We start from the raw sequence: 57079 nt of genomic DNA on the forward strand, positions 1-57079 counted from the left end.
ACATTTGCAGGCACTGGCACGCAAGGGCGCGATCGAAATTTCGCCCGGCACCTCGCGCGGCATCCGCCTGCGTGACATGGGCAATGGCGATGAACGCTTCCCGGGCCGCCAGATGGCATTGCCACACCCGGCACTGATGCAACTCAGCCTGCCGCTGGTCGGTCGCGTGGCCGCCGGCTCGCCTATCCTGGCGCAGGAACATATAGAAGCGACCTACGATGTGGATCGTTCGCTGTTCTCGGCCAAACCCGATTTCCTGCTGAAAGTGCGCGGCATGTCGATGCGCGACGCCGGCATCCTCGACGGTGACCTGCTGGCAGTCAAGAAAATCGATACCGCGAAAAACGGCCAGATCGTAGTCGCCCGCCTGGGTGAAGAAGTCACGGTCAAGCGCTACAAGAAATCCGGCTCATTGATTGAATTGCTGCCGGAGAACCCGGACTTCGAACCGATACGGGTCGACCTCGCACACGATGAGTTTGCGCTGGAAGGCCTGGCGGTCGGCCTGATGCGTACCTGGAACTGAGGCTAGCGCCTTAGTCCTTGTTCTTCTGCTCCAGTATCTGCTTGGCGATGCCACGCAGGATATTGACCTCTTCCGTTTCCAGCTGGGTACGGGAAAACAGGCGCTTCAAACGTGGCATCAGCTTCTTCGGATTATTCGCATCGAGGAAGTCGATTGCCACCAGCGCCTGCTCCAGATGCGCATACATGCCATCGATCTGCGCCATGCTCGCCGCCTCCCCCTGGAAGCCAATATCGGTGACGGCACGCGTTTCCCCTACCGCCGCCATGCGCGCTTCATAAGCCAATACCTGTACCGCTTGCGCCAGGTTCAGCGATGAATAGTCCGGATTCGCCGGGATATTGATCAGCACATTGCACTTTTCGACGATTTCATTCGGCAAGCCGAAACGTTCGTTGCCAAACACCACTGCTGCGCGCAAACCGCTCTCCTCCACCAGACGCGTCGCCAATGCACGTGGCGAAATCACCGGTGGGGAGAATTCGCGCAGGCGGGCCGTCACTGCTGCTGCGAAGTTGCAATCGAGCAGTGCCTCCTCTATCGAACTGACGATGCGGGCCGACTGCAGGATATCCTGCGCGCCACTGGCAAAGGCCACCGCTTCCTCTTGCAGCGCCGCATCCGGGAAGCGCGGATTCACCAGTACCAGTTCGGTAAAACCCATGTTTTTGATGGCGCGCGCCGTCGCCCCGATATTGCCGGGACGGCTGGTTTCCACCAGGACAAAACGAAGTCGATTGAAAAGAGGCGTGTCGGTTTGTGGCTGCATCATTTAAAATAGCGGCATTGCGCGGTAGGATTCATGTCAGAAATGGCAACTCTATACCGCATCGCTCATTAATTTCAATTTAGGTGGTTCTGCTCGCCCTGCGGCGTGAGGACCGCCATTTTAACGGAAACTCTATGCATCCCATGCTTAATACGGCGGTCAAAGCTGCTCGCCGCGGCGCTGCCATTATCAATCGCGCGTCCTTCGATCTGGACCGTATCAAGGTCACCGAAAAAAAGCCTAACGACTTTGTCACCGAAGTCGACCAGGCCGCCGAGCAGGCGATCATAGATGTTTTGAAATCCGCCTACCCCGACCACGCCATCCTCGCCGAAGAATCCGGCGCTTCGGCCAACCTGCACGACGAAAACGACAACGTCTGGATCATCGATCCACTCGACGGCACCACCAACTTCATCCATGGCTTCCCGCAATATTGCGTATCGATCGCGCTGCAACAACGTGGCCAGATCACGCAAGCGGTAGTCTACGATCCGACCCGCAATGACTTGTTCACCGCGACCAAAGGCGCAGGCGCTTACCTGAATGAAAAGCGTATCCGCGTCACCAAGCGCGACAAGATTTCCGACGCGCTGATCGGCACCGGCTTCCCGTTCCGCGCCGGCGACGACATCGATGAATACATGAAGATGTTCAAGATCATGACGCAAAGCTGCGCCGGCCTGCGTCGCCCTGGTTCCGCTGCACTGGACCTGGCTTATGTCGCTTGTGGTCGTCTGGATGGCTTCTTTGAAAAAGGTTTGCAGCCTTGGGATATGGCCGCCGGCTCCTTGCTGATCACTGAATCCGGCGGCATCATGGGTACCTTCGCCGGTGAATCCGATTACCTGTACAAGGGTGATGTACTGGCCGGCACACCAAAAGTATTCGCACAAATGGTTTCGCTGCTGAGCCCGTTCGCCAAGTAATTCCAGTCACACCACAAAGGGAAATATCCGCCTGCTGCATTGCAGGCAGATATTTCCCTTTTGTTTTTCAGCCTGGTCTCGCCAAGTAATCCCCGGCGCAAGAGCCACTGCTGTTATACTCGCTGCACACGGCATACCTCCAGTCACCTTGCCGCTGTCTCGCGACTTCCGCACCCCAATCCCCGTTTGCCTGCGACTGGCGCCCATTGCGGCGACAGGCCGATAATTTTCTATTGAGTATCCATGTCTTTTACTGACCTCGGCCTGGCCGAAGGAATTGTTCGCGCCGTTACCGAAAGCGGTTATACCAACCCTACCCCGATTCAGGCGCAAGCCATCCCTGCCGTATTGGCAGGCGGCGATCTGCTGGCCGGCGCACAAACCGGCACCGGCAAAACCGCCGGCTTCACGCTGCCGATTTTGCATCGCCTCGCAACCAGCGGCACGCCGCACGCGTCCGCTTCCGCGCAACGTCCTATCCGTGCACTGGTGTTGACACCGACCCGTGAACTGGCAGCGCAAGTCGAAGAAAGCGTACGCACTTACGGCAAATACCTGAACCTGAACTCGGCCGTGATCTTCGGCGGCGTCGGCATCAACCCGCAAATCAAAATGCTCAAGCATGGCGTGGATATCCTGGTCGCAACACCAGGCCGCCTGCTCGATCACATGCAACAAGGCACGGTCAACCTGAACCACATCCAGATCCTGGTATTGGATGAAGCTGATCGCATGCTGGATATGGGCTTCATCAAGGACATCCGCCGCGTGCTCGCAGCCTTGCCGAAGAATCGCCAAAACCTGCTGTTCTCCGCCACCTTCTCGAATGAAATCAAGGCGCTGGCAGATGGCTTGCTGAACTCGCCTGCGACCATAGAAGTCGCACGTCGCAATTCGACGGTGGAAATCATTGAACAAAAAATCCATCCGGTCGATCGCGACAAGAAACACCCGATGCTGGCGCACCTGATCAAGAGCAATAACTGGTCGCAAGTACTGGTCTTTACGCGCACCAAGCACGGCGCGAATAAACTGGTTGAGCAACTGGAAAAAGACGGCATCAGCGGCATGGCGATCCACGGCAACAAGAGCCAGTCGGCCCGTACCCGTGCCTTGAGCGAATTCAAGGATGGCAGCCTGCAGGTCCTGGTCGCCACCGATATCGCCGCACGTGGTATCGATATCGATCAATTGCCGCACGTCGTCAACTATGACTTGCCGAATGTGCCGGAAGATTATGTACACCGTATCGGCCGTACCGGTCGTGCCGGTGCTACCGGTGAAGCGGTGTCGCTGGTATGCGTCGATGAACTGGAAATGTTGAAGGACATTGAAAAGCTGATCAAGCGCAAATTGCCGTCGGAAGTGATTCCCGGCTTTGAGCCTGACCTGAATGCAAAGCCACAGCCTATCCAGCGCCGCAGCAACGATGCGCCAGGTCGTCGCCCGCAAGGCCAGGGCCGCAACGCCCCAGCTAAATCAGGCAAGGCACCGGCACCGAAACCGAACGGCCCGTCACGCGGCGGCTTCGGTGGCAACTCGAATGCACGTCCGGCTGCACCACACCGCTCGGGCGGGCGCGGACGTTAATCCGCCGTACTTCAGCCGGGATCCATCTTCTGCATGGGTTCCGGCAGTTTCTTCCTGCAGCATCCTGAACCACGCCCTTCCCTAAGCAGGCATGTCCCGCTTGCCGCCTGCGGCAATTTGCAGGATATCCAGCGTTTCCCTGAACACCTGATCAAGTAACTGCCCTTCGGCAATATCCGGCGCGAGCGCGGCCCAATCGGCCTGCACACCGGCCATCAAATCCGCAGTCTTCACTTGCTGGTCCGCGTCCAGTCGCTGGATCAGCAGGATGAGCAAATAGCGCATTGCCCCCAGTCGCGCTGCAAGGTCTGGTTCACTACGGCTTGTTGCATCCATTGCATACATCCTGCGGGAAAGTAAAACCCCATCATACCGAAAGCGGAAACACGCTTGTACGGCGCGGCTTTGCGTCCATCCAGTTGATTTTGACGCATTTAAAATTTATCATGTTTGCTCTTGCTCACGCCCTCCCGGGTTAATGCCACGCTGCTTCAGCGGATGCCCTGCAAGCAATCCCCAATTATCATCAGGAACAAATACGATGGATTACGCAATTGATTTCCCGCCAGTCACGACTTTACCCGTGAACGGGAGTGACAAGCCGTTCCCGGTCGGACGCATCTACTGCGTCGGTCGCAATTACGCCGAACACGCGCGTGAAATGGGCCATGACCCGGACCGTGAACCGCCGTTTTTCTTCATGAAGCCGGCCGATGCAATCGCCGCCAATCACGCCACCATTCCCTATCCGCAACTGACCCAGGACTTGCACCACGAGATCGAAATGATCGTCGCAATCGGTCGCGGCGGTGCCGACATCCCGGTCGAGCAAGCGCTCGATCACGTATTCGGCTATGGCGTAGGCCTCGACATGACACGCCGCGACATCCAGGGTGTAGCGAAAAAAATGGGCCGTCCATGGGAAATGGGCAAAGCCTTTGATAACTCCGCACCCTGCACCGGCATTACTCCGGTAACGCAAATTGGTCATCCGGACAAAGGCGCAGTCTGGCTCAAGATCAACGGCGAACTGAAACAAAAGGGCGACCTGGCCGACTTGATCTGGAATGTGCCGGAAACCATTTCCTACCTGTCGAACATGATCACACTGCGTGCCGGCGACCTGATCATGTCAGGTACGCCGGCCGGCGTCGGCCCGGTACAGCGCGGCGATAAACTGGTGGGCCATGTGGACGGACTGGAAGAACTTGTCATTACATACGTCTGAGCGAAACGATAAAACGGCTGGTCATTAACGACCGGCCGTTTTCCCTCGTGCGAAATCTCTCGATATCCCGGCGCAAACGCCGATATTCCCGATGTGCGCTGCCGCATTCTCGTACAATGATCAACCTGCGGAATTCAGGAAGTCTTGGCGCTACAGCTAGCCCGATACGCTCTTCAAAAGTTCCGGTGTTTGCATCACCAGCATCGGATCGCATTTACATGACAGCCAGCATATGAAAACCATCAAGCCTCAAACACCTGAGGGCAACGAAAAACATACTCCGATGATGCAGCAATACCTGCGCATCAAAGCCGAGTACCCGACCACCCTGGTGTTTTATCGGATGGGCGATTTTTACGAATTGTTTTTCGACGATGCGGAAAAAGCTTCGCGCCTGCTCGGCATCACGCTGACCCAGCGCGGTGCATCCAATGGCAACCCGATCAAAATGGCCGGCGTACCCTTCCATGCGGTAGATCAGTATTTAGCCAAACTGGTGAAGCTCGGTGAATCGATTGCCATCTGTGAACAGATAGGCGACCCGGCCACCAGCAAAGGCCCGGTTGAGCGCAAGGTGTTGCGCGTGATCACCCCCGGCACCCTGACCGATTCCGACCTGTTGCCGGAGAAATCCGAGCAGCCTTTGCTCGCACTCTACAGCACCACGCAACGCAAAACCGCCACCATCGGGCTGGCATGGCTATCGATGGCCAGCGGTGCCTTGAAGCTGATGGAATTTGCGACGGATGCGGAAAATACCGATGTACGCCTGAAACATGAACTGGAACGCATTGCGCCGGCCGAAATTTTATTGCCTGGCAGCGTCAACGATTTGTTCAGCGAATTTGCGCTGGCCAAAAACACGACCGTCCCCGACTGGCATTTCGATATCGCACACGGCACCAAGGCTTTGTACGAACAATTGAATGTCGGCACGCTGACCGGCTTTGGCGCAGAGAACCTTAGCGCAGCGATAGGTGCTGCCGGTGCCTTGTTGCGCTATGCACAGTCCACACAAGGCAAGGGCTTGCAACATGTGCGCACGCTGACCGTAGAAACCGAAAATGAATTCATCGGCCTCGATGCCGCCACCCGCCGCAACCTCGAACTGACCGAAACCATACGTGGGCAGGATGCGAATGCCGCGACCTTATTCTCGCTGCTCGATCACTGCCGCACCGCGATGGGCTCACGCCTGTTGCGTCACTGGCTGCACCATGCGCGACGCGATCAAAGCGTGGCGATGGCGCGTCATACCGCCATCAATGCCTTGATGCATGCCGATGCCTGCAGCGGGCTGGCGTCGACACTGGCATCGGTACCCGATGTCGAACGCATCACCACGCGCATCGCGCTGATGTCGGCGCGTCCACGCGACCTGGCCGGCATGCGCGGCGGCTTGCAACAACTGCCTTCGCTGCGCGCCTATGTATCGATGTGCAACGCCGATGCACCATTGCTGAAGACCATACACGAGGCGCTCGCAACACCCGGCGATTGCCTGGACCTGGTGGAACGCGCAATTGCGATGGAACCCGCTGCGATGGTGCGCGATGGCGGCGTGATTGCACGCGGCTTCGATGCCGAGCTGGATGAGCTGCGTGGCCTGTCGGAAAACGCCGGGCAATTCCTGATCGATCTGGAAACACGCGAGCGCGCGCGTACCGGCATCAACAACCTGCGCGTTGAATACAACAAGGTGCATGGCTTCTACATCGAAGTCACGCACGGCCAGACCGACAAGGTACCGGACGACTATCGTCGGCGCCAGACGCTGAAGAATGCCGAACGCTACATCACGCCGGAACTGAAAGCGTTTGAAGACAAGGCACTGTCAGCGCAAGAGCGCGCACTGACGCGGGAAAAATATTTGTATGAGCAGGTGCTGCAGCAAATGACGCAGCATATCCCTACACTGCAAAACATCGCCCATGCGCTGGCACAGCTGGATACCCTGGTTGCACTGACCGAACATGCATTGCGCCACAACTGGTGTGCTCCGCAATTGGTCAGCGAGCCGACGATCACGATAGAGCAAGGACGCCACCCGGTCGTCGAAAATCATATCGAACGCTTTATCGCCAACGATTGTCTGCTTTCCAGCGAATGCAAGCTCTTGCTGATCACCGGCCCGAACATGGGTGGTAAATCGACGTATATGCGTCAGGTGGCCCTGATCACCCTGCTTGCTTATGTCGGCAGCTTCGTGCCGGCCAGCAGCGCTGTAATTGGCCCTATTGATCGTATCTTCACGCGTATCGGCGCGGCCGATGACCTGGCCGGTGGCCGTTCGACCTTCATGGTCGAAATGACCGAGTCGGCCGCCATCCTGAATGGTGCGACCGAGAACTCTTTGGTACTGATGGATGAAGTCGGGCGCGGCACGTCCACCTTTGACGGCCTGGCGCTGGCGTGGGCGATCGCCAAGCACCTGATAGACAACACCAGGAGCTTTACGCTATTCGCCACCCACTATTTCGAACTGACACAGTTGCCGGAAATCCACCCTACTGCCGCCAACGTTCATTTGTCGGCAGTGGAACATAAAGACAGTATTGTGTTCTTACATGCAGTACAGGCCGGCCCGGCTTCGCAAAGCTACGGTTTGCAGGTGGCACAACTGGCAGGCGTACCACAACCGGTGATACGCGCAGCACGCAAACACCTGGCATTGCTGGAAGCCAATTCGATGCAGGCAACGCCACAGTTCGATTTGTTCGCCGGCGGCGGTAGCGCTACTACAGTTGAAAGCGCAGCTGAACCACAGCAGGCATCTGCAGTCGATGAAGCGATCGCCGCCATCAATCCGGACGCCTTGTCACCACGTGAAGCACTGGATGCACTGTATCGCCTGAAGGAACTGAGCAATCAGTAAATGAACGCATGAAAATCGTCGCATCAACTTTGCTGCTCGGCCTCGCGCTCATCCATAGCGGATGGGTGCAGGCAAATGACGCGACGCCGTTCAGCTTCGGTGTGATTGCAAAACCGGTCAAGGCCAATGACAGCGAAGCGGCATTACGCGAAGCCATTACGGAAAGCGATGCGGACAACCTCGCCTTCGTCGTCGCCAGCGGCCTCAAGGCTGCCGAAGAACCCTGCAGCGATGCGCTCTACCGCAACCGGAAAACCATACTTGATAGCGCGAAGAATGGCGTCGTGCTGGCAGTCAGTGGCGATGACTGGACGCGCTGCGTGAATACCAAGAATCGCCTGATCGCAAATGATCGGATGAACCGCCTGCGCGAGCTCTTGTTCACCGATGAGTTTTCCTTCGGTGACAGCAAGATCCCGGTGGTACGCCAGTCGATGATGTCGCAATTCCGCAGCTATGCCGAGAATATGCGCTGGCGTATCGGCGACGTGATGTTCGCGACTATCAATGTCCCGTCCAACAATAATAACTATCTGAACGCGGCCGGCCACAATACCGAATTTGAAGACCGCCAGACCGCCAACAGCGACTGGCTGAAACGGCTTTTCATTACGGCAAAAATCAGCAAGGTAGATGGGATCGTGATTTTTTGTGATGGCAATCCGCTGCTGCAGGCAGAACATTCATCGATGTTTTCTTCCGGCAAGCGTGAAGGTTACGCCGACCTCCGGCGCCAGATTCTGGCCTTCGCTGAAAAGTATCGCGGCAAGATCCTGATCGTACACAGCGACTACAATACGCGCCCGACCGCCTCGCCGAAAGGCATCAGCTGGCGCGGCAATATAGGTGCATTGCGGGTAGAACCGCCATGGCGCAAGATCCATGTCAATCCGACCGCCGGTGACTTGTTCACGCTGGTCAATCCGATTACGGTACAGGCTGCGCATCACTAAGCAGCAGGTCTGTGCACGTGCCGCGACAATAAAAAAAACGGATGCCCGCGAGCATCCGTTTTTATGTCTGACGTCCTTTTGACAGCGACGTCTATGCAGCTATCAGTGGATAGGATGGCTACGGAAGTGATCGCCTTCTTCGCCTTCATCATCGTCAGCACCGTGGTGATGGCCATGCGCACCATGGACATGCTCATGTGCAATTTCTTCTTCAGTCGCAGCGCGCACTTCGGTTACTTTCAGGTTGAAGCGCAATGCCATGCCGGCCAAAGGATGGTTGCCGTCCAGCACAACTTTGTCATCAGCGATATCGGTCACGGTGAAGATCAGTGGTTGCTCATCTTCATCTTCGGTTTCCGGCGAACCTTCGAACTGCATGCCTACTTCCAGTGGTTCCGGCAGGCGTGCGCGTGGCTCGATTTTGACCAGGTTAGGATCGTATTCACCGAAAGCATCTTCAGGCTCGACCTGGATCGTGTCTTCAAAGCCGGCTTCCTTGCCTTCCAGCGCTTCTTCGATCTTCGGCAGGGTATTTTCATAGCCGCCGTGCAGGTACACCATAGGCTCACGGCCTTCTTCAATCAAATCGCCTTGCGCGTCTGACAATTTGTATTCCACGGTCACGACCGTATTTTTGGCAATCTTCATGATGATCCTTTCATTTAAATATGGCCGCAATTATACCCGTGCACTTATCCCGTGACACGGCAAGTCTGCGCGCCGGGCAAATACGGCAAGCGATATAATGGCGCCATGAAAAAATTGACTCTTTTAGGCGGGCTCACCGCCGCAGAATTCCTGCGCGATTACTGGCACAAGAAACCCTTGTTGATCCGCCAGGCCATCCCCGACTTCAAGCCCCTGCTGTCACGCGATGAACTATTCAATATGGTCAAGAGCGAAGATGTGGAATCGCGCCTGATTACACATGTAAAGCGTGAGTGGAATATGGACAGCGGTCCCTTCGAGCAGTTGCCGCCCTTAAAGCAAAAAGACTGGACTTTGCTGGTACAAGGCGTCAATTTGCACGACGAAGCGGTCGATGCATTGATGCGCGAATTCAGCTTTATCCCTGACGCACGACTGGATGACCTGATGATCAGCTACGCCACCGAAACCGGCGGCGTAGGCGCACATTTCGACTCCTATGACGTCTTCCTGCTGCAGGCACACGGGCACCGCCGCTGGCGCATAGGCGCGCAAACCGACCTGACACTGGTCGACGGTATGCCATTGAAAATCCTGAAGAATTTCAAACCGGAAGAAGAATTCATCCTCGCCCCCGGAGATATGCTTTACCTGCCACCACAGTACGCCCATGAAGGGGTGGCGATGGATGAATGCATGACTTACTCGATCGGCTTCCGCGCACCGTCCTACCAGGAGCTGGGCGAAGCCTTCCTGGAATCGATGATCGATTCCATCGACTTGCCGGGCCGCTATGCCGACCCTGACTTGAAACCGGCCAAACACAGCGCAGAAATCAGCACGACGATGTTGTCGCGTATCACCGCCGAATTGAACAAGGTACGCTTCACGCAGGAAGACATTGCATTGTTTGTTGGCGAATATCTATCGGAACCGAAGGCACAAATCTATTTCGATGCGCCGGAAGAAAACCTGACGCGTGCCAAGTTCCTGCAAAACGCAAAGAAAAACGGTATCAAGCTTTCTCTCAAAAGCCAGATGCTGCATCGCAGCAATTACATCTTTATTAATGGCACTTCGTTTGAAGTCGGGGATGAAGATTTGTCAATTTTGACGGAGTTGGCGAACGCCCGGCAGCTCAGTGGAACGATTATCGCTTCTGCATCAGCCGATGTAATCGATGCTTTCCATACATGGCACAAAGATGGCTGGCTGCGACTGGGATAAAGCAAAATAAACGAAATTGCCCGGAGTAATGTGCATAAAGAATGAGGCGCAGGAAAAATTCGGGCAGTTCTCTTACATATTTTGTTACAAAGTCGCACTTACCAAAATGTAAAAGTGTTGTGTCACGGACAAAAAGAAGCGCTATAATTACCGGTTAGGAAGGTTTCGTTTCATCGCACCGCAGCATTATGGTTCGAAATACTACGAAGCACCCTATAGAGCGATAATTACCGGTAATTATTCATCGCAAATTAATATCAACCTAGTTATTGAAAGATAATCATGACAAAATCCTTGCTGATCGCATCCCTGTTGGCTATCGCTTTGACCGCTTGCAGCAAAAAAGAAGAAGCTCCTGCAACTCCAGCAGCAGTTGAAGCACCTGCAGCAGCACCAGCAGCAGAAGCTCCAGCAGCACCAGCAGCTGCTCCAGCAGCAGAAGCTCCAGCTGCTCCAGCAACTGAAGCTCCAGCAGCTCCTGCAGCAGCTCCAGCTGAAGCACCAGCAGCTAAGTAATTAATCCAGTTTCTGGATGAAAAAGCCGACCCTCGGGTCGGCTTTTTTACGTCTATACGTTTTAACTACATGATCGATTCAGGACGCCGCCACCGCGACCCAGTCGAAGCCTTCTTCCTGGCAGGCAATCAAGACTTCAGCACGATCTGCCACCACTTCCGTTAAAGCCGCTCGCGCCAGCTCCGGCGTATTGTTCTTCAGGCTCAGATGCGCACCGACTATCCGTTGCAAACGTGATTTATCAAGCGCCGCCAATATCTCCCCCGCCGCATGATTCGACAGGTGCCCGTACTCGCCGCCTATGCGCTGCTTGAGCGAAGGCGGATAAGTGGAATTGACCAGCATTTGCCGGTCGTGGTTACACTCCAGCATCAAGGCATCACAGCCGCCCAGGGCAGCGATCATATGCGCGGTGCCATGTCCTGCATCGGTCAGCACCCCAAGCCTGCGTGCGCCATCGCTGGCGACGTATTGCACCGGCTCGCGGGCGTCATGCGGCACCGTATATGGCAACAGCTCCAGGTCGCCGATTGCGAAGCGTTCGTTATCGCGGCAGAAATTCAGCTGTACGCCATCACACTTGTCGTGCACCGCCTGGTAAGTGCCGTAGCTAAGCCAGACCGGCAGCTTGTGTCGACGGGCGAACTTGAATACGCCGCCTACATGGTCCTGGTGTTCGTGGGTAACGATGATGCCGGAAAGATCCGTCGGGAGCATCTGCAATCTGGCCAGACGTCTTTCGGTTTCCTTGATGCCGAAGCCGCAATCCAGCATCAGCGTAGTACGCGTGCTGCCGGATTGGGTGGAAATGAGTAAGGCGTTTCCTTCACTGCCACTGCCGAGGCTGGCAAATTTCATGCGCAGGCCCCGTCAGCAGGCATTACAACAATTACTTCAGTTGCTCGTTCAACAGGCTCAGGATGCGTTCGCCTGTTTTCGACGATTCGAGCTTGCCGTCGCTGTTCAGGACAGTGATCTGGCTGGTGTCACCGGAGCTCTTGATGGCGACACGGTAGCGCGCTGCAGCTTTATCCTTATCAGCCTTGGAAGAACCGAAGGTGAACAGATTCGCGAAGAAACCTTTTTTCTCGGTATTTTTCGCATCGTCGCCCTGGTCTACATAGCGCACGAAGTACAGGCCCTGGCTGCGGTCACGATCTTCAACGGTGAAGCCGACGCGATCCAGCGCCAGGCCGACACGACGCCATGCACGTTCAAAGCTTTCGTCTACTTGTACGTAGCTGCCGCTAGGCGCCTTGACCAGCTTGGCGCGGGACGATTGTGCAACGACGTTGGCCACTGCTGCCTTGGCGCGCGTATCTTCAGCACCCAGCGAAACCATCAGGCGCGACAGGAATTCGGCTTCCAGATCCGGATCGGAGGCACGTGCGGTCCAGACCGTGGTTTCCTTGTCGGTACCGGTCAGGACTTCTTCGGCGCCGCGATGGCTGATATATACCTCGGTGGTACCGTTGGCACCGCGTTCGAGGCGGGTACGGAATTTGTCACGCTCACCGGTCGAGTACAGCGAGTCGAATACTTTGCCCAGTGTCGAGCGGATAAAGTCTTGCGGGATCTTGGCGCGGTTTTCTGCCCAGTCGGTTTCCATCACGCCGGATTGCGGTGCTTCCAGGTTGATCAGGAAGCCATTGTCTTGCCAGAAATCCTTGATCTTCGGCCACAACACTTCAGGCGTCTGGTTGATCACCAGCCAGCGCTGCGAGCCGTCACGTTCGACGCGGATATCGTTGAATGCCTTCGGTGCCACGGTGGCAGCCTGTTCGGTCGGACGCGCCACTTGCTGCGCATTGTACGAAGAAGCGGTAGCGGTGCCACGATTCGAGTCCGGCAAGGCGTAGCGATTTTCACGCTGCAACTGGGTCAGGTCGGGCGGGATTTCCAGCGTAGGTGTCTTTTTCACCTCGCTTTTGTAGTCGATGCGTCCCGGCTCGAGGATCGAATTGATGGAGCTGCATCCAGCCAGTCCACCAGTCAGCGCGAGCAGGTAAATCATTCCACGTTTTGCGAAGCTACTTTGAGCCATGTAAGAAATCTTCCGAGTAATAATGTTGAATACTTAAAAAGCTGGTTCAGCTGGCAACTTCGGCTGCGAACGCCACATCAGGGCTTGTTGAGCGGGCTTATTGTAATACACCCGATTCACGCAGCGCCGCGCGCAAGGTATCGTGGTATTCCGCAGCCAGCGGCACGATAGGCAAACGCATGCCGGATGCAATCAAACCCATCTCAACCATTGCCCATTTCACAGGCACCGGATTTGGTTCGATGAACAGCTTGGTGTGCAATGGGATCATTTTGTTGTTGATTTCGACCGCTTCCGCTACGCGCTGGTTCACCGCGGCATCACATAATTGATGCATGGCGCGTGGGGCAACGTTGGCAGTAACCGAAATATTGCCTTTGGCACCGCAGAACATCAGGGCCATTGCAGTTGCATCGTCACCCGAATATACGGCGAAATCTTTGCGGACCAGGCGCAGCAATTCAGTGCCGCGACCGATGTTACCGGTCGCATCCTTGACGCCGATAATGCCCGGCACTTTCGACAGGCGCACGATGGTGTCATTCGACATGTCGGCTACGGTACGGCCAGGGACGTTGTACAGGATCACAGGCAAATCAACCGCTTCGGCGATTTTCTTGAAGTGCTGGTACATGCCTTCCTGCGTCGGACGGTTGTAGTAAGGCACAACCTGCAAGGAAGCATCGGCACCCACGTCTTTGGCAAACTGGGTCAGTTCGATCGCTTCGGAAGTCGAGTTGCCGCCGGTACCGGCAATGACAGGGACGCGCTTGGCAGTGTGTTCTACCGCGACGCGGATCAGCTCGCAATGTTCATCAACAGAGACGGTTGGCGATTCGCCGGTGGTACCGACGATCACGATGCCGTCTGTACCTTCCGCGATATGCCAATCAATCAGTTTACGCAAACCCGGTAAATCGAGTGAACCGTCGGCGTGCATGGGAGTAACGATTGCGACTAAGCTGCCCTGAATCATAATAGTGTGTGAGCGAAAAAATTGGATAATATTAGATTGTAGCGGATCGCCCGCTTATGTGGTGTGCTCTTGCAAAGAATAGAAGCTCAATTTAAGCGCAGATTTGTGACAGGAATACCCTTACCAGGCTGATTATCGGCCTTAATCATGCAAATCCTTTGCACCATCGCCGGCTTCGGTTCGGCGATATACCCATCTTCATAGGCGATAACCTGCAAACCGTACTGACGGGCGACATCCAGCAATTCACCGTGCGCCAACAGGAAAGCGGGATTCGACGGCTTGCCAAATTGCTCATTTCCCAGTGCAAAGGTTTCATAGATCAGCACCCCATCGTTCGCCAGGCTGGCAACCATGCTGCCCCATAAAGGGCGATGCAGGTAATTGGTGACGACAATGCCGGCAAAGCGGGTTGCGGCAAACGGCCACGTTGCGACCGGATCTTCGGTTTCCAGATCGACTTGCAGGGTCTGGATGCCGGGACCGGCAGCCAAAGCCAGTGCTTCGGCATTCCGGTCAACTGCCAGAACCGCATGGTCCAGTTGCGCCAGCAAACGGCTATGGCGCCCTGCTCCGCAAGCCAGATCCATTACTTCCCCTGCGGGAATCAATGGCGCAAAGCGCGTGACCCAGGGTGAAGCCCGGTCCATAGCGTTGTGTGCGTTTGTGCCTGGAATCTGCATCATCTGTTGGCGCGACACGAAAACTCAGTTCAGTAAAAAAGTAAGGGGAGAAATCAATAACAGCAAACCGGTTTCGGCAATCGCCATCACCGGCATCATCCAGAAATGCAGCACCTTCAGGAAGACCAGCGCCAGCACGATAAAGAAACCATACGGCTCCAGTTGCGCAAATTTATACGCGTATTTATTCGGCAAGAGGCTGGTCATGATGCGGCCGCCATCCAGCGGCGGAATCGGGAACAGGTTAAACGCAAAAATCACCAGGTTGGTCAGGATGCCGGCCTGCGCCATGCGCATCAGGAATTCTTCAGTAGAACCGAAGGCATGCAGGAAGACCGCCAGCAACATCCACATCAATGCCATCACCAGGTTGGCCGCAGGACCGGCCAGCGCGACAAATGCCATCTGTTTCTTCGGATTGCGCAAATTGGCGAAATTGACCGGTACCGGTTTGGCGTAACCGAACAGGAAGGGGCTGCCGGCGAAATACAGCACGATAGGAATCAGCAAGGTACCGATAGGATCAATGTGCTTGAGCGGATTCAGGCTCATGCGCCCTTGCGCATAAGCAGTCGTATCGCCAAAGTACTTGGCGGCATAGGCATGCGCCGCTTCATGCAGCGTAATCGCGAAAACGATAGGCAATGCATAAACGGAAAAAGTTTGGATAAGATCGTTCATCGGCAGAATTTTATCAGAGGGGCTGCTGTCGTTCGCGATAACAGCCAAAGCAATCGGATATATACCCGCTCACAAGCACGGTGGCGGCATACAAGACACGCTTGCCGGCAACTGCCGACAAGCGCGATGGGAAAGGTTAGAACTCATTTCACCAATATTCGTGAGATGCGTTCTTACCAAAAGCGGTGCTGGCAAGACGTGCGACGCGTCGCATAGTGGCCTATGCGCAAGGAGCACAACGCGGCCAGCGCCGCTTTTGGTAAGAACCCGAAGGGAACGGGCTATTTGGGCGTACTGCTGCGTTGCGCCGCTTGCCAAGGGGACCACCCTTGGCGGCGCGACACGCCTTGCACTACCTCCCAAATAGCCGCGTTCGCACTCGCGGATATTGGTGAAATGAGTTCTCATTACAGGCCAAATAGCGAGGCATCGCCGCGCCCCTGGCGCTGCAGTACGGGCTCGCCGCTGGTCAGGTCAATCACGGTGGTCGGCTCAAAACTGCAGGCACCACCATCAATCACCAGGTCCACCACCTTGTTCAGGCGGTCGCGTACATCTTCCGGATCGGTCAGCGGCTCATCTTCACCCGGCAGGATCAGCGTGGTACCGAGCAAAGGCTGCGCCAATTCTTCCAGCAAGGCATGCACGATGCGATTTTCCGGGACGCGCAAACCGATGGTCTTGCGTGAAGGATGGCTCAGGCGGCGCGGCACTTCCTTGGTCGCTTCGAGGATGAAGGTATACGCGCCCGGCGTCGCCGCCTTCAGCATGCGGTATTGCTGGTTATCGACCTTGGCATACAAGGCGATTTCACTCAGGTCGCGGCATAGCAGCGTCAGGTGATGCTTGTCGTCGACATTACGGATACGGCGCAAACGTGCCACCGCATCCTTGTCATCGAGATGACATACCAGTGCATAACAGGAGTCGGTCGGCAAGGCGACGATGCCGCCGTCCCTGACAATTTGTACTGCCTGGCTGATCAAGCGCGCTTGCGGATTGTCAGGATGGATTTGAAAAAATTGACTCATAAAATAAGAGCGGCGGCAGCTATCAAGCCACCGCCGCCATGCGTTCCTTTTTTAAAGATTAGCGCAGGTTACGCAACGCAGCAATACGATCTTCGATAGGCGGATGGCTGGAGAACAAAGCAGCAAATCCAGGCTTATCGTTGATACCCAGCGAAGCCAGACCTTCCGGCAGGCTGGTCGGTTCAATACCGCCCAGTCGTGCCAATGCTTTCATCATCGGTTGCGGGCTGCCCAGCAATTTTGCAGCACCTGCATCCGCACGGAATTCGCGATGACGCGAGAACCATGCAACGATCACCGAAGCCGCAATACCGAATACGATTTGCGACACGATCACGGTAATCGTGTAACCGATACCCTGGCTGTTATTGTTGTCACGCGAAATCGCCCGATCAACAAAGTAACCAACTACACGCGACAGGAACACCACAAAGGTATTCACCACGCCTTGTACCAGCGTCATGGTGACCATATCGCCATTGGCAACGTGGGCCACTTCATGTGCGAGTACGGCTTCGACTTCATCTTTCGTCATGCTTTGCAGCAGGCCGGTCGACACCGCCACCAAAGCCGAGTCGCGGAAAGCACCGGTCGCGAATGCATTCGGTTCACCGTCGTAAACAGCAACTTCCGGCATCTTGATACCGGCGCGTTGTGCCAGCTTGCTGACGGTATCGATCAGCCACAGTTCGGTACTCGACGACGGCGCATCGATCACGCGCGCACCAGTCGACCACTTGGCCATCGGCTTGCTGATCAGCAGCGAGATGATGGAGCCGGTGAAACCAACCACCAGCGAGAACACCAGCAGCATAGGCAGGTTCAGGCCTGCCTGCGAGATGAAGCGGTCGACGCCCAATAGCGACAGGACCACGGACATCACCGCAATGACTGCAATATTCGTCGCGATGAACAGGAAAATACGTTTCATTCAATAGCCTCCAGAGGGGGGTTAAGAGCGATTCCTAAATAAGACCGCAATCGAAAATTTCAATAGTGTAACTCACTGTTTTTAACGAAATCTTCACAATAATTACCACCCCCAGTTATGCCACACCGGCTTTACACCCGGTGGTAATGGTGGCAAGCCTCCAAGGTCGACCCGCGACTCACCCGGGCCGTGGAAATCGGAACCGCGCGATGCAAGGAAATCATAATCCTTTGCGACCTTCGCATAAAAATCATATTGGTCGACCGTATGGCTACCTGTCGTCACTTCGATTCCGACACCGCCGAAGGATTTAAATTCATTAAACAAGGCATCAAATGCGAGATCGGTGAACTTATAACGGCCCGGATGCGCAATCACTGCAATTCCGCCCGCGGCACGTATCCACTCGACCGAGTTTTGCAAACTGGCCCAGCGATGCGGCACAAAGCCCGGCTTGCCCTCACCCAGGTAGTTGGCAAACACATCATGCAGGTTATCGCACAAGCCCAATTCAATGATGTAACGCGCAAAGTGGGTACGTGAAATCAGGTCAGGATTATCAACGAATTTGAGTGCGCCTTCATACGCACCTTTTACGCCTATTTTTTCCAGTTGTGCAGCTATTTCGCGCGCACGCGGTTCGCGTCCGCCGCGGGTGGTAGCCAAACCATTGACCAGGGTTTCATTCGTTTCGTCAATTTGCAAACCAACGATATGGACGGTCTGCCCGGACCAGGTAATCGAAATTTCGACGCCTGCCACAAACGGCAAATCCAGTGCGGCAGCAGCGGCACGTGCCTCGGCCAGCCCGCCAACCTCATCGTGGTCGGTCATTGCCCATACATCAACGCCATTCGCCTTGGCACGTGCAGCCAGGGTCGTCGGTGTCAGCGTACCGTCGGAAAAGTTGGAGTGGCAATGTAGGTCAGCGTTTAACATGCAAATTCTATAGTGATGCACCAGTAGTGGCGCATGTGGGGATTGTACGCGGGATAACCGTCATTTGCTGTACGGCAAAAACGATTAACCGCCTCAGGCCAGGAATTCCTCCATCGCCGCCGCAATCATTTCCGGCTGGTCATGCTGCAACATGTGCCCGGCGTCATCCACCAACAATATGGTGGCGTCGGCGATACATGCAATACGCGTATCAATCTCCGCCCGCGGATCAGCACCGAAACGTACCAGCAATTCACTCTGCCTGCCCTCTACCCATAATACCGGGGCCGAGATGGCACGCCAGCAAGCCAGCACCTCTTCGATCCGGTACAGATAGGGAGTCGACAAGCGATGCGCAGGATCGGCCTGGAGCTCCCAGCGCCCATCCTTATCGGGCGCTGCCCAATGGACAGATAAAAAGGCGGCGCGTTCATTACGCAGGCGTGGATTATTCTTTTGCAGCCTTCGTGCAACTTCTGCCGCGCTGCCATAGCTGCGTAGTACCGGCGGCTCACGCAACTCATCCAGCCAATTACCAAAGCGCGCCGGCGCATCCTGCGCTTGCGTGGCCGGCATACCGAAACCTTCCAGCATGATCAAACGCGCAATCCGCCCGGGCCGCACACCGGCATAGATCCCGGCGACATTCGCGCCGAGGCTGTGACCCAGCAGATGGACCGGCCGCGTCGGAGAATAATGCAGCAGGATCGCATCCAGGTCCGCCAGGTAATCCGGGAACCAGTAATTGCCGGCGGCATGGTCCGTCAGGCCAAAGCCGCGCCAATCCGGTGCAATCACATGCCAGCCATCTTTCAATGCGTCGACCAGGAACTGGAAGGAAGCCGAGACATCCATCCAGCCATGCAGCATGAACAGGACAGGCGCATCCGGCTCACCCCAATGCCGTATGTGGTATTGCAAACCGCGGATAGTGATCCATTCCGAACGTGAAGGCTTCATGCTGAATAAAGTAAAAACGTGAGTAAAAATTTCGCTGTAAAAATGCTGCAGCATCAGCCAAGCATTTTACATTCCAGCCCGTCCGGCGCTTCCCCCTGAGTTGCAAGCAAGTGCAAACACAGGCTGTAAACAACAAAGCGCGCCGCCAGTCAGGAACCGGCGGCGCGCTTCGCTGGGACAGCTTATTTGCTGGTACTGTCTTTCGCGGAGTCCTGCATTTTCACGCCGACTTCTTCCACTTTTTTGCCGGCTGCATCGGTCATATTGGCAGCGCCCTGACTGATGTCAGTCTTTGCCTTTTCAGCTTCGGCACTTACCTTGGCAGCGGCTTCATCGATTTTTTGTCCTGCAGCGGCAGCAGCCTGGTCTATCTTCTGACCGGTGGTTTCCGCCGGACCGCCGACTTCTTCTTTTTTCTGGCAGGCGGCCAGCCCCGCGATCAACACACTTGCTGCAAGGATCGAGAGTAGAGTTTTGCTTGAATTCATGATTTTCCCTTTTATGAAGTGATACGAAAAAGATGCATCAAACCAAAATACACTGGCGGAGAAACATCCCTACGCATTGCGATTATCTATACGACAATCTTTCCATCAGACTAAGAACGTCGAATCAAGTTTCCATTCATGCAGTAACAGGGTGTAACAAATGCAAACAACGGGTGCGGCAAAAACTTATTGCGCTTCACCTTGCAGTGCCTCCAGCTCCGGTTCACTGAAACCGGCTGCCCTACGAGCATCCAAATTAAATGGCCCGCGCAATACAGGTGCCTTGTAGTGTAAGGCCAAATCGGCGTAAGTTGTCAAGGGATCAAGCCCGCGCTCATCACACAGTACTTTGTACCAATGGTTGCCTATCGCGACGTGGCCTATCTCATCACGCAGGATGATATCGAGGATTTCGGCCGCTGCCTGGTCGCCCGCCTGTGCCAGTTTGGCCCGTGTCAATGGCGTGGCATCCAGCCCGCGCGCTTCCAGCGTGCGCGGCACCAGGGCCATGCGCGCCAAGATATCGCCGCTGGTCTTGTCCGCCATCTCCCACATGCTGTTATGCGCGGCAAAGTCACCATAGCGATGGCCAAGTACCTGTAAATGCCCGGCCAGCAATGAGTAATGCAAAGCCTCCTCGCCTGCGACCTGCAACCAGTCCGCATAGTAGGCCTGCGGCATGCCGGCATAACGCCAGATCGCATCCAGCGCCAAGTTGATCGCATTGAATTCGATATGGGTCAGAGCATGGATCAGCGCCGCCCGCCCCTCGTCGGTCCGCATCGAACGATGCTTGACGAACTTGGGCGAGATCAGCTCGGGCAAGGCGGGACGCCCGGGAATTGCCGTTTGCGCCTGCAAACCGGCAGCGGTATCCAGGCTGAGTTGTCCGGCATGCCAGGATTTTGCCAATTCGATCACGCCGGCCGCCTTGGCCGCTGCATCGGTCTGGCCGGCCCAGTACAGCGCCAGTGCGCGCAATTCATGCTGTGCGCCGGGCGCAGATTCGGGGATATTCATGTGAGTAACGTAAAATAGCGCTTTTATACCTGATTGCGCAGCCTGGACTGCCAATTCATGCGCTTTTCGGCCTTCCAATTCAGGAATGTGGCCCCATTTGTGGGGATTGATCCGGCTGCAGGCATGCAGCCCTGTCATCAAAGACGATTAAAGCCGTACCCGGGTACAGCCAACAAGCATCCATTTTACTGACAACATGGCCATCTACCAATTAGGCGAACACGCCCCGAACATTGCCGCTTCTGCTTACGTGACGGATAGCGCCACCGTCGTCGGCCGCGTCACCATCATGGATAATTCCAGTGTCTGGTTCCAGGTGGCGATACGCGGTGACAATGAAGACATCACCATCGGTCGCAACTGCAATTTGCAGGAAGGTGCCGTGCTGCATGCCGATCCCGGCTTCCCGCTGACACTGGCGGACAATGTCAGCGTCGGCCATCAGGCGATGATACACGGCTGCAGCATAGGCGAAGGCTCATTGGTCGGGATCCAGGCCATTATCCTGAATGGCGCAAAAATCGGTAAGAACTGCCTGGTCGGCGCGGGTGCGCTGGTCACCGAGGGCAAGGAATTCCCGGACAACTCACTGATCCTGGGCGCACCTGCCCGGGCCATACGGACATTGAACGAGGCGGATGTCGCCAATTTGCAGCGCATTGCAAACAGCTATGTAGAACGTGCGCGCGACTTTAAAAATACATTGAAACGGATAGGATAAGCATGACCGATACACTACAAAAATTCATGTTCGAAAACACTGCGGTACGCGGTGAACTGGTGGACGTCTCCGAAACATGGAAGCATGTGCAGGCACGACGCGACTATCCGGCTGCGGTGAAAACCATACTCGGCGAAATGCTGTCGGCTGCCGCCCTGCTATCGGCCAACCTGAAGTTCAATGGCGCCATCGTGATGCAAATCCATGGCGACGGTCCGCTGCGCCTGCTGGTAGTCGAATGCGACTCCGACCTGAATATGCGCGCTACCGCCAAGCTGGCGGAAACCGCAGTCATCGCCGATGACGCAACCCTGCCGCAACTGGTCAACCTGAATGGCGGCGGCCGCTTTGTCATCACGCTGGATCCGAAGGACAAGCTGCCGGGCCAGCAAGCCTACCAGGGCATCGTGCCGCTGGATGGCGAATCGGTGGCGACCGTGATCGAAAATTACATGATGCGCTCGGAGCAACTGGATACCCGCCTGTGGCTGGCAGCGGACGCGAATGTGTCGCGTGGCTTGCTGCTGCAAAAGCTGCCGCACGAAGGTGGTATCAAGGCGGTCAGCGGTGATGAGATGGAACCATGGGATCGTTCGGTGATGCTGGCTTCCACGCTGCGTACCGAAGAGCTGCTTTCAACCGATATCGAAACCGTGATGCGTCGCCTGTTCTGGGAAGAGGACATCCGCATTTTTGATCCGAAGCACCCGAACTTCCTGTGCAGCTGCACGCGCGAAAAAGTTGGCTCCATGCTGAAAATGCTGGGCCAGGCGGAAGTGGATTCTGCTTTGGAAGAAATGGGGAAACTGGCAATAGACTGCGACTTCTGTGGCCAGCATTACGAGTTTGACCCGGTCGATTGCGCCCAATTGTTCGTGACTGAAGCACCGGTGGAAACCCTGATCCCGGCCAGCCCGATCAAGCATTAAGCAAGATCAACGACGCGTGCCTGCATATGCAGCACGTGCATCGTTCAACGTTTTTCTTTGGGTTCTATGACAGGCGGGGGAATCGAAACGAAGGTGGACTTCTTGTTAGGATCAAGGATCTGCACGAAGACTTCGTTTTCCTTGACCATACCCAACTCGTAACGGGCACGTTCTTCAACGGCGCCGGTACCTTCCTTCAAATCCTGCACTTCCGAATTCAGCTTGGCGTTACGCGCCTTGAGTTCGTCATTCTTTTTCTGTGCTGCCACTACCTGGTGATCCAGGTCCCACACGCGCAGCCAGCCGCCCTTCCCCAGCCATAGCGGGAATTGGATCAGCACCACCAGCGCTGCAAGACAAAGAATAATGAGGCGCATCGGACATGTACAAGAAAAAACCGGTCATGCAGCATGGCTGTATGACCGGCGATCGATTACTTCAAATTGTAGAATGCGCCGCGGCCCGGGTAGCTCGCGATATCGCCCAAATCTTCTTCAATACGCAGCAACTGGTTGTACTTCGCCATACGATCCGAACGCGACATCGAGCCGGTTTTGATCTGCAGGGAATTGGTACCAACAGCGATATCGGCAATTGTCGAGTCTTCGGTTTCACCCGAACGATGCGAGATCACAGCGGTATAGCCGGCACGTTTCGCCATTTCAATCGCAGCGAAAGTTTCGGTCAGGGTACCGATCTGGTTGATCTTGATCAGGATCGAGTTGGCGATGTTCTTCTGGATGCCTTCGCGCAGGATCTTGGTGTTGGTAACAAACAGATCGTCGCCAACCAATTGCACTTTCTTGCCCAGTGCATTGGTCAGGGTCGCCCAGCCGTCCCAATCGTTTTCAGCCATACCGTCTTCGATCGAGATGATTGGATATTTGTCGCACCAGGTGCCCAGCAGGTTGGTGAAGTCAGCGCTCGACAAGGTCATGCCTTCGCCCGACAACTGATATTTACCATCCTTGTAGAATTCGCTGGCTGCGCAATCCAGGCCCAACGCGATTTGCGTACCCGGCTCGTAGCCGGCTTGTTCGATTGCTTGCAAGATCAGTTTGATTGCTGCTTCGTGGTTTTCCACCGAAGGAGCGAAACCGCCTTCATCGCCTACCGATGTCGGCAAGCCTTTGTCATTGATGATTTTTTTCAGGGTGTGGAATACTTCCGCACCGTAGCGGATTGCTTCGCGGAAGCTAGGCGCACCGACCGGGATAATCATGAATTCCTGCAAATCCAGATTGTTGTTCGCGTGAGCACCGCCGTTGATGACGTTCATCATCGGCACTGGCATTTGCATCGCGCCCGAACCGCCGAAATAGCGATACAGTGGCAAGCCGGACTCTTCAGCCGCAGCCTTCGCTACTGCCATCGACACTGCCAGCGTGGCGTTGGCGCCCAGGCGAGCCTTGTTTTCAGTACCGTCGAGGTCGATCAGGGTACGGTCGAGGAAAGCTTGTTCGTTCGCGTCCAGGCCCATGATCGCTTCGGAAATTTCAGTATTGATGTGTTCACATGCCTTCAACACACCTTTGCCGAAATAACGGCTCTTGTCGCCATCGCGCAATTCGATTGCTTCACGCGAACCGGTCGACGCGCCGGACGGCACGGCCGCACGGCCCATGACACCGGATTCCAGCAAGACATCGCATTCGACGGTCGGATTGCCGCGTGAATCAATTACTTCGCGGCCAATGATGTCAACAATTGCACTCATCTAATTCTCCTAAATTACAAATTCTTTTAACGTTTGTATGAATATGGAAGCTGCTTCGATACTCTTTGCTGCATTTAGCTTTGCTGCGTTTACTTCTTGGCCTGCCCTGCGTGTTTGTGAGCCAGCGCCGCCTTGATGAACGAGATGAACAACGGATGTCCGTCACGCGGGGTTGACTTGAACTCAGGGTGGTACTGCACGCCGACATACCAAGGGTGCACGGTACGCGGCAATTCCATGATTTCGCACAGGGATTCGGTCGGTGTGCGGGCCGAAACAATCAGGCCGGCATCTTCAACACGGCCAAGATAATGGTTATTTGCTTCGTAACGATGACGATGACGTTCGGTCACTTCGCTACCGTAGATTTCCGCTGCCAGCGTACCCGGCTTGACCGCGCAGGTTTGCGCACCCAGACGCATGGTGCCGCCCAGATCGGAATTGGCATCACGACGCTCAACCTTGCCGTCATGGTTTTGCCATTCATTGATCAGCGCCACTACCGGTTGTTCGGTATCGGCATCAAACTCGGTCGAATTGGCCTTGGTCAGGCCGGCCACATCACGCGCATATTCAATCAGCGCAACTTGCATGCCGAGGCAAATGCCGAGGTAAGGAATCTTGCTTTCACGAGCGAAACGGGCCGAAGCAATCTTGCCTTCGACGCCACGTTTGCCGAAACCACCAGGCACCAGGATCGCATCGTACTTGGCCAGGCATTGCGGCCCGGTGTTTTCGATTTCTTCCGAATCGAGGTATTCGATATTGACGCGGCTTTCGGTATGGATACCGGCGTGACGCAATGCTTCTGTCAGCGATTTGTACGACTCGGTCAGGTCGACGTATTTGCCGACCATACCGATGGTGACGCTGTCCTTTGGATTTTCCAGTGCATGCACCAGCTTGGTCCACATCGACAGGTCAGCCGGTTTCGGCGACAAGGCGAGTTTTTCGCAAACGATGCGATCCAGGCCCTGGTCGTGCAGCATTTGTGGAATCTTGTAAATCGTGTCAGCGTCCCAGACCGAGATCACCGCGTCTTCCTGCACGTTCGAGAACAGCGAAATCTTCGCGCGTTCATCATCAGGGATCTGGCGGTCGGCACGGCACAACAGCGCATCCGGTGAAATACCGATTTCACGCAGTTTTTGCACGCTATGCTGGGTCGGTTTGGTTTTCAACTCACCGGCGGACGCCAGGTAAGGAACCAATGTCAGGTGCACGAATGCGGCCGCATTACGGCCGGCACGCAGGCTCAACTGACGGGCAGCTTCGAGGAAAGGCAGCGATTCGATATCGCCGACGGTGCCGCCGATTTCCACCAGGGCAACATCAAAACCTTCGGCGCCACGATGGATGTAATCCTGGATCTCGTTGGTGATGTGCGGAATAACCTGCACCGTCTTGCCCAGATATTCACCGCGACGTTCCTTGCGGATCACGGATTCATAAATCTGGCCGGTCGTGAAGTTATTCACCTTGCGCATCTTCGCAGTGATGAAACGTTCGTAGTGACCAAGATCGAGATCGGTCTCGGCGCCGTCTTCAGTAACGAAGACTTCACCGTGCTGGAACGGACTCATCGTGCCGGGATCAACGTTGATATACGGATCGAGCTTGAGAAGAGTGACTTTGAGGCCGCGCGATTCGAGGATCGCAGCGAGAGAGGCGGCGGCTATCCCTTTACCCAGGGAAGACACAACGCCGCCAGTGACGAATACAAACTTGGTCATTACAGAAGGTGCCGAATGGCACGTGCGGGAAATTCAAATTATACCGCAAACCCGCCCGGTTCTTCGAGGTTTTCAGATGAATTTAACGCGAGCGAAACAAATTCCCGGGTTTCAATCCTGCCGCACGCCGGGCCAAATCGGCAAAGCCTTGCCGGACAAGGCTTTGCCGATTTGGTCGATCCGACCACGGACAATACAAAAATCGCAACGCCGTCGGCTAACGCCCATACCAGTAGCGTGCATGCTCGCTCCGATAATCACTTACCTGCATCTGCGCACCAAAGCGCAGGCTGACGGCACCGGTATCGTCGCTACGCAAACGTGAAATCCCCAGCGCCCCGTAACGGTCATAGACTTCCTGTTTCGGGTGACGGTAGCGATTGCGATAGCCGACCTGGAATATCGCGAACTGCGGATTAACCGCGCGCAGGAATGGCTCGGTCGATGAGGTACCACTACCGTGATGTGGCGCCAGCAATACATTCGCGCGCAAAATTTCCGGCTGGCTGGCGACCAGCGCGGCTTCCTGCCTTGCCTCTATATCACCCGGCAGCAGGATCGCGTACTCGCCCAATGTTATCTTCAACGTGCAGCTGCGCGCATTCGGTTTCCACTTGGCGCTTTCATACAGGTCCGACGGCGGATGCAGTACTTCAAAGCGCGCACCATCCCATTCCCATGCCTGCCCCGCCACGCAACGCTGGTGCGACGACCCGCTACCCACAATCGGATGATCGAGCGACAAGGAAGTCGACAGTTGTGCAACGTCGACTTCCTTGAGGATGGATAAAGCACCGCCGGAATGATCGTTATCGCTATGCGAGATCATCATGCCATCCAGCTTATTGATACCGCGTGCATGCAGGTAAGGCAGGATGACGCGATTGCCGCCGTCCGATTCAGGCGAATACACCGGGCCGGTATCGTAAAGGAGGCGATGTTTTTCCGTTTCAATCAGCAAGGCCATGCCCTGCCCGACATCGAATGCGGTCACCCACATTTCACCGGCACGCGGATGCGTCGCCGTATTCAGCAGCAAAGGCAGCCAGGCAAACAAACCAAGGTAACGCGCCGGCCAGCCACGTGGCGCCAGCATCCATACCGTGCCGAACAGAGCCAGCGCAAACATCCACCAGCTTGGAATCGGCACGGTCCAGACCGCCAGTTGCCAACTGCTCATCCAGGTCAACAGTTGCGCCAGCTCCTGCACCAGCCAGTGCGCAAATTGCAGGCACCAGCCGGACAAGGGTGCCGGCAAGACGCTACCGACCAATGCCAGTGGCGTCACGAAGAAACTGACCAGCGGGATCGCTATGGCATTGGCAAGCGGACTGACCAGTGAAGCCTGGCCAAACATGAGTACGGTCAGCGGCACCAGGCCGATGGTTACCGCATACTGCGTCATTCCTGCATTCCGCAAGGCAACACGCCAGCGTGACTGCCCAGCCTTCAGCGGAGCCCGTGCACGTCCGACGCTCACGTACAGGATCACCGCTACCGCACCGAAGGATAACCAGAAGCCCGGCCCCAGCACCGACCATGGATCCAGCAAGACCACGACACCCAAGGCCAGGCACAAGACATGGGAAACACTGGTAAGCCGCCCGTACCACAAGGCCAGTGCCACGACCGTCAACATATACAGCGTGCGTTGCGCCGGCACGCCGGAACCGGCCAGCAAGACATACACCAATGCCGCCAGGCCACCCGCCAGTGCCGCGGCCTTTTGTGCCGGCAAGCGCAAAGGCAGGCTGGCCGAAGTAAAGAAGGAGCGTCGCCACAATGCAAACACGAGGCCGGCGAACATGGCCGCAATCATCGTGATATGCAAACCCGAAATCGAAATCAGGTGCGAGACACCGGTCCGGTTGAATACCGCCCAATCCGGCTGGCTGATCGCACGCTGGTCACCCACCACCAGAGCCACGATCACACCGGCATAAGGCTGCCCCTCCAGCGTTTGCTCGATGCGGGTACGCAGCCAGCCGCGACTGCGTTCGACGACATTATTGAAACTGAATACAAACGGTGCCAGCCGTTCATTCTTGAATTCCGCCTTCTGGTCGGGACGCACATAGCCGGTCGCCCGTATATTCTGCTCCAGCAACCAGCGCTCATAATCGAAGCCATAGGGATTGGCATTGCCATGCGGACGACGCAGGCGCAAGGTCAGTTGCCAGCGCTCCCCTGCATGCATCTCGCCTATGCCCTGCGTGTCTTGCGGATTGAATGACGAATACCAGGACAAGGCCAGCTTGCGCGGAATACTCGGGGCGACGCCATCCAGCGGCAATACTTCTTCCACCGCAAAATTGAAACGTACGCCGCGCTCGAAATAATTGGGCAGGCTGGCAACGGTACCGATGACGGTGATGTCCTTGCCTTCCAGTTCTTTCGGTAATTCATGCGACAAATAATATTGTGCAAACAAAGCCGCCCACACGAAACCCAGCACTGCACCGAATAGTGCGAGCAAGGGCGTCTTGAATTTATGCAGGTTGGAATGACGGGCCAGCGCCACCAGTACACAGGCGGCAATCAGCAATAACAGGATGGAAAAATACTGCGGCAGCGTGGCCCGCGTTTGTAGCCACGCAGCACCGATAACAAAACCGATGATGGTGCTACGCATGCCGCTACCTAAATAAAGCTACCCAGCCGCGGCATCACGGCAAGGGCATTGGCAGTCGTCTGCCGGGCGACGGCATCCGGTGGCAATCCACGCAGTTCGGCCAGGACCTGGCCTATATTGGGTAATTCTTCCGGGCTGTTACGCTGCGGGTGCAACCAGGCCGGCGAAATATCCGGTGCGTCGGTTTCCAGCACGATGGCTTCCAGCGGTAAGGTGCTCGCCATGCGGCGGATCTGCAGCGCGCGGGTAAACGTCATCGCGCCGCCAAACCCCAATTTGAAGCCGAGTGAGATAAAGGTTTCCGCTTGCTGGAAGCTGCCGTTGAAAGCGTGGGCGATACCGCCGACCACCTTGATACGACGCAGGTACTTGAGGATGCTGTCTTGCGAACGCCGCACATGCAGCAAGACCGGCAACTCAAAATCACGCGCAATCTTGAGTTGTTCGGCGTAGAAGAACTCCTGCTTCTCACGCATCTCCGGCGTCGTCAACATAGGCACAAAGAAATCGAGGCCGATTTCACCCAGGGCGACGAAGCGCGTATCGTTCATGGCCGCAGTGACAGTCTCGCGTAGCAAGGCGAGATCGCTTTCCTGCGCCTGCGGTACATAGATAGGATGGATGCCCAGCGCATAACTGCAATTGCCATGCTTGCGCGCCAGCTCGGCCACCGTCACGAAGTTATCGCGCGCAACCGCCGGGATCACGATCATGCTGACCTGTTTCTGCGCAGCGCCCTCTGCGACGGCATCTTCGACGCCGGCAAACTCTGCTGCATCCAGATGACAGTGCGTATCGACCCACATGTCAGCAATGCGCAATCAGATGATGGAAGTACAAATCATCCATGACTATCCAGGAAAGAAACGTTAATCCGTATACGGGTGCAAACCATCATCCGACAAGCGCAGGATCCGGTCGCAGTGCGTGGCCAGCTCGACATCATGTGTGACGATAATAAATGCAGTCCCCAGCGTACGCGACAACTCCAGCATCAGGTCGAAGGTCTTTTGTGCAGTGGCCCGATCCAGGTTGCCGGTAGGCTCATCCGCCAGTACGCAAGCCGGCTGTGTCACCAGCGCCCGCGCTAATGCCACGCGTTGCCGCTCACCACCGGACAGCTCACCCGGCACGTGCGTGACGCGATGTTCAAGCCCGACCCGTGCCAGGATGGCACGCGCCTTTTCATGTGCTTCGGAACGCGGTACGCGCCGTATCATCAGCGGCATTGCCACATTATCCAGCGCCGAAAATTCCGGCAACAAATGATGGAACTGATAAACGAAGCCCAATGATTTATTACGCAAGTCGCCACGCTTCTTTTCATCCAGCGTTGCGAAGTCCTGTCCCAGCAAAGTAACCGAACCCGCGCTAGGCGTATCCAAACCGCCGAGCAAATGCAGCAATGTCGATTTGCCGGAACCGGAAGCGCCGACAATCGCGACGCGCTCGCCCTTGACGATATCCAGGCTGACATCCTTCAATACACTGACTGAGTACTTCCCTTGCGTGAAAGTCTTTGCCAGATTGCGGCACGCCAATACATGTTCACTCATAACGCAATGCCTCCGCAGGTTTTACGCGGGCAGCCCACCAGCTTGGGTACAGCGTCGCAACAAAAGAAAGTACTACCGCCACACTGCCTATGGTCCAGACATCGTTCCAGCGCAGATCGGATGGCAGCTCACTAATCAGGTAAATATCTTTAGGCAGGAATTGCACGTGCAACAGGCGTTCGATGAAAGGCACGATGACATCGATATTCGATGCAATCAATACCCCGCCACCGACGCCCAGCGCGGTTCCTATCAAACCCACCAAAGCGCCCTGGATCATGAAAATCTTCATGATGGAACGCGGCGAGGCACCGAGCGTACGCAGGATCGCGATATCAGCCTGCTTGTCAGTCACCGTCATCACCAGCGTCGATACCAGGTTGAATGCGGCCACTGCGATGATCAGGGTCAGGATGATGAACATCATGCGTTTTTCCGTCTGCACCGCGGCAAACCAGTTGCGGTTTTGCCGCGACCAGTCGCGTATCAACACATTGCCACTAATGACCTGCGTCAAATCCATCGCCACTTGCGGCGCGCGCTGCATATCGGCGATCTTCAGGCGCAAACCCGACGGCGCCGGCAACTTGAACATGGTCATCGCATCATTGATATGGATGAAGGCCAGCGTCGAATCGTATTCAAAATGACCGGAGTCGAAAATACCAACCACGGTGAATTGCTTGAGGCGCGGGATCACACCGGCCGGCGTCACCTGCCCTTGCGGCGCGATCATCGTGATCTTGTCGCCGAGTTGTGCACCCATGCCGCGCGCCAGCTCATTCCCGAGCACGATATTGAATTCACCGGGACGCAGATTATCGAGACTGCCCTGGCGTACCTGCGATGCCACATCCGACACCTTCGGCTCTTCCGCCGGCAACACGCCGCGGACTGCGACACCACGCAAAGTGTCATCACGCGTCATCATGGCCTGTGCATCGACGTACGGTGCTGCACCGCGCACTTCCTTGTTGGTGAATGCTTCGCGTGCGGTTTCCTGCCAGTTCGGCAGCGCACCTTGCGGTTCAAAGATTTCGATATGCGACAACACCGACAGCATGCGGTCACGCACCTCCTTCTGGAAGCCGTTCATGACCGACAGCACGATAATCAGTGCCGCCACGCCAAGTGCAATGCCCGCCATCGAAATCAGCGAGATAAATGAGATAAAGCTGTTACGACCACTACGTCGTCCGGCGCGCGTATAGCGTATGCCGACCAGCCATTCGAAAGATAGATTTTTTATGATGCTCAATGAAGGCTCCTGAATGCAGCACGCAGTTTGCCATACATTCTCCCGCACCAGCAAAGCAAGAGGATGAAAAGGCAAGCGTACCAGCCATTGACCCGGCCGCAGCCAATTCCGTTCCCCATGGCATCAAAGACAAGATAAGTATCAGATCGCGATCTTGATGGCGGCAAGGCGCGCAATTGCCCTACAATCGCGGCATGACTCAACTTGCACTCCTTTTACCGTTCGCGCTGCCGCAGAAAGAAATGGCACGCGACCTGCTGCGCGAGCTGAAAACGCCCGCACTCGCCACCCTGCTCGGACGCGGCGACCTGACAGAACACCAGGCATACGATGGCTTTGCCCGTGCACTACCGCATGAAACATGGCTGGCCCGCCAATCCGGCCTCGCCGTCAACGGCGACTCCAGCCCGGCTGCCGCCCGCAATGCGATGTCCGCTTTTGACCTGCCCGCTGATGATGGCGGCTGGTTTATCCTGCAGCCGGTGCATTTGCATATCGCGCGCGATCACCTGGTATTGACCGATACGCAGCAATTACAGTTATCCGAAGAAGATGCGCGCAGCCTGTTCGACATCGTACAGCCGCTGTTTGCCGAAACCGGGCAGACGCTGCTATATGGCGATGCCCATACCTGGTTCTTGCGCGCCGACGAATTACAAGCCTTGCAGACTTCAACGCCGAGCGCCGCCTGCGGCCACAACATCGATATCTGGATGCCGAAAGGCGAAAAAGCGCGCGACTGGCGCAGATTGCAAAACGAAGTACAAATGCACTGGCACGACCACCCGACCAACGAAGCCCGCGAAATGCGCGGCCTGAAACCTGTCAACTCGGTCTGGCTATGGGGCGGCACAAGCAATAACAATGCGGCTCCCGCGAATAAATTTGAAGAAACATTCAGTTTATCTTCCGGGCGCAATCCGCTTATGCTTGCGGGCCTCAGGCATCGCGCGGTCAGCTCGGCCGCCGAATTACTGGCGACCCACCCGCAACACGGCTTGCTCACGCTGGACAGCCTGATTGCACCATCCATGGCCGGCGACTGGTCGGAATGGTTGATGCGCCTGCAGGCTATGGAAGAAATCTGGTTCGCCCCCTTACTGGAAGCGATCAGGAATAATCAGCTCGATCAATTCAGCATCACCCTCAGCAATAACATCGCCTTGTCGACCATCACCAGCAGCAAATCATCGCTGCGCAAATTCTGGCGCAAAGCTTCACTCTCCCGTCTGGCACCATGACCCGCATCACGACCCGCCCCTACCCGTTCCGCGATGCCGAACGCATGCTGCAAAGCGGCGTGCATCCGGTCATGGCGCGCCTGTATGCAGCACGCGGCCTGCTCGACCTGAAAGAATTGAATAGCGAGCTGACGGCGTTGATCCCGCCACCCGGCCTGCTGAAGATAGATATTGCCGCCACCTTCCTGGCCGATGCGATTGCAGCCAAAAAGAAACTGGTTATCGTCGCCGACTATGACTGCGACGGTGCCACCGCCTGTGCGGTTGCGCTGCGCGGCTTGCGCGCCATGGGTGCGATCGTCGACTTCATCGTGCCGAACCGCTTTGAATATGGTTATGGACTGACACCGGAAATCGTCGAACTGGCCGTGCGTGAAAAATCGCCCGACATCATCGTCACCGTCGACAATGGCATCGCCAGCATAGACGGCGTCGCCGAAGCCAATCGGCGCGGCATAGACGTGGTCGTCACCGATCATCACTTGCCGGCCGATACCTTGCCGGCGGCGCGCGTGATCGTGAATCCAAACCAGCCTGATTGCGGCTTCCCGAGTAAAAACCTGGCCGGCGTCGGCGTCATGTTTTATGTATTGCTGGCACTGCGGGCCGAAATGCGCAAACGAGGCATCTTCGACGCACAGACACAACCCAAGCTGGATGCACTACTCGACCTGGTCGCACTCGGCACCGTGGCCGACGTCGTCAAACTCGACGCCAATAACCGCATCCTGGTCGCCCAAGGCTTGAAACGCATGCGCGCCGGTCGCATGCATGCCGGCGTCGCCGCCCTGTTCCGCGCCGCCGGACGCGAAGCACGCCGCGCCTCGCCGTTCGACCTCGGCTTTGCACTAGGGCCGCGCCTGAATGCTGCCGGCCGCCTGTCCGATATGTCGCTGGGCATAGAATGCCTGACCACCGACGACGAAGGTCGCGCCTGGGCCATCGCGCAGCAGCTGGATGAAATCAATCGCGAACGCCGCACCATCGAAGCGGATATGCAGGACACCGCCTTGCTCTTGCTGGAAAATTTCAACCCGCAAGACAAGACCACCATCAGCGTGTTCGACCCGAGCTGGCACCAGGGTGTGATCGGTATCGTCGCCTCACGCCTGAAAGACAAGTTTTACCGTCCGACGATTACCTTCGCCGATGCCGGAGACGGCTGGATCAAGGGGTCGGGGCGCTCCATCGCCGGCTTCCATCTGCGCGATGCACTGGACCTGGTATCCAAGCATGCGCCCAAGCTGATCGATAAATTCGGTGGCCATGCAATGGCGGCCGGTTTGACGATACGGGCAGATGCACTGGACGCATTCACCGAGGCATTTGAAGCGGTCGGCAAGGACTGGCTGGACCAGAACCAGCTGGAACGTGTGGTGGAAACCGACGGTCCGCTCGAATCGGCTTACTTCACGACGCAATTCATTGAATTAATGGAAGCCCAGGTCTGGGGCCAGGGCTTTGCGCCACCGCTGTTTTGCGATGAGTTCCGCGTCGTCAATCAACGCATCCTGAAAGAACGCCACCTCAAACTGACGCTGGAGAAAGACGGTGCCAGCTATGACGCCATCTGGTTCGGCCATATAGACTCACTGCCGAACCGCGCACGTGTGGCTTACCGCCTCGATGCAAATGAATTCAATGGCAGGACCCGTGTCCAGTTGCTGGTCGAGCATGCGGAAGCGGCTGACTAGATCGACACGCGTTAACGCACCGGCAGGAATTGCAGGAAAGAACCACCGATCAGGTTTTGCATATAGGTGATACCGGCGCGACGGTACTTTTCAGTGAGGAACTCGGCCATCAGGTCGAGCCGCCCGACCACCTTGCCGAATTCGCGTTCAAAGCTCAGGTTGCGCCCGTTCTCGCTAATATCGTCGGCCAATAACAAAACCTTGCCGCTACTATTGCGCCTGCTACCCAACAGCCACACTGCAATCTCGATATTGCGCGCCGCATTGTAGATATGCTGTGCATCCAGGCCATCGATCAGGAAGAATTCGGTTTTGCCATCATGCGCGGCAATGATCATATCCGCACTGCTGTAGATCAGCGCCGCCACCCGGTCACCGCCGAAGTCCGGCGTCAAGGCCAGCGACAACGCCTTGATATCGCGCTGCCCCTGCAAGCCGGGCCACGGCTGGCGCTGCTCGACCGCTTCGCGCACCCTTTTGATGCTTTCTTCGCGGCTGATGCCGGTTTTTTTCCACTCGGCCGGATTGCGCCGGTACAGCTTGTCCATCAGCAGGAACAAACTCTCCAGGTTGTCGCGCATGGCGATAGTTGCAATCCGGTTGGTATCCGATTGCGCCATTTCCTTGCCGCTGACTGACATCCCCTTGACTTCCCCACGTGGCGCCGGGGTCGTGGAACAGCCTGTCAGTACAGCACATGCGCAAAAAAATGCGCAAATGTGTCGCGACCGCTCCATATTTGTTACTCCCTTAATAATATTTATTAGAGATTAAAATATTGAAAAAACGATATGCCAAGCCAGTTTGCCCTAGAAACTGGCTTAAAAGCAAACACTAGCTCAGGTATAATTCACGGTTTGATTGCTGAAGAAATATCATGGAAGCTGAACGCTTAAATTCCCTCGAATCCCTGCTCGCCGATCTCACGACTCGCGCGGCCGAACTCCGGAGGTATCTTTGACTTCGATGTGAAGTCAGAGAAACTCGACCAGGTCAACGGTGAACTCGAAGACCCGGATGTCTGGAACGACCAGAAACGCGCCCAGGACCTGGGCAAAGAAAAGAAATCGCTGGAAGCGATCGTCCACACGCTGATCAAGATCGACTCCGAGCTCAACGACGCCCGCGATCTGTTTGAAATGGCACGTGAAGAAAAAGACGAAGACACCATCGTCGCCATCGAAAACGATGCACAGGAATTGCTGAAGCTGGTCGAAGGCATGGAATTCCGCCGCATGTTCAGCAATCCGATGGATGCCAACAACTGCTTTATCGATATCCAGGCCGGTGCCGGCGGTACCGAGGCCCAAGACTGGGCGTCGATGTTGCTGCGCCAGTACCTGCGCTATTGCGAACGCAAAGGCTTCAAGGTCGAAATCCTCGAGCAATCCGATGGCGAGGTTGCCGGTATCAAAACCGCGACCCTCAAAGTCGAAGGCGATTACGCTTATGGCTTCCTGCGCACCGAAACCGGCGTGCATCGCCTGGTGCGCAAATCGCCGTTCGATTCTGCCAACGGTCGTCACACGTCCTTCTCCAGCCTGTTCGTCTATCCTGAAGTCGACGATTCGATCGAGATTGACATCAATCCGGCCGATGTCCGCATCGATACCTATCGTGCGTCCGGTGCCGGTGGTCAGCACATCAATAAAACCGACTCTGCCGTGCGCCTGACACACGGTCCGTCCGGTATCGTCGTGCAATGCCAGAACGACCGTTCGCAGCATCGCAACAAAGCCGAGGCATGGGACATGCTGAAAGCCAAGCTGTATGAGCTGGAATTGCGCAATCGCATGAGCGAACAGCAAAAGCTGGAAGACTCCAAAACCGACGTCGGCTGGGGCCACCAGATTCGCTCCTACGTGCTGGATCAGTCCCGCATCAAGGATTTGCGCACCAACTTCGAAACCGGCAATACCAAAGCAGTACTCGACGGCGACCTGGATGAGTTCATCGCCGCATCGCTGAAGCAAGGCGTATAAAAATACTCCGTCCGTAATACACATTCATCGCCATTTACATACAGATTGTTGCCACCCATGACTACGCACAACGACGACGCTGCAGCAGCGCTACCGCAAGACGAAAACAAAATCATCGCTGAGCGTCGCGCCAAGCTGAGCGCCTTGCGTGAACAAGGCGTCGCTTTCCCGAACGACTTCCGTCCACAGCACAAGGCAGCCGACCTGCATGCGCAGTACGATGGCAAGACCCGTGAAGAACTGGAAGCGGAGCCGGTCACCGTGACGCTGGCAGGCCGCATGATGTTGAAACGCGAAGCCGGCAAAAAGGCTGCATTCGCGACCTTGCAGGATGCCTCCGGCCCGAAAGCGGATGGCCGTATCCAGATTTACGCCACACTGGACCTGACCGGTGAAGCGGCGATGGCTGCATTGCATCACTACGATCTGGGCGACATCCTGGGCGTGGCCGGTACCCTGTTCAAAACCAAGACCGATGAATTGACCATCAAGGTCACGGAACTGCGCCTGCTGACCAAGTCGCTGCGTCCATTGCCGGACAAATTCCACGGCCTGGCCGATCAGGAAACCAAGTATCGCCAGCGTTACGTCGACCTGATCATGAATGAAGAGACGCGCCGCACCTTCAAGGCACGTACCGCTGCCATTGCTTCAATCCGCCGCTTCATGGCCGAGCATGAGTTCATGGAAGTCGAAACGCCGATGTTGCACACAATCCCGGGCGGCGCTGCGGCCAAGCCTTTCGTGACGCATCACAATGCGCTCGACATGGAGATGTTCCTGCGTATCGCACCTGAGCTGTACCTCAAGCGCCTGGTGGTCGGTGGCTTTGATCGTGTATTCGAAATCAACCGCAACTTCCGGAATGAAGGCGTATCGATACGCCACAATCCGGAGTTTACGATGATGGAATTCTATGCGGCCTATACCGATTACAAATGGCTGATGGACTTCACCGAAGCCGTGATCCGCCAGGCTGCTATCGACGCACACGGTACTGCGACGCTGACCTACGGTGGTCGCGAGCTGGACCTGGCCAAGCCTTTCCATCGCCTGACCATCGTCGGTGCCATCAATAAATACGCACCGCAATACACGAACGAACAATTGCACGATGCCGAGTTCATCAAGGCCGAATTGAAAAAATTCGGTGTCAAGCCACATGCCCACTCCGGCCTCGGTGCCCTGCAACTAGCGCTGTTTGAAGAAACCGCAGAAGCGCAATTGTGGGAACCGACCTATATCATCGACTACCCGGTTGAAGTATCGCCATTGGCGCGCGCTTCGGACACGGTTGCCGGTATTACAGAACGTTTCGAGTTGTTCATGGTTGGCCGTGAAATCGCCAACGGCTTCTCCGAGCTGAACGATGCGGAAGACCAGGCCGCACGCTTCCAGGCACAGGTTGCCGCAAAAGACGCCGGTGACGAAGAAGCGATGTACTACGACGCCGATTACATCCGTGCACTGGAATACGGCATGCCTCCGACCGGTGGCTGCGGCATCGGCATTGATCGCCTGATGATGATCATCACCGACTCGCCAAACATCCGTGACGTGCTGCTGTTTCCGCACTTGCGTCGCGAAGATTAAGTTTCCATGCGAAAACAAAAAAGGACTGCCCCGGCAGTCCTTTTTTTATTGTGAGAAACTAAATGTTGTTTTCAGGTGCTTATCGTTACATAGGCTTACATTTGACACAGGTTTCGGCTTTTTATTTAACAGCTAGCGCGCAATACTGATGCTACTCGAACAATAACCACTAGCCTGAGGGAATCATGGAAACCAACAATAATTCAACAAGTCGCATACATCCGCTCATCGCTGCAGCTGCCGTCGCAGTATTGCTAGTCTGTCTGGTTGGTGTCGCCGCCATGACCGGCCTGTTGCCAAACTCAAATAGCTCCGGCTCACAAAAAGAAGCGATTGCAGCGCTGGAAAAAGAAGCTGCCGATAAAGCAGCGGAAGCCCAGGCCGCACAAGACCGCGCCGACCAGGCTCGTCTTGAAGCAGATGAACGCCAGGCCGCAGCCGCCAAGGCAGCAAAGCAGGCGCAAGCACGCGAAAATGCAAACAACAAAGTGGCACAAGCTGCTCCGGTCGCCCAGGTATGCAGCAACTGCGGTCGCATCGAATCGATACGCAGTGTGCAAACCGCAGCCAAGCCTAGCGGCGTCGGTATCGTAGGTGGTGCCGTAGTCGGCGGTTTGCTCGGCAACCAGATCGGTAACGGCAGCGGCCGTAGCCTGGCTACTGTGGCCGGTGCAGTCGGTGGCGGCTATGCCGGTAATGAAATCGAAAAACATACCCGCACCGCGACTACCTATGAAGTTCGCGTACGCATGGAAGACGGCCGCATCCGCACCTTCCCGTACAACAACCCGCCTAACTGGAATACCGGCGACCAGGTGCGTGTGGTAGACGGTTATCTGCGCGCACGTTAATCCTGCGCTGCAATAAAAAAGAGCGACCCGCGGGTCGCTCTTTTTTTGCCTGATTCAACAAGGCTGATTATTGTGCTTCTTCTATCCACGCCATCTGGATTGCTTCAAGGATCTTTTCACCGGAATGATCAGGTGCATCGTCAAAGCCATCGAGTTCACAGACCCAGCGATGCAGGTCGGTAAAACGTATCGTCAACGGATCGATATCAGGAAATTTGTCGTTCAGCTCTTCCGCGATGCGGATGGTATCAGTCCATTTCATCTCAGCTCTCCTCAGTGATTTTCGCTGGCATGATTAATTGTATAGCGTGGAATCTCAACCACCAGGTCCTCTTCCGCCACGATGGCCTGGCATGACAGGCGTGATGCAGCCTCGAGGCCCCATGCCTTGTCCAGCAAGTCTTCTTCCGTATCGCCTGCTTCATTGAGCGAAGCAAAACCCTCGCGCACAATAACGTGGCAAGTAGTGCAGGCGCAGGATTTTTCGCAAGCGTGTTCGATATCGATATCGTTTTCCAGCAAGACATCACAGATCGATTTGCCTGCAGGTGCTTCAATCACGGCGCCATCCGGGCACAGGGTGTGGTGGGGAAGAACAACTATTTGCGGCACTTGGTTTACCTCGAAAGTTTAAGTTTAATGCGCCGGACAAAAATTCGCTTGCCTGCCCCGGCGCCTAACGGCCCTTCAACCCGCAGGCTGAAGAGCGATGAATCAAATCTCGTCCAGTTTCTTGCCGGAAAGCGCAGTACGTACACTGCGATCCATACGACGTGCGGCGAATTCTTCAGTGCCTTGCGCCAAGGCCTCTACCGCCGCCTTGATCGCATGATGATCGTCACCCTTGCTGCTTTGCTGTACTGCCGCCAGCAGGCTGGTAACCGCACTACGCTCATCATCCGTCAACAACGCTCCATCCGCGTCCAGCGCCGATTGCGTCGCCAGTACAATGCGCTCCGCTTCCACCTGTTCTTCACGCAAGGCGCGCAAAGCCATGTCAACATCCGCCGACTTGAAGGAATCCTGCAACATTTGCGCGATCTGGTCGTCTTCCAAACCATAGGAAGGCTTGACGCTGATCGATGCTTCAACACCGGAACGCAGTTCACGGGCGGAAACCGACAGCAAGCCGTCTGCATCCACCTGATAAGTCACGCGTATACGTGCCGCCCCTGCCGCCATCGGCGGGATGCCGCGCAATTCAAAGCGCGCCAGCGAACGGCAATCGCTCACCAGTTCACGTTCGCCCTGCACGATATGAATCGCCATCGCGGTCTGGCCGTCTTTGAACGTGGTGAACTCTTGCGCACGGGCGCATGGGATCGTCGAATTGCGCGGAATGACTTTCTCTACCAGGCCGCCCATGGTTTCAATACCGAGCGACAAGGGAATCACGTCCAGCAAGAGCCAGTCGTCGCCCGCCGCACGGTTACCGGCCAGCAAATTGGCTTGTACCGCAGCACCCAGTGCCACGACTTTATCCGGATCGATATTCGCCAGCGGCGTCGCCTGGAAAAATTCACCGACGGCCTTGCGGATATGCGGCATGCGGGTTGCGCCACCCACCATCACCACGCCGTCGACATCATCAACCGTCAGGTCGGCATCGCGCAGCGCTTTCTTGGTCGGGGTAATGGTCTTCGCCACCAGGTGCTGCGTCATTTTCACGAAATCAGCCGCAGTGACGGTGAGATGCACTTCTTCGCCTGAACCCAGAGCCGCATCGATATGCGTTTCCGCCTTGGTCGACAGCAATTCCTTCGCTTCGCGCGACTTCACCATCAGGACGCTGAGGTCTTCATCCGACAATGGTGACAGCTTGGCTTGTTCGATGATCCAGCACAGCAGGCGATGATCGAAGTCGTCGCCGCCGAGTGCGGAGTCGCCGCCGGTGGACAGGACTTCAAACACGCCCTTGGTCAGTTTGAGTATGGATACGTCAAAAGTACCACCACCCAAATCGTAGACCGCAAACACGCCTTCAGAGCCGTTATCAAGGCCATAGGCAATCGCCGCTGCTGTCGGTTCATTCAGCAGGCGCAGGACATTCAGTCCGGCCAGCTTGGCGGCATCCTTGGTGGCCTGGCGTTGTGCGTCATCGAAGTAAGCCGGTACCGTAATCACCGCGCCGACCAGTTCATCACCCAGCGCATCTTCGGCCTGCTGACGCAAGGTAGCGAGTATCTCGGCTGAAATTTCCACCGGGCTTTTGACGCCGGCCACGGTTTTCAATTGCACCATGCCTGGTGTATCGAGGAAGTCGTAAGGCAGATTTTCGACGTAGGCGATATCTTTCAGGCCGCGCCCCATGAAGCGCTTGACTGAAGCGATCGTATTCTTGGGATCGGCATTTTGAGCCGCCAGCGCCTTGTAACCGATTTGCGCATGGCCGTTCTTCATGTAATGCACGACGGACGGCAGCAAGGCGCGCCCTTCCTCGTCGGTCAATACTTCCGGAATACTGTTGCGTACCGTGGCTACCAGTGAATTGGTGGTGCCGAGATCGATACCGACGGCCAGCCGATGCTGATGCGGCGCGGTGGACATGCCGGGTTCGGCGATTTGAAGGAGAGCCATATTCGTTTGTAACTTATCTCAAGATGAAATGATCGCCATGCAGCAGCCATCATTGTTAGCGCGTGTTTGCATCAAACATTAGCCGCGCATTAATCGGTTTTGCTATACATCGATACCGCCAAATCAGTCCGGCAAGGCATCCAGTGCATAAGACACTTCTTCAGAAAACTTTTCCAGGAACATCAACTGGCGTACCAATCCGGCCGCCTGCGTAAAATCATCTGCATCCAGCAAACCGCCGATCTCGGCCACCGTACTTTTGCGCGCGGCCCGGATCGCATTATCAAGTTCATCCAGCTCGTCGCGGCTTTTATGCGCGCGCGCATCGTCCAGCGCTTCACGCCATTCCATTTGCTGCATCAGGAATTCGACCGGCATCGCGGTATTCGATTCGACCTGCAAATCGACGCCATTCAATTCGCACAGGTAGGCGGCGCGCTTGAACGGGCTCTTCAGTGTCAGGTAGGCTTCATTGGCGCGCGTTGCCCATTGCATCGCGACGCGCTTCTCGGCATCCGATGCGTGTGCGAACTTGTCCGGATGGACCTGGTTTTGCACACTGTGGTAAGCACCGTCCAGTGCCTTCAGGTCTATGGCAAAGCGCTGCGACAGATGGAAGAGATCGAAGTGGTTTTGCATTCTTGTGCGCTGGCTATCGGCTGGCTTTTAGGGCGATGCAAGCATCATCGCATCATCGAATACTCAGGGAATATCCGGTTTATTCAATAAAAAAGCCTGCGCACATTCGACAGGCTCAATCAAAAAAGGTAGTCCGCCGGGCGCAAGCGCCCTGCAGTCAGCTATCAAATACGGAAGCTTTCACCGCAACCGCATTCATCCTTGACATTCGGATTGCGGAACTTGAAACCTTCATTCAAACCTTCGCGTGCAAAATCCAGCTCGGTGCCATCGATATACGGCAAGCTTTTCGGATCGACAAAGACCTTGATGCCATGCGATTCAAACACGCTATCTTCATTGGCGCTTTCGTCCACGTATTCCAGCTTGTAGGCCAGACCGGAACAGCCGGTCGTGCGCACGCCGAAACGAAGGCCGATACCCTTGCCGCGCCGTTCCATATTGCGAGTAATGTGCTTCGCTGCTTTTTCAGTCAGTGTAATTGCCATGATCTTTGCTCAAAAAGATTGTCTTTGGCTGTGCCGCGCATCCTTACGGACACGCTGCACAGACGCTTAACAAGCTTAAGCCGCTTCTTTCGATTCAGCTACGCCGTGCTTGGTTTTGTAATCCAGCACTGCAGCCTTGATGGCGTCTTCCGCCAGGATCGAACAGTGAATCTTGACCGGCGGCAAAGCCAGTTCTTCTGCGATTTGCGTGTTCTTGATCGACATGGCCTGGTCCAGTGTCTTGCCCTTGACCCATTCGGTCACCAGCGACGACGATGCAATCGCCGAGCCGCAGCCGTAGGTTTTGAACTTGGCATCCTGGATCACGCCGTCAGCGCCGACCTTGATCTGCAACTTCATCACGTCGCCGCAAGCCGGCGCACCAACCATGCCGGTACCGATGGTTTCATCACCCTTGTCGAAGGCACCCACGTTACGTGGATTTTCGTAGTGATCGAGAACTTTGTCTGAGTAAGCCATTTTGATACTCCTTGTTAAGCCTTATTCCCACCCTGCGGCAGGAACGAGAACGATATTAGTGTGCCGCCCATTGGATCGTGCTGATATCGATCCCGTCTTTATACATATCCCACAGCGGCGACAATTCGCGCAGCTTGTTGACTTTTTCCTTGATCAGCTTGATCGTGAAATCAACATCTTCTTCTGTCGTGAAGCGACCGAAGGTGAAGCGAATCGAGCTGTGCGCCAATTCATCGCTGCGACCCAGCGCCCTCAATACATAAGATGGTTCCAGACTGGCCGAAGTACAAGCCGAACCTGAAGAAACAGCCAGATCCTTGATTGCCATGATCAGCGACTCGCCTTCAACGTAGTTGAAGCTGACGTTGAGGTTGTGCGGTACGCGGTGATCCATATCGCCATTGATATAAACCTCTTCCATATCCATCAGGCCCTTGGCCAGACGATCGCGCAAGCCCTTGATACGGACGATTTCTTCATCCATCTCTTCGCGTGCAATACGGAAAGCCTCGCCCATGCCGACGATCTGGTGGGTTGCCAGCGTGCCGGAACGCAAGCCGCGTTCATGACCACCGCCGTGCATTTGCGCTTCGATACGGACGCGCGGTTTGCGACGTACATACAAGGCACCAATACCCTTAGGACCGTAGGTTTTGTGTGCGGTAAATGTCATCAGGTCGACTTTGGATTTTTCCAGGTCGATCTTCACCTTGCCGGTTGCCTGTGCTGCGTCGCAATGGAAAATGATGCCCTTGCTGCGGCACAATTCGCCGATTTCATCGATAGGCTGGATTACGCCGATTTCATTGTTGACCAGCATGACCGAGACCAGGATCGTATCCGGACGAATCGCTTCGGCCAGTTGTTCGATGGTGATCAGGCCATTGTCCTGCGGTTGCAAATAAGTTGCTTCAAAACCCTGGCGCTCCAGTTCACGCACGGTATCCAGCACAGCCTTGTGCTCGGTCTTGACCGTGATGATGTGCTTACCCTTGGTTTTATAGAATTGTGCGGCACCTTTAAGTGCCAGGTTGTTGCCTTCGGTTGCGCCCGAAGTCCAGATGATTTCGCGCGGGTCGGCATTCACCAGGGCCGCGACTTGTTCACGTGCATCTTCCACTGCCTTTTCAGCCGTCCAGCCATACATATGGCTACGCGAAGCCGGATTACCGAACTGCTCACGCAAGTAAGGAATCATCTTGTCGGCAACACGCGGATCGATAGGCGTAGTCGCCGAATAATCCATATAAATCGGGAAATGCGGCGCCTTGATCGTATCAATCAGGCTTTTGTCTAACGGGGCATTCATCTTTTTAGCTCCAATAATCAAACGGCTGCGTGGTTGCGATGCACGACCACCACACATTGTTCAGAAATCTTTTGTTTTTGCTGGTCTACCAAATCTTTCAGGGATACGGAATCCAGGTAATCCACCATCTTGGCATTCAGCGTTGCCCACAAGTCATGGGTCATGCAACGACCGCCATGTTCATGTTCCGGGCTGTGGCAGTTTTCCTTGCCGCCACATTGCGTCGCATCCAGCGGCTCGTCGACGGCAATAATAATGTCTGCCACCGTCACATCTTCTGCACGGCGTGCCAGGTTGTAACCACCACCCGGTCCGCGCACCGATTCAACGATTTCGTGACGGCGCAATTTGCCAAACAATTGCTCCAGATACGATAGCGAAATCTCTTGCCGCTGGCTGATTCCGGCGAGCGTGACAGGACCATTGTCCTGGCGCAATGCCAAGTCAATCATTGCTGTTACAGCAAAACGGCCTTTAGTCGTCAAACGCATGAATCTTGCCTCCAGTGACCAATGGGAATGAATAACCCGATTGGTTGATCGATTCACTCAAGTATAACAAACTTGACTGATTCTGTCAGGTACCCGCTTTTTCCTCTTTACCCATATCCAACAAGGCTCTCCGCGCAGCATTCCCAGCAGCATATTTTATAAGTTAATCAGTTTCCCGGTATTGACCGGCGTCACTAAGCCGGATATTGCATTGCAAGAAAATGCACTCTTTCGCCCGCATGGTGACAAGCAAATAAGGCCGGTCAAGCCGGATGCAAGCCAGGCCCAGGCGCCACAAAACCACCGTCCGAATCACCACATTTGACTTCCAAGAATCGATTTTCATTAAAATTTGAACGATCATTCAATCAATTTTCAATGAATTTCACGACTTGGATCCATTAATTTGAGAATAAACGGAGCCCAAACAGTATCCCCATTCATTCAAATATGACTTTGAACGAATATTCAATTTATAATTGACCCCTCGTTAATTAACTGAAACTTCGTTTCAATATCAGCAATGGCCACACGCATTTCCAAGACCCCGCAATCGCCTACCCAAAAAGCCGATAAGAAACGAATCGAAGTCCTCAAAGCCGCCGGCAAATGCTTCCGCAAAACCGGCTTCCACCAAACCTCCATGCAGCAGATCTGCGCAGAAACCGGCCTTGGCCCGGGTGCGGTCTATCGTTATTTCACCGGCAAGGAAGCGATCATTGAAGCGATGGTCGAAGACGAGCGCCGCCAGACCCGTGCCATGCTGATCCAGATGCGCGACGCGGAATCAATCCAGCAAGCACTCAGCAACACCACGCGCCTGTTCGCCGAACGCTATCGCGCCGGTGGCGATGCCAGCCTGATGACGGAAGTCTATGCAGAGGGAATGCGCAGCAAGCGCGTCGGGACGGTGTTACGCAAGATAGAAGCCGAATGGATCATGGGCCTGACCAATCTGTTACGGATTGCACAGGCACGCGGACAGATGGATGCATCGCTGGATGCGGCGCAGACCGCCTTGTTCCTGACCGGGATGTGGGATGGGATGGTGATACGCCAGCATTTCCATGCGCATGATGATCAACATGCACTGCCGGCCTTTTTTGAAATGATGATTGCACGCTTGCTGACACGTGAAAGCAAACCGGAAAAACCCGGCAAAGCCGCCGCTGCAACACAAGCAAATACCGCTGCTCCGGCCAATGAAGCCAGGGAGCCGGCTGAAGCGGCCGACCTGCGCCAGCTCAGCCTGATCTGAAACCCGGATCGAACGCTTATTTCTTCAGTAAATGCATGGCGCCGAACAGCTCCTGCATCACCGCATTGCCGATAAAACTCAGGTTGTACGGATGCTCTGAAACCTTCTTCGGAAAACGTGCACTCTCCGGCAAGGCTTCCAGTTGCACCGCAATCTTGCCCCACAAGACCAGTGTCGGCGCTGCCTTGCCAGCCTGCTGCGCATGATCAGCCAAAGCCGCCAATACCGTTTGCAGGAAAGGCAACCAGGCTTTGGCATCCTTCACCGGTGCCACATGCGCACGGAATACCAGCGACGCATTCAACAATAAAAATCCATGTTCAGTCAGCTTGTCTTGCAGCTCCGGCAAGGTTTGAATCACGCTGTCAGGAGCAGCTTGCGCCTTTTGCGAAACACAAGCCAGCGCATCACCGGTAGTTTGCTCTATCGATAGCTGCCCGTCCGCCACCAGCAGCATCTTCATGAAATTGCGCAGTGACGTGGCGCGATTGACCTGCTTCGACAAACCTTTGTCCGACCACAGCGAAGATACCGCGCCATCCATGAAACAAACCCCGGTCGCACTATCCGGCCGCGGATAAGGCCCCTCACCTACCAATACATAACGCACTGCGGCCAGTGGCTGGCTGAAAGCAGCAAACAGGCGACCAGCGTTGGGCAGGAAATCATCCACTGCCAGTACCGGCAGATAGTCCGGTGACGCTTTCTGGACCGCATTGAGACCGGCCAGCAAGACCGGACGCCAGGATGCATCGGCGGCATCCAGCATGGATATAAAGGAAGGGGGAATTGTTTGCGGCATAGCTTATAAACAGGCAGGCGAAAGCAGCGATTGTAGCCCTAACCCTGCCCGCCACAAACCCAACTGCAAATCGCCCGCGATTTAACTTGCCAGCGGTGTAGCGTTATCCGCTCCGGGCGCGCCGAAAAGCTGCTCTTTCAGGATGCGCAACTGATCGCGTACCTGTGCGGCTTTTTCGAACTCCAGGTTCTTCGCATGGCCCAGCATCAGTTTTTCCAGACGCTTGATTTCCTTGCTGACCTGCTTCTCGCTCATCGCCTCATACTTCGCATGCTCTTGCGCGACCTGCAGCTCCAGGCGTGCTTCCTGCGGACTGTAGACGCCGTCGATCAGCTCACGGATATGCTTCTTGATACCGATCGGCGTGATGTTGTTCGCCGTATTGAAAGCGATTTGCTTGGCGCGGCGACGCTCGGTTTCATCAATCGCACGACGCATCGAATCGGTAACCTTGTCACCGTACAGGATAGCCATACCGGTCAGATTACGCGCGGCACGGCCTATGGTCTGGATCAGGCTGCGCTCGGAACGCAGGAAGCCTTCCTTGTCCGCATCCAGGATCGCCACCAGCGACACCTCGGGCAAATCCAGGCCTTCGCGCAACAAGTTAATCCCGACCAGCACGTCGAAGGTACCGAGACGCAAATCGCGAATGATCTCGACCCGCTCCACCGTATCGATATCGCTGTGCAGGTAACGCACCTTGATACCGTTATCACTGAGGAATTCGGTCAATTGTTCGGCCATGCGCTTGGTCAGCGTGGTCACCAGCACGCGCTCATTCTTTTTCACGCGATCGGTGATTTCCGACATCAGGTCATCCACCTGGGTCGATGCCGGACGTACGCTGATCAATGGATCAACCAGGCCGGTCGGTCGCACCACCTGCTCGACCACCTGGTCGGCATGCGTGTTTTCATAATCGGCCGGGGTTGCCGAGACGAATACCATCTGCCGCATCTTGCCTTCGAACTCGTCAAAACGCAGCGGCCGGTTATCCAGCGCCGACGGCAGGCGGAAACCGTAATCAACCAGATTGGTTTTACGCGCCCTATCGCCGTTATACATACCGTTGAGCTGCCCCATCAGTACGTGCGACTCATCCATGAACATCAGCGCATCCGGCGGCAGGTAATCAACCAGGGTCGGCGGTGGATCGCCGGCCTTGGCCCCGCTCAGGTGGCGCGAATAGTTTTCGATGCCCTTGGTGAAGCCAATTTCCTGCATCATTTCCAGGTCGAAGCGGGTGCGTTGCTCAAGCCGCTGTTCTTCAACCAATTTGCTTTCCTTGCGGAAGAACTCCAGGCGTTCGCGCAACTCATCCTTGATCGTTTCTATCGCGCGCAGCACGGTAGCGCGCGGCGTCACATAGTGAGAACCCGGATAAACGGTGAAGCGCGGGATTTTTTGCTTGACGCGGCCGGTCAGCGGATCGAACAGCTGCAAACTCTCAATCTCGTCATCAAACATTTCCAGCCGGATCGCCAGTTCCGCATGTTCGGCCGGGAAAATATCTATCGTGTCGCCACGTACACGGAAGGTACCGCGGCCGAAATCGACCTCATTGCGCGTGTATTGCATCGCAATCAGGCGGGCAATCACATCGCGCTGGCTGACCTTGTCCTTGGCGCGCAGGGTCAGGATCATCTGGTGGTATTCGCTCGGGTTACCGATACCGTAAATCGCCGAAACCGTCGCAATAATCACCACGTCGCGCCGCTCCATCAGCGATTTGGTGCAGGACAGGCGCATCTGCTCGATATGCTCATTGATCGACGAATCTTTCTCAATGAACAAGTCGCGCTGCGGTACGTATGCTTCCGGCTGGTAATAATCGTAGTAGCTGACGAAGTATTCGACGGCGTTTTCCGGGAAAAACTCGCGAAATTCACTATATAGCTGCGCCGCCAGCGTCTTGTTTGGCGCAAACACAATGGCCGGGCGCCCCATGCGGGCGATGACGTTAGCAACTGTATAAGTTTTACCGGAGCCGGTTACACCCAGCAGCGTCTGGTAAAACAAGCCATCCTCGATCCCTTCGACCAATTTTGCGATTGCGGTCGGCTGATCCCCTGCCGGCGGGAAGGGCTGGTGCAGGCGAAACGGGGAGTTCGGGAAGGTAACGACTTTCGCTTCGTCAACGGAATTGGAAACCTGGGATAAATCAGCCATTTAAATCCGACCTTTGGTAAAATAGTGAGTCGCATTTTCCGCAAGACTTTTGGCCTTGCGCTTCATACAACCCGTCTGCAACACCACCGTTTGCAGCTAACTTTTGATGTTATCACGATGAACGCACCTCTTCCTGCTTCGCTCCTCAACGCCATCGAAATGGCGCCCCGTGACCCGATTCTTGGTATTACCGAAGCATTCAATGCAGACAAGAATCCAAACAAAATCAATCTTGGTGTCGGCGTCTACAACGACGACAACGGTAAGTTGCCACTGTTGGAATGCGTACGTAAAGCCGAAGTACTGCTGGCAGAAAAACTGTCGCCACGCGGCTACCTGCCTATCGACGGCCTGGCTGCTTACGATAAAGCAGTACAAGAACTCGTATTTGGTGCCGATAGCGCAGTAGTCAAGGAAAAACGTGCAGTGACCGCGCAGGCAATCGGCGGCACCGGCGCATTGAAACTGGGCGCTGACTTCCTGAAACGCTTCGCACCAAACGCCCAAGTCTGGATCAGCGATCCAAGCTGGGAAAACCACCGCGCGCTGTTTGAATCGGCTGGTTTCGTCGTTAACAACTACCCATACTACGACGCAGCAACCCGCGGCGTGAACTTCAGCGGCATGCTGGATACCCTGAATTCGATCCCAAGCGGCTCCATCGTTCTGCTGCACGCTTGCTGCCACAATCCGACCGGCGCAGACCTGACCGACGCGCAATGGGCGCAAGTCATTGAAGTCGTATTGAAACGCGGCCTGATTCCATTCCTCGACATGGCTTACCAGGGCTTTGGCGACGGCATCGAATCCGACGGCAAAGTGGTTCGTCAATTCGCAGAAGCCGGCGGCCCGGTATTCGTTTCGAACTCCTTCTCCAAATCGTTCTCGCTGTACGGCGAACGCGTAGGCGCATTGAGCATCGTTGCAGTCAGCGCAGAAGAAGCAGCACGCGTCCTGTCGCAATTGAAACGCGTTATCCGCACCAACTATTCGAACCCACCTATCCACGGCGGCCAAGTCGTTGCAACCGCACTGGCAACACCTGAACTGCGCGCATTGTGGGAACAAGAGCTGGCTGACATGCGCGTACGTATCCGTGACATGCGTCAAGCATTCGTACAGAAGTTGAAAGAGCAAGCACCAGCGCACAACTTCGACTTCGTTATTCAACAACGCGGCATGTTCTCGTACTCCGGCCTGACCAAAGAACAAGTCAATCGCCTGCGTGATGAATACTCGATCTACGCTATCGACACCGGCCGTATCTGCGTCGCAGCTTTGAACACACGCAACATCGATTACGTCGTTGGCGCAATCGCGAAAGTCATTTAATACGTAGTAGTAAAAGCGCGATAAATATTTTTGCAAAAAACAAAGAAATTTATCGCGAAAGCTTTGACAAGTGAGAGTTCTTGATACATAATCTCGCTTCTGTTCCCTGATAGCTCAGTCGGTAGAGCGACGGACTGTTAATCCGCAGGTCCCTGGTTCGAGTCCAGGTCGGGGAGCCACAGAATTAGTAGTAGGAAATCAAGGGGTTATCGATAAATTCGATAACCCCTTTTTCTTTGTACTATGAACCATTTCTCTTATCTCTTAACTTTTCTGACAGTGACAACACGAGATAATTCATTGTCTCTCGCGTTTCAGAATTGATTAAGCTGTAATGCTCAATCACCCCTTCCCCCGCATCAAAATCAATACGAACTAACTTAAAGGCTCTCTCCCTTTGGTCTTCTTTCCTAGTGGGTATTTCAAGATCAACATATCTAATACCCTTGTCACCTTCAAATTCCATGTTGTGATCGAAATCACCAGCATAGATTTTTGTCGGAATGCCGCGAGGAAAAGCTTTACACTTCTTTCGCCCTAGTTGGTAATAAACACTGGGAACGGGCCATGCATAACTCCAGGTGACCAAATCTCTATCGAATATTAAGAAACAGAGGACCAGTAAATGTATAACAAGAACTAATAGAAGAATTAATTCCTCATTTGTCACAGTTGATACGACTAAAAAAGTGCCATTGCAACTCAGTATGCTCGGTTCCAATTACATCGGCTAATGCCAGCCGATGTGTGTGCCCAAGGCTGCACTGGATCTTCTAGTGCTTTTTTCGCTTTTGGGATATGTGCGACCTCTGTTTATGATTCTCTATAATGTGCGCTAAACAGGGAGATCAATAAATGAAAAATCGAACCAAAGTAATCTTGGCAGTGTTGGGCGGCGCAGCGAGCCTTGCCACCATTTATGGAGCAGTCAAAACTCCATCCGAATCCATCAAACCCATAACGATCACCAACGAAGCGCATAGCACTGGCACTAATTCCCCTGCCATCAACCAGGCAGAAGGCAGCACGATAAATTTAAATTACTCCTCGCCTCCGGAAAAATAGCATGCGGACTCTGCTCATTTACCTGTGTCTATGCTCCCTTACCACCTCAACCTGGGCTCAGAACCTGGCAACATCATCGGGCGCTAATAGTCCCGCTATAAATGCAGCACCTGGTTCTAAGGTCGGCATTGAATACCTCACCCAAGTAACCAACTATTACATCAGTCCTGCTGAGAAAATTGGTGCCGCGACGAAGAATGAGAAAGATCCCTCGTTCATCAGGGCCAATCACTTTGTCAGTAAGGGCGATTACAAAAATGCTCTTAAAGAGCTGGAACGCTTTACAGCCAATAAAAACCACGCTGCTCGGAAACTGGCACTAGCGAAGTACATCGAAGCCCAGATTTACAGTTACAACGAACGATTTGACCGTGCTGACAAATCATTTAGTACCGCTTTGGATTTAGAGCCTAACAATTGCACATATCTGTTCAGCAAAGGCCACTCCCTGATGAACATCGGAAAACTATGGGAAGCGGAAAGACTTCTCTCAGATGAACAGGGTGGCACAGCATCCTGCTTGGCTTCAGGAACGCCAGCCGAGATAGCTAATCTGCACCTCGTTTCAGCAAGGATTCATTTGGAGCTACGAGATCGAGCGTCAACTTACGACGATATGGATAAGGCTTATCGCGCAATTAAACAGTCCAAAAACTACTCAGGATGGGCAGAACCTACATGCGTGCTATTCGATCTAATCAAAAGCGTACCAACAGTCGATCAATCGCGGTGGCCTGACTTACTGACCTCTTGTGTGAACAAGATGCAGCAGCAAACCAATAACAAGAACAGCCTGATCACGGAACGTGCGATCTTCTATGAAGCCTTACATCAAAATTCCCCAACAGCTTTAGGCATCGGGACGGCATTGAGGAGCGAATGGACAGATGCCGAGGCACTCGATATTGCGGGCGTGGATGTAGTTAAAAAACGTGCATTACGCGGGACGTTTCTGTCGGATTTAGGGATGCAAGCATTTTGGACTGGTGGCGATCCGGCTTCAGCTGGGGAATTGTATCGAGAAGCCTATAACGTCCTTGAGCCTTTAATCAGTTCTGGCCGGAATACAATTATCGCTGAAACAATGGGGCTTATGCTTCGCGTCATGCACCTGGACACGATGGCATCACCATACGTTTTTCCCGATGCAGCACCCCGATTTGCAAAAGCCATCAGGCTTTCAAGAAAGTACGCTTACCTTGATGGCTCTTTCCAATCGTGTTTCACACTTGATCTCATTAATCGTGCGTCACAAGGCATTCCCGAAATAGCGGCTTCGGCCTCAGATATAAGTCAGGCTGACGCCTGCTTTAAACGTGCACTTACGCCTGGGTCTTGGACGGCCGTTAAGAACAATTTTGATAACGTCTCCGAGTCGACGGCCAAAGATGTAACGGAAGCATCGCTCAGACAACGCATAGAGGCGCGAAAAGCCCTTTTCGGTTTTCCTAGCAATACTCGCATTTACGCCGATCAAGCAAGCGACCTAGTTTTGCTTGCGATAATGGTCAAACAATCGCTTGGTGCCAATTCCCCTGAATATGTGGATATAGCGAATCAGGCATTGCTTGAAGCAGCGAAAGAACCATCGCTTAAGCGATCTACATTTGTTATCAGTAAATTGGCAGCGGATTCTACTTTGCCGTTCCCTATACGAAATAACCTTGTACGGCTAGCTTTTGCGCAGGTGAACGAAAACTCGTCAAGGCCAGACAATGACATGCATCAATGCCACTTTGGGGGACGGTCCACCGAGATGACTGCCGAAATTTTGGCGTTTGCTATCAAGTACGATCAGACTGATCTCAGTGCTCCAGCATCAGTACTTTGGAAGAGAGGGATGAAAGTAATTGACCAGTGCCTCGAACAACCACCGAAATCAGAACGTTTGTCCGATCAGCATCACGATCATTTGCAAAAACTTCAGTTCGACTTCATTGTTACTCAAGTCTCGCTAGGTGCGCATGAAGCTAAAGTGGATCCGCTTTGCCAACTTCTACCCGTATGCAAATCCCTGAAGCAATTCCCCAACCAGAGAGAGTTGTTGCGATCAACAATAGGGAAATGAATAAATCCTTGAACCTAAAATTAAAAGAGATCTAGGGCGGAGCTGTCATAAGTTCGGTCGGGAAGAACGTCATAAAAAGTCGAAAGAATACGTTCACCAAACATTACTTTTCCACGTACATTGGTGTGGAATGTAAACCAGCAAGAGTCCATGCTAAATTGGCAGATTGCGATTTATAACAAGTAGGTACATAAAATAATGACTCTTTCTCTTGCTTGGATTCGAAAAGTTAACACCGTTGAAGAGCTTGTTATCGCCACCGATAGTCGGCTTCGCTTCGGGTGTGCATGGGACTGCTCACCGAAAATTTTCCCTCTATCGCGTGGTGACTGCGCTATTTGTTTCGCGGGGAACACGATGTATGCTTATCCCATCATGGAGCAGATACGTAACGCAATTACAATGTATCCGAAGGCAGATTCTAGAGCGCTTGATCTGTGTGATTTGAAAGGTCACCTTCTACGCGTTGTTAGAAATATGGAGTCATTGATTCACGACTTACCCAAAGGAAAAAAAGAGAAGGATATTCCTGATGCTTTGTTCATACTCGCTGGTTATTCGTGGGCAAAGGCAGAATTCAAGATCTGGATTCTCTACTACAACGCAGCGCACAAGCAATTTGAATTCAAACGCCCTTCAATGCTGCACGGGAATCGTATCGCAATCATCGGTGATGATGTAGGGGATGCACAACGCCAAATTCTGAACCTCGCCCGTGAGAGAGAAATTCCCAAAAAAAACGGCTTCAATATGGAGCCTTTTGAGGTTTTAAGGGATTTTTGCCGGGACCCAAAGCGCCATCACATCGGGGGGGCTCCGCAAGTCGTCAAAGTTTACAAGCATTTAAATTCGATGCCATATGCAGTGTATTGGCCTAACAAAGAAAGCAATGGTCGATCGCTAATGGGCCGACCTCTTCTAGAATACGAGATGGCCAACTATTTAATGCTTGATCCTGATTCGCTCAAAACTGAGGATTATGTACCGGCACCAGCTAAGTCACGGAAGTCTGGGCTAAATTTACAGGATGATGCCCTCTAAGAGGGAAAATCAAACTCTAGAGCCATTTTGGTCGACAATGGACATCAGAAAATAGTACTCGAACCATTATTTGCACTGACAAAATGGCGTGTTTTGATCAAGCTACCAGTCGCGCAGAGAGACGATTAGGTAATAAGACAACCAGACTGACAGGCGATCTGGTTCGTAGTAAGGAATGTTCAGAGAGCCACAGAATCTGAAGGGCCTAGTTGAAAAACTAGGCCCTTTTCTTTTGTACTATTTAGTTCAATAGCAAGCTCAATAGCACTTCTTCACTTCTGGTCATCCCCCCCCTCTTTTCTCGCTACGCGAATTTCATTTGTCAACGAGCGCAGGCATTGTTTCGAAAATCCGTTTTCATGACTAAGCAGTTTGTTCACATCACTACTCCAAACACATTAACCTGCTCCGCATTGATTTAGTCAGTGCATTTCACTATTGCGACAGGCATTCGCCATTTTGATCAGGATCGATTCGCGCTTACTTTAATTCTTTGCGCATCTTCAAGCAGCGTCCATCCATCAGTAAGAGTCATTTCACAATTGCGTTATTAAAACGCCGTACTACCACCCCAATTCCGCGAACGTCCGTCAACACAAAGAGCAACAAATTTTGTTCGACATGAGCATTGTTGGTCTTTGCCTTCATCGTTTTGAACACCACCTTTAGGCGCTCCGGACTATTGCCACCATCAGCCAATACCTGCAAAAGTATTCCATGCAGCTTTTCCATTGGAATGACCTGCTTTAATTAACCGAGAGCAGCTAATTAAAGCCCCTCCCAACACTGCGAATACCTTTTAATTGTATTTCCTGCAAGTAAGAGGTATGTTTTGGGTTTATGTACTTATAGTCCCCCGCGTTGCTTCAACGGGTATTCATTCCGCAGACCAATTAAAGGTCCGACAAGATCGGCCATCTCTTCATGAAGGAGAACATTATCAACAAACAGACTTGGATCGCTGTTTACGGACAAGTGCTCATTCAGGATGGGACCATAACTTTAGTCCCGGATTCTGAACAGATCGATTCTACGACAGCGTCGCTAGTAATAGATCAAAGCCCTTCACCCCCTCATGCTGTGGTCAAATCCAACATTGAGTTTGACCAAGGAACGATAACTTGGGAAGCCAACGTAGGAGGAGCGGACGCCCGCGCACAACTCCTGTTATCCGTCGAACCAGACGTTAATGATGCGTCTATAAACGGTGCTACTAACTCAACAGAGTTGGCAACGGGTCTAAACGTTCTCGGTACACCATATGGCTTTGCGCTTTTTAAAAACGGAAAATGGGAGGCGCTTGGAGGCACCGGACAGGGATCCACGCTGCCGACGGGAAAGTGGATTAAAATGAAATTGACTGCGCGCGGCTCTAATGTCGAGTTGTTCTGTGAAAACGTCAAAGTCGTTGATACAACAGTCACCTTGCGGAGAGCTCAGCTTGGAGTGCTTTTGCAGGGCAGCAGCGAGTCTTCAATTCGCAATGTAGTTGTTGATGTCGAAGCGCCAACTTGTTTTGCCATCATGCAGTTCACCGAAGAATTCGATATCCTGTATAGGGACGTAATTCGTCCCGTATGCGAATCCTACGGGTACAAAGTCATTCGAGGGGATGACTTCTACACTGGGGGACAAATTCTGGAAGACGTTACGCGCTCAATTCGTAATGCCGCATTGATCATCGCTGACGTGACACCAGAAAATGCAAACGTTTTTTACGAGGTCGGGTTTGCTCACGCCATTAATAAGCCGACGATATTGCTAAGCGATCGCAAGAGAGAAAAGCTGCCTTTTGATATCTCAGGATTCCGCACTTTGTTTTACGATAACACTATCGGAGGTAAGAGCTTGGTCGAGGAGAGATTAAAAAAACATCTTGATGCTCTTCGACCGAAATAGCGCTACCACGGCAACTCCTTCTTTATAGAAGAAGAGCGACTATCCATTGCCGAGTTTTGCGCGATTCGGGGAGCCGAAAAATGTAAAGAGCCTGGTCGAAAAACTAGGCTCTTTTCTTTGGTCTGACGCACTTAGACATAGGATACTGCCGAATATCCTTCCTTTGTGAGTTCAATTCAGCAATCCCAAGAATTCTGAATCATCCCAGTCAACGCACATCGAATCATCATGATGTAGACTCCCTCCCTTTGCAGTCGCAATCATCTTTCCAGCAAATCAAACGAAAGCCTTCATGGAAATCACGCCCCAAGAATTCACCAATAAAATAAATGCACTCGCTACAGACCCACAGTACCCAGGCAGCAACCCTGACTACGGCGTTGAGCTGGTACAAAAACCTTTTGGTTATGATCTGCAAGCTCTCGGCGATACAGACATGCAGTTCATCCGTGACTGCTACCGTGAGGTGTACAAGGGATTCCAGCCTAAACCGACGGTTTTGTTCCCCAAAGCATAGTCAAGATACACACCTGTAAA

At 54.5% G+C, this 57079-nt stretch carries 56 protein-coding genes and 1 tRNA gene (1 of these 57 running past the window's edge); 23 read left to right on the plus strand and 34 right to left on the minus strand.

From position 1 onward, the window contains the following. On the plus strand, window positions 1-526 hold the 3' portion of the coding sequence (lexA, locus tag ACFQPC_RS07565) for a transcriptional repressor LexA (RefSeq protein ID WP_012079157.1). Its footprint begins 134 nt before the window's first position; the window shows 526 of its 660 coding nt (coding positions 135-660); its start codon lies off the left edge, out of view; its stop codon occupies window positions 524-526. A 10-nt stretch (window positions 527-536) separates the two neighbouring features. Here the strand turns inward: lexA and ACFQPC_RS07570 are convergent, their stop codons facing one another. Continuing rightward, a complete protein-coding gene (locus ACFQPC_RS07570) occupies window positions 537-1298 on the minus strand; it encodes an RNA methyltransferase (RefSeq protein ID WP_382271225.1) in 762 nt (253 codons plus the stop codon). Window positions 1299-1429: 131 nt separating this feature from the next. On the opposite strand from ACFQPC_RS07570, the gene ACFQPC_RS07575 reads away from it, so the two are divergent. Beyond that, entirely contained in the window at window positions 1430-2224 is a 795-nt protein-coding gene (locus tag ACFQPC_RS07575) for an inositol monophosphatase family protein (RefSeq protein WP_382271227.1), read from the plus strand. Window positions 2225-2467: 243 nt separating this feature from the next. Beyond that, window positions 2468-3814, plus strand: a complete 1347-nt coding sequence (locus tag ACFQPC_RS07580; RefSeq protein ID WP_382271229.1) for a DEAD/DEAH box helicase — start codon at window positions 2468-2470, stop codon at window positions 3812-3814. Window positions 3815-3895: 81 nt separating this feature from the next. Here the strand turns inward: ACFQPC_RS07580 and ACFQPC_RS07585 are convergent, their stop codons facing one another. Next, window positions 3896-4150 carry a hypothetical protein gene (locus ACFQPC_RS07585; RefSeq protein WP_382271231.1) on the minus strand — a complete coding sequence of 85 codons (255 nt, stop codon included), beginning with the start codon at window positions 4148-4150 and terminating at the stop codon, window positions 3896-3898. Window positions 4151-4355: 205 nt separating this feature from the next. Here ACFQPC_RS07585 and ACFQPC_RS07590 point away from each other — a divergent pair, with 205 nt between their 5' ends. The 3 genes from ACFQPC_RS07590 (at window position 4356) to ACFQPC_RS07600 (ending at window position 8870) form a co-directional block, all read left to right on the plus strand. Beyond that, window positions 4356-5042: a fumarylacetoacetate hydrolase family protein gene (locus ACFQPC_RS07590; protein ID WP_382271233.1), complete on the plus strand. Its 687-nt coding sequence runs from the start codon at window positions 4356-4358 to the stop codon at window positions 5040-5042. 232 nt (window positions 5043-5274) lie between these two features. After that, complete coding sequence (gene mutS, locus ACFQPC_RS07595; protein ID WP_382271235.1) at window positions 5275-7917, plus strand: DNA mismatch repair protein MutS; 2643 nt, start codon at window positions 5275-5277, stop codon at window positions 7915-7917. Window positions 7918-7925: 8 nt separating this feature from the next. After that, window positions 7926-8870 carry a hypothetical protein gene (locus tag ACFQPC_RS07600; protein ID WP_382271237.1) on the plus strand — a complete coding sequence of 315 codons (945 nt, stop codon included), beginning with the start codon at window positions 7926-7928 and terminating at the stop codon, window positions 8868-8870. 102 nt (window positions 8871-8972) lie between these two features. Here the strand turns inward: ACFQPC_RS07600 and ACFQPC_RS07605 are convergent, their stop codons facing one another. Next, window positions 8973-9518 (minus strand): FKBP-type peptidyl-prolyl cis-trans isomerase, encoded by a 546-nt coding sequence (locus ACFQPC_RS07605; protein ID WP_012079144.1) that lies wholly within the window; start codon window positions 9516-9518, stop codon window positions 8973-8975. A gap of 105 nt (window positions 9519-9623) precedes the next feature. Here ACFQPC_RS07605 and ACFQPC_RS07610 point away from each other — a divergent pair, with 105 nt between their 5' ends. Next, window positions 9624-10745, plus strand: a complete 1122-nt coding sequence (locus tag ACFQPC_RS07610; protein WP_382271239.1) for a JmjC domain-containing protein — start codon at window positions 9624-9626, stop codon at window positions 10743-10745. Between the two features lie 282 nt (window positions 10746-11027). After that, entirely contained in the window at window positions 11028-11261 is a 234-nt protein-coding gene (locus tag ACFQPC_RS07615) for a hypothetical protein (RefSeq protein WP_012079142.1), read from the plus strand. A 78-nt stretch (window positions 11262-11339) separates the two neighbouring features. Here the strand turns inward: ACFQPC_RS07615 and ACFQPC_RS07620 are convergent, their stop codons facing one another. From ACFQPC_RS07620 to ACFQPC_RS07670, 11 genes are all read right to left on the minus strand, one after another. Further along, window positions 11340-12119 carry an MBL fold metallo-hydrolase gene (locus ACFQPC_RS07620; protein ID WP_382271241.1) on the minus strand — a complete coding sequence of 260 codons (780 nt, stop codon included), beginning with the start codon at window positions 12117-12119 and terminating at the stop codon, window positions 11340-11342. 31 nt (window positions 12120-12150) lie between these two features. Continuing rightward, the gene (gene bamC / locus ACFQPC_RS07625; RefSeq protein WP_382271243.1) at window positions 12151-13305 is read right to left on the minus strand and encodes an outer membrane protein assembly factor BamC; all 1155 of its coding nucleotides are present in this window, start codon (window positions 13303-13305) and stop codon (window positions 12151-12153) included. Window positions 13306-13402: 97 nt separating this feature from the next. Further along, window positions 13403-14281 (minus strand): 4-hydroxy-tetrahydrodipicolinate synthase, encoded by an 879-nt coding sequence (gene dapA / locus ACFQPC_RS07630; RefSeq protein ID WP_012079139.1) that lies wholly within the window; start codon window positions 14279-14281, stop codon window positions 13403-13405. 86 nt (window positions 14282-14367) lie between these two features. Further along, entirely contained in the window at window positions 14368-14931 is a 564-nt protein-coding gene (locus ACFQPC_RS07635) for a class I SAM-dependent methyltransferase (protein WP_382271246.1), read from the minus strand. A 57-nt stretch (window positions 14932-14988) separates the two neighbouring features. Beyond that, window positions 14989-15645, minus strand: coding sequence for a site-2 protease family protein (locus ACFQPC_RS07640; protein ID WP_382271248.1), 657 nt, complete (start codon window positions 15643-15645; stop codon window positions 14989-14991). A gap of 407 nt (window positions 15646-16052) precedes the next feature. Next, window positions 16053-16676, minus strand: coding sequence for an L-threonylcarbamoyladenylate synthase (locus ACFQPC_RS07645; RefSeq protein ID WP_382271250.1), 624 nt, complete (start codon window positions 16674-16676; stop codon window positions 16053-16055). A 58-nt stretch (window positions 16677-16734) separates the two neighbouring features. Continuing rightward, window positions 16735-17607, minus strand: coding sequence for a protease HtpX (htpX, locus tag ACFQPC_RS07650; protein ID WP_382271252.1), 873 nt, complete (start codon window positions 17605-17607; stop codon window positions 16735-16737). A 102-nt stretch (window positions 17608-17709) separates the two neighbouring features. Then, window positions 17710-18546, minus strand: a complete 837-nt coding sequence (locus ACFQPC_RS07655; RefSeq protein ID WP_382271253.1) for a 3',5'-nucleoside bisphosphate phosphatase — start codon at window positions 18544-18546, stop codon at window positions 17710-17712. A 93-nt stretch (window positions 18547-18639) separates the two neighbouring features. Continuing rightward, a complete protein-coding gene (locus ACFQPC_RS07660; RefSeq protein WP_382271255.1) occupies window positions 18640-19506 on the minus strand; it encodes an alpha/beta fold hydrolase in 867 nt (288 codons plus the stop codon). 182 nt (window positions 19507-19688) lie between these two features. Next, window positions 19689-19994, minus strand: a complete 306-nt coding sequence (locus ACFQPC_RS07665) for a hypothetical protein (protein ID WP_012079132.1) — start codon at window positions 19992-19994, stop codon at window positions 19689-19691. A 186-nt stretch (window positions 19995-20180) separates the two neighbouring features. Continuing rightward, window positions 20181-21014: a ferritin-like domain-containing protein gene (locus ACFQPC_RS07670; RefSeq protein WP_382271257.1), complete on the minus strand. Its 834-nt coding sequence runs from the start codon at window positions 21012-21014 to the stop codon at window positions 20181-20183. A 196-nt stretch (window positions 21015-21210) separates the two neighbouring features. Between ACFQPC_RS07670 and ACFQPC_RS07675 the strand changes: the two genes are divergently transcribed. Both ACFQPC_RS07675 and hslO read left to right on the plus strand, forming a co-directional pair. Continuing rightward, a complete protein-coding gene (locus ACFQPC_RS07675; protein WP_382271259.1) occupies window positions 21211-21735 on the plus strand; it encodes a gamma carbonic anhydrase family protein in 525 nt (174 codons plus the stop codon). A 2-nt stretch (window positions 21736-21737) separates the two neighbouring features. Next, a complete protein-coding gene (gene hslO / locus ACFQPC_RS07680; RefSeq protein WP_012079129.1) occupies window positions 21738-22664 on the plus strand; it encodes an Hsp33 family molecular chaperone HslO in 927 nt (308 codons plus the stop codon). A 44-nt stretch (window positions 22665-22708) separates the two neighbouring features. Here hslO and ftsB read toward each other — a convergent pair whose 3' ends face one another. From ftsB to ACFQPC_RS07715, 7 genes are all read right to left on the minus strand, one after another. Further along, complete coding sequence (gene ftsB, locus ACFQPC_RS07685) at window positions 22709-23041, minus strand: cell division protein FtsB (protein ID WP_382271261.1); 333 nt, start codon at window positions 23039-23041, stop codon at window positions 22709-22711. 56 nt (window positions 23042-23097) lie between these two features. Then, a complete protein-coding gene (eno, locus tag ACFQPC_RS07690) occupies window positions 23098-24381 on the minus strand; it encodes a phosphopyruvate hydratase (protein ID WP_382271263.1) in 1284 nt (427 codons plus the stop codon). 89 nt (window positions 24382-24470) lie between these two features. Continuing rightward, window positions 24471-26114, minus strand: coding sequence for a CTP synthase (locus tag ACFQPC_RS07695; RefSeq protein ID WP_382271265.1), 1644 nt, complete (start codon window positions 26112-26114; stop codon window positions 24471-24473). 217 nt (window positions 26115-26331) lie between these two features. Next, entirely contained in the window at window positions 26332-28746 is a 2415-nt protein-coding gene (locus ACFQPC_RS07700; protein WP_382271267.1) for a DNA internalization-related competence protein ComEC/Rec2, read from the minus strand. 8 nt (window positions 28747-28754) lie between these two features. Beyond that, a complete protein-coding gene (locus ACFQPC_RS07705; protein ID WP_382271885.1) occupies window positions 28755-29552 on the minus strand; it encodes a TatD family hydrolase in 798 nt (265 codons plus the stop codon). Window positions 29553-29615: 63 nt separating this feature from the next. After that, complete coding sequence (lolD, locus tag ACFQPC_RS07710; protein ID WP_382271269.1) at window positions 29616-30302, minus strand: lipoprotein-releasing ABC transporter ATP-binding protein LolD; 687 nt, start codon at window positions 30300-30302, stop codon at window positions 29616-29618. Further along, complete coding sequence (locus ACFQPC_RS07715) at window positions 30295-31560, minus strand: lipoprotein-releasing ABC transporter permease subunit (protein WP_382271271.1); 1266 nt, start codon at window positions 31558-31560, stop codon at window positions 30295-30297. Before ACFQPC_RS07715 ends, lolD begins: the two co-directional genes overlap by 8 nt. 242 nt (window positions 31561-31802) lie before the next feature. Between ACFQPC_RS07715 and ACFQPC_RS07720 the strand changes: the two genes are divergently transcribed. Then, entirely contained in the window at window positions 31803-32801 is a 999-nt protein-coding gene (locus ACFQPC_RS07720; RefSeq protein ID WP_382271273.1) for a hypothetical protein, read from the plus strand. Next, window positions 32798-34495, plus strand: a complete 1698-nt coding sequence (recJ, locus tag ACFQPC_RS07725; protein WP_382271275.1) for a single-stranded-DNA-specific exonuclease RecJ — start codon at window positions 32798-32800, stop codon at window positions 34493-34495. The genes ACFQPC_RS07720 and recJ overlap by 4 nt, the downstream gene beginning before the upstream one ends. 11 nt (window positions 34496-34506) lie before the next feature. Here the strand turns inward: recJ and ACFQPC_RS07730 are convergent, their stop codons facing one another. Further along, window positions 34507-35232, minus strand: coding sequence for a hypothetical protein (locus ACFQPC_RS07730; protein ID WP_382271277.1), 726 nt, complete (start codon window positions 35230-35232; stop codon window positions 34507-34509). A gap of 140 nt (window positions 35233-35372) precedes the next feature. Here ACFQPC_RS07730 and prfB point away from each other — a divergent pair. From prfB to ACFQPC_RS07745, 3 genes are all read left to right on the plus strand, one after another. Further along, a protein-coding gene (prfB, locus tag ACFQPC_RS07735; protein ID WP_382271279.1) for a peptide chain release factor 2 occupies window positions 35373-36477 on the plus strand; the annotation gives its coding sequence in 2 pieces (ribosomal slippage) (window positions 35373-35453 and window positions 35455-36477; 1104 coding nt in all). Between the two features lie 57 nt (window positions 36478-36534). Then, complete coding sequence (gene lysS, locus ACFQPC_RS07740; RefSeq protein ID WP_382271281.1) at window positions 36535-38070, plus strand: lysine--tRNA ligase; 1536 nt, start codon at window positions 36535-36537, stop codon at window positions 38068-38070. A 185-nt stretch (window positions 38071-38255) separates the two neighbouring features. Next, window positions 38256-38921 carry a glycine zipper 2TM domain-containing protein gene (locus ACFQPC_RS07745; RefSeq protein ID WP_382271283.1) on the plus strand — a complete coding sequence of 222 codons (666 nt, stop codon included), beginning with the start codon at window positions 38256-38258 and terminating at the stop codon, window positions 38919-38921. A gap of 67 nt (window positions 38922-38988) precedes the next feature. On the opposite strand, the gene iscX is transcribed toward ACFQPC_RS07745, so the two are convergent. The 8 genes from iscX to iscR all read right to left on the minus strand — a co-directional run bounded on the left by iscX (window position 38989) and on the right by iscR (window position 44905). Further along, the gene (gene iscX, locus ACFQPC_RS07750; protein ID WP_076591809.1) at window positions 38989-39183 is read right to left on the minus strand and encodes a Fe-S cluster assembly protein IscX; all 195 of its coding nucleotides are present in this window, start codon (window positions 39181-39183) and stop codon (window positions 38989-38991) included. Between the two features lie 11 nt (window positions 39184-39194). Beyond that, entirely contained in the window at window positions 39195-39533 is a 339-nt protein-coding gene (gene fdx / locus ACFQPC_RS07755) for an ISC system 2Fe-2S type ferredoxin (RefSeq protein WP_012079114.1), read from the minus strand. Window positions 39534-39635: 102 nt separating this feature from the next. Beyond that, window positions 39636-41498: a Fe-S protein assembly chaperone HscA gene (gene hscA, locus ACFQPC_RS07760; RefSeq protein ID WP_382271286.1), complete on the minus strand. Its 1863-nt coding sequence runs from the start codon at window positions 41496-41498 to the stop codon at window positions 39636-39638. 123 nt (window positions 41499-41621) lie between these two features. After that, window positions 41622-42137, minus strand: coding sequence for a Fe-S protein assembly co-chaperone HscB (hscB, locus tag ACFQPC_RS07765; RefSeq protein WP_382271288.1), 516 nt, complete (start codon window positions 42135-42137; stop codon window positions 41622-41624). A gap of 164 nt (window positions 42138-42301) precedes the next feature. Beyond that, complete coding sequence (gene iscA / locus ACFQPC_RS07770; protein WP_382271290.1) at window positions 42302-42625, minus strand: iron-sulfur cluster assembly protein IscA; 324 nt, start codon at window positions 42623-42625, stop codon at window positions 42302-42304. A gap of 75 nt (window positions 42626-42700) precedes the next feature. Then, window positions 42701-43105, minus strand: coding sequence for a Fe-S cluster assembly scaffold IscU (gene iscU, locus ACFQPC_RS07775; RefSeq protein ID WP_012079110.1), 405 nt, complete (start codon window positions 43103-43105; stop codon window positions 42701-42703). Window positions 43106-43160: 55 nt separating this feature from the next. Further along, complete coding sequence (locus tag ACFQPC_RS07780) at window positions 43161-44414, minus strand: IscS subfamily cysteine desulfurase (RefSeq protein ID WP_012079109.1); 1254 nt, start codon at window positions 44412-44414, stop codon at window positions 43161-43163. 17 nt (window positions 44415-44431) lie between these two features. Next, on the minus strand, window positions 44432-44905 hold the full coding sequence (gene iscR / locus ACFQPC_RS07785; protein WP_012079108.1) for a Fe-S cluster assembly transcriptional regulator IscR: 474 nt from the start codon (window positions 44903-44905) through the stop codon (window positions 44432-44434). Window positions 44906-45428: 523 nt separating this feature from the next. Here iscR and ACFQPC_RS07790 point away from each other — a divergent pair. Continuing rightward, complete coding sequence (locus tag ACFQPC_RS07790; protein WP_382271292.1) at window positions 45429-46163, plus strand: TetR/AcrR family transcriptional regulator; 735 nt, start codon at window positions 45429-45431, stop codon at window positions 46161-46163. Between the two features lie 16 nt (window positions 46164-46179). Here the strand turns inward: ACFQPC_RS07790 and ACFQPC_RS07795 are convergent, their stop codons facing one another. Further along, window positions 46180-46965, minus strand: coding sequence for a uracil-DNA glycosylase family protein (locus tag ACFQPC_RS07795; RefSeq protein WP_382271294.1), 786 nt, complete (start codon window positions 46963-46965; stop codon window positions 46180-46182). Window positions 46966-47046: 81 nt separating this feature from the next. Then, on the minus strand, window positions 47047-49137 hold the full coding sequence (gene uvrB / locus ACFQPC_RS07800) for an excinuclease ABC subunit UvrB (RefSeq protein WP_382271296.1): 2091 nt from the start codon (window positions 49135-49137) through the stop codon (window positions 47047-47049). 117 nt (window positions 49138-49254) lie between these two features. On the opposite strand from uvrB, the gene ACFQPC_RS07805 reads away from it, so the two are divergent. Beyond that, window positions 49255-50469, plus strand: a complete 1215-nt coding sequence (locus ACFQPC_RS07805; protein WP_175626511.1) for an amino acid aminotransferase — start codon at window positions 49255-49257, stop codon at window positions 50467-50469. 103 nt (window positions 50470-50572) lie between these two features. After that, a tRNA-Asn gene (locus tag ACFQPC_RS07810) sits at window positions 50573-50648 on the plus strand. Window positions 50649-50710: 62 nt separating this feature from the next. Here ACFQPC_RS07810 and ACFQPC_RS07815 read toward each other — a convergent pair. Further along, on the minus strand, window positions 50711-50935 hold the full coding sequence (locus tag ACFQPC_RS07815; protein WP_382271298.1) for a hypothetical protein: 225 nt from the start codon (window positions 50933-50935) through the stop codon (window positions 50711-50713). Between the two features lie 389 nt (window positions 50936-51324). On the opposite strand from ACFQPC_RS07815, the gene ACFQPC_RS07820 reads away from it, so the two are divergent. From ACFQPC_RS07820 to ACFQPC_RS07830, 3 genes are all read left to right on the plus strand, one after another. Next, window positions 51325-51534 (plus strand): hypothetical protein, encoded by a 210-nt coding sequence (locus tag ACFQPC_RS07820; protein WP_382271300.1) that lies wholly within the window; start codon window positions 51325-51327, stop codon window positions 51532-51534. A gap of 1 nt (window position 51535) precedes the next feature. Next, window positions 51536-53602 (plus strand): tetratricopeptide repeat protein, encoded by a 2067-nt coding sequence (locus ACFQPC_RS07825; RefSeq protein WP_382271301.1) that lies wholly within the window; start codon window positions 51536-51538, stop codon window positions 53600-53602. 198 nt (window positions 53603-53800) lie between these two features. Continuing rightward, complete coding sequence (locus tag ACFQPC_RS07830) at window positions 53801-54643, plus strand: hypothetical protein (protein ID WP_382271303.1); 843 nt, start codon at window positions 53801-53803, stop codon at window positions 54641-54643. Between the two features lie 531 nt (window positions 54644-55174). Here ACFQPC_RS07830 and ACFQPC_RS07835 read toward each other — a convergent pair. Then, window positions 55175-55375, minus strand: coding sequence for a hypothetical protein (locus ACFQPC_RS07835; RefSeq protein WP_382271304.1), 201 nt, complete (start codon window positions 55373-55375; stop codon window positions 55175-55177). 192 nt (window positions 55376-55567) lie between these two features. Here ACFQPC_RS07835 and ACFQPC_RS07840 point away from each other — a divergent pair, with 192 nt between their 5' ends. Then, complete coding sequence (locus ACFQPC_RS07840) at window positions 55568-56542, plus strand: hypothetical protein (RefSeq protein WP_382271306.1); 975 nt, start codon at window positions 55568-55570, stop codon at window positions 56540-56542. A 292-nt stretch (window positions 56543-56834) separates the two neighbouring features. Next, complete coding sequence (locus tag ACFQPC_RS07845; protein WP_382271308.1) at window positions 56835-57059, plus strand: hypothetical protein; 225 nt, start codon at window positions 56835-56837, stop codon at window positions 57057-57059. The last annotated feature ends 20 nt before the right edge of the window (window positions 57060-57079 follow it).

Source organism: Herminiimonas glaciei (assembly GCF_042664955.1).
In the GTDB taxonomy this organism is placed as follows: Bacteria; Pseudomonadota; Gammaproteobacteria; order Burkholderiales; family Burkholderiaceae_D; genus Oxalicibacterium; species Oxalicibacterium glaciei.

Bases quoted from the DNA above. Each gene is read 5' to 3' on its own strand.
- ACFQPC_RS07620 (WP_382271241.1), bottom strand. From the start codon at position 12,119: ATGAAATTTGCCAGCCTCGGCAGTGGCAGTGAAGGAAACGCCTTACTC.
- ACFQPC_RS07570 (WP_382271225.1), bottom strand. From the start codon at position 1,298: ATGATGCAGCCACAAACCGACACGCCTCTTTTCAATCGACTTCGTTTT.
- ACFQPC_RS07635 (WP_382271246.1), bottom strand. From the start codon at position 14,931: ATGGACCGGGCTTCACCCTGGGTCACGCGCTTTGCGCCATTGATTCCC.
- ACFQPC_RS07780 (WP_012079109.1), bottom strand. From the start codon at position 44,414: ATGAATGCCCCGTTAGACAAAAGCCTGATTGATACGATCAAGGCGCCG.
- ACFQPC_RS07585 (WP_382271231.1), bottom strand. From the start codon at position 4,150: ATGGATGCAACAAGCCGTAGTGAACCAGACCTTGCAGCGCGACTGGGG.
- ACFQPC_RS07590 (WP_382271233.1), top strand. From the start codon at position 4,356: ATGGATTACGCAATTGATTTCCCGCCAGTCACGACTTTACCCGTGAAC.
- ACFQPC_RS07815 (WP_382271298.1), bottom strand. From the start codon at position 50,935: ATGGAATTTGAAGGTGACAAGGGTATTAGATATGTTGATCTTGAAATA.
- ACFQPC_RS07675 (WP_382271259.1), top strand. From the start codon at position 21,211: ATGGCCATCTACCAATTAGGCGAACACGCCCCGAACATTGCCGCTTCT.
- ACFQPC_RS07845 (WP_382271308.1), top strand. From the start codon at position 56,835: ATGGAAATCACGCCCCAAGAATTCACCAATAAAATAAATGCACTCGCT.
- ACFQPC_RS07610 (WP_382271239.1), top strand. From the start codon at position 9,624: ATGAAAAAATTGACTCTTTTAGGCGGGCTCACCGCCGCAGAATTCCTG.
- iscX (WP_076591809.1), bottom strand. From the start codon at position 39,183: ATGAAATGGACTGATACCATCCGCATCGCGGAAGAGCTGAACGACAAA.
- ACFQPC_RS07720 (WP_382271273.1), top strand. From the start codon at position 31,803: ATGGCACGCGACCTGCTGCGCGAGCTGAAAACGCCCGCACTCGCCACC.
- recJ (WP_382271275.1), top strand. From the start codon at position 32,798: ATGACCCGCATCACGACCCGCCCCTACCCGTTCCGCGATGCCGAACGC.
- ACFQPC_RS07795 (WP_382271294.1), bottom strand. From the start codon at position 46,965: ATGCCGCAAACAATTCCCCCTTCCTTTATATCCATGCTGGATGCCGCC.
- ACFQPC_RS07660 (WP_382271255.1), bottom strand. From the start codon at position 19,506: ATGAAGCCTTCACGTTCGGAATGGATCACTATCCGCGGTTTGCAATAC.
- ACFQPC_RS07805 (WP_175626511.1), top strand. From the start codon at position 49,255: ATGAACGCACCTCTTCCTGCTTCGCTCCTCAACGCCATCGAAATGGCG.
- hscB (WP_382271288.1), bottom strand. From the start codon at position 42,137: ATGCAAAACCACTTCGATCTCTTCCATCTGTCGCAGCGCTTTGCCATA.
- ACFQPC_RS07835 (WP_382271304.1), bottom strand. From the start codon at position 55,375: ATGGAAAAGCTGCATGGAATACTTTTGCAGGTATTGGCTGATGGTGGC.
- hscA (WP_382271286.1), bottom strand. From the start codon at position 41,498: ATGGCTCTCCTTCAAATCGCCGAACCCGGCATGTCCACCGCGCCGCAT.
- hslO (WP_012079129.1), top strand. From the start codon at position 21,738: ATGACCGATACACTACAAAAATTCATGTTCGAAAACACTGCGGTACGC.
- ACFQPC_RS07730 (WP_382271277.1), bottom strand. From the start codon at position 35,232: ATGGAGCGGTCGCGACACATTTGCGCATTTTTTTGCGCATGTGCTGTA.
- ACFQPC_RS07670 (WP_382271257.1), bottom strand. From the start codon at position 21,014: ATGAATATCCCCGAATCTGCGCCCGGCGCACAGCATGAATTGCGCGCA.
- uvrB (WP_382271296.1), bottom strand. From the start codon at position 49,137: ATGGCTGATTTATCCCAGGTTTCCAATTCCGTTGACGAAGCGAAAGTC.
- ACFQPC_RS07600 (WP_382271237.1), top strand. From the start codon at position 7,926: ATGAAAATCGTCGCATCAACTTTGCTGCTCGGCCTCGCGCTCATCCAT.
- ACFQPC_RS07575 (WP_382271227.1), top strand. From the start codon at position 1,430: ATGCATCCCATGCTTAATACGGCGGTCAAAGCTGCTCGCCGCGGCGCT.
- eno (WP_382271263.1), bottom strand. From the start codon at position 24,381: ATGAGTGCAATTGTTGACATCATTGGCCGCGAAGTAATTGATTCACGC.
- iscU (WP_012079110.1), bottom strand. From the start codon at position 43,105: ATGGCTTACTCAGACAAAGTTCTCGATCACTACGAAAATCCACGTAAC.
- ACFQPC_RS07840 (WP_382271306.1), top strand. From the start codon at position 55,568: ATGAAGGAGAACATTATCAACAAACAGACTTGGATCGCTGTTTACGGA.
- ACFQPC_RS07695 (WP_382271265.1), bottom strand. From the start codon at position 26,114: ATGACCAAGTTTGTATTCGTCACTGGCGGCGTTGTGTCTTCCCTGGGT.
- ACFQPC_RS07655 (WP_382271253.1), bottom strand. From the start codon at position 18,546: ATGTTAAACGCTGACCTACATTGCCACTCCAACTTTTCCGACGGTACG.
- iscR (WP_012079108.1), bottom strand. From the start codon at position 44,905: ATGCGTTTGACGACTAAAGGCCGTTTTGCTGTAACAGCAATGATTGAC.
- ACFQPC_RS07665 (WP_012079132.1), bottom strand. From the start codon at position 19,994: ATGAATTCAAGCAAAACTCTACTCTCGATCCTTGCAGCAAGTGTGTTG.
- ACFQPC_RS07615 (WP_012079142.1), top strand. From the start codon at position 11,028: ATGACAAAATCCTTGCTGATCGCATCCCTGTTGGCTATCGCTTTGACC.
- lolD (WP_382271269.1), bottom strand. From the start codon at position 30,302: ATGAGTGAACATGTATTGGCGTGCCGCAATCTGGCAAAGACTTTCACG.
- ACFQPC_RS07820 (WP_382271300.1), top strand. From the start codon at position 51,325: ATGAAAAATCGAACCAAAGTAATCTTGGCAGTGTTGGGCGGCGCAGCG.
- ACFQPC_RS07705 (WP_382271885.1), bottom strand. From the start codon at position 29,552: ATGTGGGTCGATACGCACTGTCATCTGGATGCAGCAGAGTTTGCCGGC.
- htpX (WP_382271252.1), bottom strand. From the start codon at position 17,607: ATGAAACGTATTTTCCTGTTCATCGCGACGAATATTGCAGTCATTGCG.
- ACFQPC_RS07580 (WP_382271229.1), top strand. From the start codon at position 2,468: ATGTCTTTTACTGACCTCGGCCTGGCCGAAGGAATTGTTCGCGCCGTT.
- ACFQPC_RS07645 (WP_382271250.1), bottom strand. From the start codon at position 16,676: ATGAGTCAATTTTTTCAAATCCATCCTGACAATCCGCAAGCGCGCTTG.
- ACFQPC_RS07790 (WP_382271292.1), top strand. From the start codon at position 45,429: ATGGCCACACGCATTTCCAAGACCCCGCAATCGCCTACCCAAAAAGCC.
- bamC (WP_382271243.1), bottom strand. From the start codon at position 13,305: ATGGCTCAAAGTAGCTTCGCAAAACGTGGAATGATTTACCTGCTCGCG.
- lysS (WP_382271281.1), top strand. From the start codon at position 36,535: ATGACTACGCACAACGACGACGCTGCAGCAGCGCTACCGCAAGACGAA.
- ftsB (WP_382271261.1), bottom strand. From the start codon at position 23,041: ATGCGCCTCATTATTCTTTGTCTTGCAGCGCTGGTGGTGCTGATCCAA.
- ACFQPC_RS07700 (WP_382271267.1), bottom strand. From the start codon at position 28,746: ATGCGTAGCACCATCATCGGTTTTGTTATCGGTGCTGCGTGGCTACAA.
- ACFQPC_RS07640 (WP_382271248.1), bottom strand. From the start codon at position 15,645: ATGAACGATCTTATCCAAACTTTTTCCGTTTATGCATTGCCTATCGTT.
- mutS (WP_382271235.1), top strand. From the start codon at position 5,275: ATGAAAACCATCAAGCCTCAAACACCTGAGGGCAACGAAAAACATACT.
- dapA (WP_012079139.1), bottom strand. From the start codon at position 14,281: ATGATTCAGGGCAGCTTAGTCGCAATCGTTACTCCCATGCACGCCGAC.
- ACFQPC_RS07825 (WP_382271301.1), top strand. From the start codon at position 51,536: ATGCGGACTCTGCTCATTTACCTGTGTCTATGCTCCCTTACCACCTCA.
- iscA (WP_382271290.1), bottom strand. From the start codon at position 42,625: ATGGCAATTACACTGACTGAAAAAGCAGCGAAGCACATTACTCGCAAT.
- ACFQPC_RS07605 (WP_012079144.1), bottom strand. From the start codon at position 9,518: ATGAAGATTGCCAAAAATACGGTCGTGACCGTGGAATACAAATTGTCA.
- ACFQPC_RS07745 (WP_382271283.1), top strand. From the start codon at position 38,256: ATGGAAACCAACAATAATTCAACAAGTCGCATACATCCGCTCATCGCT.
- ACFQPC_RS07830 (WP_382271303.1), top strand. From the start codon at position 53,801: ATGACTCTTTCTCTTGCTTGGATTCGAAAAGTTAACACCGTTGAAGAG.